The sequence below is a fragment of the Duganella lactea genome (genome assembly GCF_009857505.1).
Taxonomy (GTDB): domain Bacteria; phylum Pseudomonadota; class Gammaproteobacteria; order Burkholderiales; family Burkholderiaceae_D; genus Rugamonas; species Rugamonas lactea.
This window is the reverse complement of record NZ_WWCP01000019.1, coordinates 57,672-98,835: the sequence shown is the minus strand read 5'-3', so window position 1 is coordinate 98,835 and position 41,164 is coordinate 57,672. Positions and strand designations below refer to the sequence as shown.

Sequence of the window (41,164 nt, the reverse complement as noted above, 5' to 3'; positions counted from 1 at the left end):
CCGCCAGCTTCCAAGTCCGCTGCGGCATCTTCCAATCTTTTTCGATATTACGCAAGGCCAGGAACAGCAGCTTGGTCGCCGCCTCATCGCTGGGGAAATGACCACGATTCTTGACGATCTTTCGCAGCCGCGCCACCTCGGCCTCCAACTCGCTGACACTGCGCCCGCCAGGGCGTACAGCCGCATCGCCACCTCGCTTGGCAGCGCTCACCCAGTTCGCCAATGTCCCTTTAGGCAGCGCCAAGCTCGCGCTAGCTTCCTCTAGCGTCATTCCTTGTTCCAGCACCAGCTTGACGGCCTCGGCACGGAACTCCCTTGTCCTTGTGTATTTGCGTTTTTCTGATTTGCTCATTGCAGACTCCTGTTGGTCAAGTTTATCAAACAGGAGTGTCCGAAAATCTCAGGCTACCTCAGTATGTGGACGCACCAGTCAGCAATTTATCCAGCACTTCGATGCGATGCCGCCGTGGTGTTGTGATGGCGTAGAAGCGCTCTTGTAGCGTTGTCGAATGCCCCACAACGACGAGTAATCCGGACCGCAGTTCGTCTTGCACGACGACTTCAGGCAGCACGGTCAGCCAGCCACTGTCGCGGGCGATCAGACGAAGCAGCGCCATGTCGTCCACTTCAGCTCGCAATCTGGGACTCACCCCCGCTGTGGCACAGAGCGCATCGAACTGGGTGCGCAGGGCATGCCGCGGGCCGGGTAGCGCAATGTCCACCCCATCGAGGTCTTCCGGAATGCGCAGCCGCTGCGATGCCCATTTGCTTGCAGGACCGACCAGCGAAATCGGCTGACTACCCAAGAACTGGCAGTGAAAAGGACGATCGGGATCAGCCGGCACCGTCTCATTGGCCAGTACCACGTCCAGCTGATGCTGCGCCAGCCGGACCAGCAGGCCCTCCAACACCCCGGATTCCAGCGTCAGGACCACGGCTGGATCGATGAGGGCAGGGCGAATCCAGTTTTCCTGATAGTTGCGCGACATCGTCGCCACGCTGCCTACCCGCAGGCGGCTAATCCCTGCCGAGCGGCCTTGCAGGCGTCCCAGCATCTCCTGGCCAAGACCGAAAATGTCGTCGGCATAGGCGAGCACCAACTGTCCTGTGTCGCTCAAGACAAGGCGGCGGCCTTCACGGATAAACAAGTCTTCACCGATCCGCTCTTCCAACTGGCGAATCTGCGCTGAAACCGCTGATTGCGACGTGTGTAACTCTGCGGCGGCACGCGTTAAATGCCCGAGTTTAGCCACTTGCCAGAAATAAAAGAGGTGATTGAAATTGAGCTGGTTGAGGTCCATCGTTCTGTTTTAAGTATCGTTTTGTGATTAACAATCTATTTTACAGGACTTTGTTTCCCCGCCATCATGCTCGCGATGCATTCCAATAGGGTCATGTGATGAAGATTTCCCCGCTTTTTTATTTAACTTGTGCCTTGGCGCCGGCCGCTTTGATGGCGGCGCTGGCCGGACTGACGCGACTTAATTGGGGCGCGCCAGCAAAACTATGGAGGCTTTTTCAGAAGGCTTCGTTGGTCGCACTGGCCTTCGCGGTGACGTCGCTTGCGGTGAATGCACATGACGCGTATTGGCCTGGCGCAGTGACGGCAACGTCTTTGAGCCTGGTCCTGGGTTTGCTGGTTCAACTGCTAGGCACCGTCATTGGGACGTTTTCTGCCCGTTATCTGGAGGGGGAGGCCGATCAGCGACGCTACATCGGCGCACTGGCCGCTGTGTTGACCAGCGTCCATCTGCTGTTGTTGGCGGACCATTGGCTGTTGCTGATCGCGGCTTGGGCTGCGGCGGGCATGGCGTTGCAGCGGCTGCTGTGCTTTTATCCGGAGCGCCCGTTTGCCTTGCTGGCCGCGCACAAAAAGCGCATCGCCGATCGACTGGCCGACGTGATGCTGCTGAGCGCGGCTGCGCTGGCATGGCGTGAGATCGGCAGTGGCTCGCTCACAGCGCTGTGGGCGCACATTGCCGTGCAGGGCCTTTCCCAGTCCCTGCAAGCGAGCGCCGTTTTGCTGGTGTTGGCGGTCGCGCTGCGGACGGCGCTGCTGCCGGTCCATGGTTGGCTGATCCAGGTGATGGAGGCGCCGACACCGGTGTCCGCGCTGCTGCATGCTGGCGTCGTCAATCTTGGCGGCTTTGTGCTGATTCGATTCGCACCTCTGCTCGAACAGGCCGGCGCCGCACGTGCCTTGTTGCTGATGCTTGGCCTGGCGACTGCGCTGCTGGCCGGCATGGTCATGCTGACGCGCATCAGTATCAAGGTCCGGCTGGCCTGGTCAACCGTCGCGCAGATGGGCTTCATGCTGCTTGAATGCGCACTTGGTCTGTACACGCTGGCAGCCCTGCATCTGATTGGCCACTCGCTCTACAAGGCGCATGCCTTCCTGTCGGCATCGTCGGTGGTGCGCGAGACGCGTGTGCAAGCCTTGCACGCGGATGCTTCCCCCAGTGGCGCCAGCATGTTGTGTGCCCCGGTGCTGACGACATCGGGCGTGTTTCTGGTGCTCACGCTGGCCGGTCTTCAGGCTTGGCCCTGGTGGTGGAGCGTTGTGCTGGGCCTGGCCTGGGCACCGTTGCTGTGGCTGCTCGCCGCGCAAGCAGACGCGGCTGCACGCACGGCGCAACTGCTTTTCGGAATCTTGACCGCCGTTGGACTGACGCTTGCCGCACTGGCCGCTCACATGCTGCCACTCGGCCTGCATGATGCCCCCGATGACCGGCTGGGTGTGATCGCGCTGATGGGTATGGCAGTTTTGTATCTGTTCCAGGTATTGCTGCAGAAGCAGGCACAACTGCTGTCGCGCTGGCGTCGCTGGAGCTATGCCGGCTTCTATCTGGACGAGGCCTTCACGCGCCTGGCGCTGCGCCTTTGGCCAGCCCAGTGGTCGCCTACGTCTTCATCAGCGGTCGCCGCCCGGCCTGCTGATGCGCCGCGCTAACCTGACAACAAGGACAACAAGGACAACATCATGATCGAGAATCTGACCAAGGAAACGCACCCAGGTGCGGAAAACGTCACCCCGGCTGGCGGCGAACCGGAGGCCAGGCATGCGGAGATCGAGTGCGCCTGCCAACTAGCCTGCCAGGCGATCGCACCGGCGTGGCCGCTGGACCGCGCCATCGCCGTCAATCCCCATTGGTCGCGCATCGGCATGCCGGTGCGCCGGGTGGCGGCCCGGATGGCGGTGCTCGGCGGCATCCAGGTATTCCCACCGCGCGACCGGCAACTGCAGGCCTGGCGCGAGGGCCGCATCGCCGCGGTCGATCTGACTGAGGCGCTGCGACAGTTGCCTGCCGCACAGACGGCGGCACTAACGCCCGAACAGTGTGTCGCTGCACTGCAAGCGGGTGCGTTGCAAGTGCAGTTGCCATTGCTGATCGATGTGCTCGATAACGATCCCCATCGCCATACAAGGCTGCGCTGGCGGGAGGCCATCACACATCAGGTCAGCCAGACCTGCGCCGCTTACTTCGATGAGCATCAGGCCAGTTGGCAGCCTGAGCGCAGTCAGGGCTTGTATGCCTTCTGGCGCGACACCTTGCAGCACGACCACGGCATCGGCTTGCTGATGGGATTGCCGCACATCGGCCGCGCCATCAGCGCCTTGCCCGCCAGTGCGCGGGAGGCCGAGCGTTGGGTCATCGAGCGCCTGGGGCTGCCGCCTGAGGTGTGGGCGGATTATCTGGAATCGGTGCTGCTGACCGTCAATGGCTGGGCCTCATGGTGTGCCTATCTCGGCTGGCAGGCTGATTTGGCCGGGAGCGCGGATACCCACCTGCGCGAGTTGCTGGCAATTCGCTTGGCCTGGGGCGTTTTGCTGCTGGAATGCAAGGATGATGCGGCGACCCGCCAGGCATTTCTCGCGTTGCAGCAGTCCTGGAGTCAGGCCTCGGTCGTGCTGCGGGAAACTGAACAGGCCCTGTTGATCGACGAAGTGTGGCAGTTAGCACTTGAGATCGGCTACCAGCGTAAGCTGGCGCAGCAACTAGCCTCGGTCAACAGCGATGGCGTGGCGGCGGCCGCCATCGAAGTCCAGGCGGCTTTCTGCATCGACGTGCGTAGCGAACCTTTGCGCCGCGCCTTGGAGGCAGCGTGGCCCGGCATTCAGACCCTCGGCTTCGCCGGCTTCTTCGGCTTGCCCGTAGCCTACACTCCATTGGCCACGCAGGCACGGCGTCCTCAGTTGCCTGGGCTGCTCGCGCCTGCCATGGAAGTCGGCGACCGCATCGTCAGCAGTGATGCGGCACAGCGCGGCGGCGATGCGGCGCTTCAAAGCGCAGCCAGCCGCTCGCGTCAGGGCCGATTTGCCAAGGCCGACCAGTGGCACGCGGCCAGCCGTTGGCCAGGCGCGGCTTTCTCCTTTGTGGAAGCGGCTGGGCTGGGTTATCTCGGCAAACTCGGCAATTGGCTGCGGCCGAGCAGGCAAGAGCGCGCCAGAGACGATTTGGCGGGCTTGCCCGCGCGTTACCGCCCGATCTGCAGGCCACAAGTGCTGAGTCTGGACCTGGAGGCCAAGGTCGCGCTGGCGGCGCGGGTGCTGCACGCGATGGGCTTGGAGCACCAGCTGGCGCCGATGGTGCTGCTTGTCGGGCACGGCAGTCAGTCCGCCAACAACGCCCACGCGGCGGCACTGGACTGTGGTGCTTGCTGTGGCCAGACCGGCGAAGTCAACGCGCGCAGCCTGGCGCAATTGCTTAACGATTCGGCGGTTCGATCAGGTCTGCAAGCGAAGGGACTGACCGTCCCGGACACCACCGTGTTCGTGGCCGCGCTGCACAACACCACCACCGATGAAATCGAAGGATTTGATCTGGATCTGTTGCCGCCAGCGGGGCGTGCTCGCTGGGAGCGCTTGCAAGCGGTGTTCTCCCAAGCCTGCGACCAGGTGCGCCGCGAGCGGGCCGTCAGCCTTCGTCTGGACCCGCGCGCATCGGCTGATGCGTTGTTAGCGCAGTTGCGCCGTCGCGCCAATGACGTTGCGCAGACTCGCCCCGAGTGGGGGCTTGCCGGCAACGCGGCCTTTGTGATTGCGCCCCGGCACCGGAGCCGGGGCCTGGCGCTTGGCGGGCGCAGTTTCCTGCACGACTACGACACCAGTCTGGATGCCGACGGCAGTGTCCTGGAGTTGCTGATGACCGCGCCCATGCTGGTGACACACTGGATCAACTGGCAGTACCACGCGTCCACCTGCGATCCGCGGCGGCTGGGCAGCGGCAACAAGCTGTTGCACAACGTGGTGGGCGGCAGCCTTGGCGTCTTCGAGGGCAATGGCGGCGATCTGCGGATCGGGCTGTCGCAGCAGTCGCTCCATGACGGCGAACGCTGGATGCACGAGCCGCTGCGGCTGACGGTGGTCATCGACGCGCCACAAGCGGCCATAGAATCGGTGATCGACAAACATTCCGTGGTCAAGCAGTTGCTGGACAACGGCTGGCTCCACCTGTGGCGCTTCGAGCAGGCAGGCTTGCAGCGTTTTACGCACACCGCCTGGTTGCCGTTGAACCTGGAGATGGGCTGATGGTTGCGCCAGTTTAGCGCCCTGCCGGGTCGAAACGACCCTGGCTGAGGTCAGTGTTGTGCCGCTTTGCCTGGATTCGCGTGAGCCTTGAGGGCGATCAGGCGCTGCTTACGCATGGTGAATCGGCGCGAACGATTCGGCAAATGGATCGGGCTGGTAACCGGCGGCATTGAACAGATGTGTGCAGGACTCATCGATCGCGGCATGCAGTTTGGCCTGATCCACGCCGACCACGACACCATCGCGTTTGCGCAGACGACCGCCAATGATGACGGTATCGATATTGCTACGCTCAGCCGCGTGCACCACAGTGCCGATCGCGTTGTTGACCGGATACAGGTTAAGGTCGCCTGTGCGGATCAGTACCAGATCGGCCTGCTTGCCTGGCGTCAGGCTGCCAATGCGCTGTTCCAGTCCTGCGCAGGCGGCACCATCGATCGTTGCGGCCTCAAGCAACCGGAACGCATTGGTGGACGCCGGAGCATGCGGATGGCCATGAAGGCGCTGGTGATGCCCCATGACGCGTTGCAGGGAGAAAGCAACGCGCATTTCCATAAACATATCGCCGCTATAGGAAGTCTCGTTATCAACACTTAAGCCGGGGCGAATGCCGTGCCGGAGCGCCGCCTGCCACGCAAACAGACCGTCCTCGATGCCGTAGTGGGCATCAGAGCGGGGGCAGACGTTGACGCGCACACCGGCATCGCGCAAGATTTTCCAGCCGGATTCCGGCAGGCAGGTGCAGTGATTGAAGATGTTGTCACGGCCGAGCAACCCCCGCTGATGCAGACCTTCGAGCTCGGCGGCCATGGCGCCGCCAAAGAACTCGGTCACAATAGAAATACCCAGTTCGCGCGCGACCGCCCACTGGTCCGGTTCAAGCTGCGCCATCATGGCCAGTGTCACCAGTCCACCAGGCTGATGGGTGAAATATTTGGCCTTCAGGCGTGCCAGATTGCCTGGCCAATGCGCCTTATCCCACACGCCCGAGACTGGCGCCCCGGCGGCGTGCACGGCGCGGATGCCCGTATCGAGCAGCGCTTCAACCGCGGCGTCGGAGTGCGCCGCCGTTCGGCTGTTGTGGGAGTTGTCAATCACGGTGGTGATTCCCGCATCAATGCAACCGAGTGCCGTCAGCACGTTGCCGATGTAGATGTCGCGTGGTCGGTAGTATTTGGCAAAAGAGAAGTGGGTGGCGTTACAGTAGTCCTCAAGTGTTGCCGCATTCGGGTTGATCCGGCGCAGTTGGCCTTCCCAGGAATGGCGATGCGTATCGACCATCCCGGGAATCGCGATCATGTCAGCGGCGTCGATCACTTCGGCGCCCTCGGCCTCCAGGCGTGCGCCGATGGCCGCAATGACGCCAGCGGCGATCAGGATATCGCCTTTGGGCATATTGCCGACATGGGCATCCATGCTGATGATCGTCGCGCCGCGAATCAGCATCTTGTGAGGGGCGGGTGCCAGTGGCGCCAGCAGTTGATGGTCTTGTACGGACATAGTTGACTCCTGCTCTGGGTATGACAGTCACGCAGTCTAGTGAAGATAAACAGCCAGAAAAAGTGGCGCCGGCGGTTTTCAGCATGCGGAAAATCCGAACAATGTTGGGGTATAGTGCCGTTTTCTTTACTGCTATCAGGACCAGCTATGGATCGCGTTCAAGCAATGCAGGTATTTCTTCGCGTGGTCGAAAGCAGGAGTTTTGTTCGGGCAGCGGAGACCCTTGGTTTGCCGGCATCCTCGGTTACCGGCATCATCAAACGGCTCGAAAAACACTTGCAGACACGCCTGCTCAACCGTTCCACCAGAAACCTCAGCCTGACGCCGGAAGGGGAGCGTTACTTTTCCCGTTGTCGCGAAATACTCGATCTGATCGATGATACGGAATCCAGCCTGCACAGTTCCGCCGAGCGGCCGCAAGGGCGACTGCGCGTCGATATGCCGGGCGGCATTGCCCATGCGGTGATCCTGCCACGTCTGGGAGAATTCCAGGAACGCTACCCGGATATTTATCTGATGATCGGTGTCAATGATCGTCAGGTGGATTTGATCCAGGAGGGCGTCGATTGCGTCATCCGTACTGGCAGCCTGGAGGACTCAACGCTGGTGGCGCGTCGCCTGGGGGGGCTGCGTTGGATCACCTGTGCTGCGCCGTCCTACTTGAACGAAAAGGGCATCCCCAAGGTTCTGGAGGACTTACCGCAACACCGGGCGGTCCATTACTTTTCCAGCACTCCGCGGCGAGGCAGCGCGCTGCATTTTTCCGAGGATGGCGACCGCGTCACGGTGCCGGTTCCCGGTATGGTAGCGGTGAATGAGACTGAGCTGTACATCAAACTGGGACTCGACGGACTCGGCCTGATACAGTTGGCGGAGCTTCTGGTGGCAGACCACTTGCGAACGGGAGCATTAGTTGAGGTGCTGGCCGATAGGCGGCCGACATCTGTGCCGGTATCACTGCTCTACCCCCATCACCGCTTTCTCTCTCCAGCGATGCGGGCTTTCGCCGATTGGACTGCCGAGCTGTTCGGCAATGTCGGTTAAATGCATATTTACAAAAGCACAGAAGCGGCACCGTATGGGTGCCCTCAGCGAATGGTCAATGGGCTTTTTTTGCATAAAAATTCTGCCAGCAGGCAACTACCACCAAGACCAAAAATGTGACTGAAAAACAGGTCACTAATGGCTCGGGAAAAACCTCCGGGAAAACCCGGGAGAAGGTGGTATAGGCCAGTGAAAACAGCCAGGCGAGTGACATCAGCCACTGCCTTCTGAAGGCGAAAAGACCGGCCGCCAGCGCGGCGCCTATCAGACTGAAAATTACGCCAAATTGCATTTCATCCTCCCAACGTTTGTTAAGTCGCACCCCGTCATAGCCGTCGTTCGTGCCGCCTCGGCGCGAACGTATAACTAGTCATTTCCTTGGCAATCTCACCGTGTTCCATCAGGATGATTCTATTAGCCGAGGCGATGGTTTCTGGCCGGTGCGCGACGATGATGCGCGTAATATTCAGTGCGCGTATCGCCGCGTTGACCTCATGCTCGCGGCCCAGGTCAAGGTGACTCGTCGCCTCATCAAGAAAAAGGATACGTGGCCGTTTGTATAAAGCGCGTGCCAAAAGAATGCGTTGTTTTTGTCCGCCGGACAGTACCGTGCCCATGTCGCCGACCAGCGAATTGTATCCCATCGGCATAGCCGCAATTTCGTCGCCGATGGCCGCGATCCGGCTGCATTCTTTGACCCATTCCAGATCCATGTGCGGGTCGAAAAAACTGATATTGTCCGCGATGGAGCCTGCGAAAAGGACATCGTCTTGCAGTACCGTTCCCACCATTTGTCGAACCGCGTCGATACCGATTTGTTTCAAATTCAGACCGGAGATGAGTACTGTGCCGCTGGTCGGCGGCAATATGCCCAACAGGACATTCATGAGCGTGGTCTTGCCACAGCCGGAAGCCCCCACGATGGCAAGCGATTCGCCGGCTTTAATAGAGAGATTGATTTTGTTGAGGATCAAGGGCTCCTGCTCCGCATAGCGGAAGCACAGATCAATGATCTGCAGATCCGGAACCCGCTCGGAATCAACCAGCTCGTCGACGGTGGCATGTTCCGGTGCCGTTTGGACGATGTCGGCCAGCCGTTCGGCCTGCAATTGGAGCATCTTCACTTCAAAGAACTTGTCGATCAGCGAACTGACCCTGCTTTCAAACTGGCCCTTGTACGAGTTAAAGGCCATCAAGACCCCGACGGTGAAAATACCGTCGAGAACTTGCTTGGCGCCTAGCCACACGACGATGATGCCTTCGAGACCGAATAGTACACCGTTCAATAATCGGTATAGCAACTGTAATTTTTGCGAGCGCAAATCGGCGTTCAGTTGGTCGACGACCAGTGAAAGCCAGCTCGTTCTGCGCTCATCCTGGCGCTGAAACAGCTTGATCGTTTTAATGCCGCGCATCGATTCAAGGAAATGGCTCTGCTGTTTGGCGGCATGGATGATTTGCTCTTCCGTTGCAGCACGTAAAGGCCGGTACCAGATCCACCGTCCCAGCGCGTACAGTCCCATCGCGCCGACGGCGATCCAGCCCAGAATGGCGCTGTAGATGAACATCATGACCAGCGTGACCAGCGTCATCAAGCCATCGAGAATCGCTTCCAGAAAAGAGGTGGTCAACGTGCGTTGAATCTGGTCGATGGAACCGAAGCGGGAAACGACATCGCCCAGATGGCGCTTTTCAAAATACTGCACCGGCAGCCGCAGCAGATGGGCGAACAGGTTCGCGCGCCATTGAATGTTTAATGTGGTGCCCATGTACAAGATGACCCAGGCGCGTACCGTGGTAACGGCCTGCTGTATCAGCATCAGCAGGCCAAAACCGACAGCCAATGTGGTGAGCAGATCCCGGTCCCCGGACACCAGTACGTTGTCGACCACCCATTGCAGGAAAAACGGGCTGACCAACGCGAACACTTCGATCACGGCGGCCAAAATGAGGATCTGGGCGAAGGAGGCGCCCACACCATGGATGCGGCCGACGACGCTGCGCAGGGGGACCGCCGGCGATGGCGGTGCGCACTGAAAGTCCGGATTCGGCCAGCATTCCAGTGCGACCCCCGTGAACGATAGCGAAATTTGGCTGTGGGACAACGTGCGCTTGCCATAGGCCGGATCGTAGATCGTGGCCCCATGCTTGCTGACCGCTTTCAGCACCACGAAGTGGTTAAAGTTCCAGTGCAATACACATGGCAGTTTGAGTTGCCTCAGATCCTCCAGCTCCAGCTTCACCGGGCGTGTTCCCATGCCAAGCAGGCTGGATATTTTCACAAGGTGGGCCAGCGTTGCTCCTTTGAGGGAAACGGCGAATCTTCTGCGCAGGTCCGCCATCGAGGTGTGCAGACCGTGATAGGCGGCAATCATCGCCACACACGCCAATCCGCACTCGGTGGCTTCCGTCTGTAGCACCAGCGGCAGGGTGGCGCCAAATCCGAGGGACAGTCGGTCTTTCCAAAACATGGTCTTGGCCTTTAATTTAGAGTTTGCCCGTAATGCTGTACAGTGGCTCCAGCACCCATTCGTACAAGCGTAGGGTTTCCTGCAAAATATCGGCGTCAAGCAGCATTCCCGGCTGCAGCGGCTCGGCCTTGCCGTAGGCAAGCATGTCCTGGCGTGCCAGGCCGACGGTCACGCGGTAGACCGGCTCGCTGGACATGGCGGCGCCCGATTGCAGATTTCCGGTTCCCAACAGCTCGCTGGCAGGCAGCGCAGTGCGTGAAACAGACAGCACGGTACCGTTGGCATGGCCGAATTTCTGATAGGGGTAAGCTTGATAGCGCAGCTGGACCTGGTCGCCCGGCTTGACGAATCCAATGGTCCTGCTCGGGGCGTACAGTTGTGCCTGCAATGTTGCCCCGGTCGGCACGATGCTCACCAGCGGGCGCGTGGTGTCGACCGCCTGTCCTTCTTCGGCAACCACGGCGGTCGCGGTGCCGGACTCCGGCGCCACGACCAGCAGCGTACGCTTGGCTTCGCTTTCCGTGAATTCTTGCCCTGCGCTTTCGATATTGCGCTCGATTTGCGCCAACTGATTGGCTTGGCGGATTGCGAAGGTCGATAAGTCGCTCTGTTGGCTGCCATACTCGCGCAGGACGTTGATCCGGTCGCGTTTGAGACTTTGCAGGCGGTTTTCCTGATCGAGCAGGTCCTCCTGCTTCTGCTGTGCCTGCTCCTTGGAGATATAGTTCTGCGCCAGCAGCCCCTGATAGCGCGCGGCATTTTCCGAGGAAAATGCCGCGCGTCGTTCCTGCACACTGATCTGGCTGTCCAAGGTCGCCAGTTCGTCTTTCAAGGTCGCGATCTTGCTGATCAGCGCGTCCCGTTCGTTATGCTGCAGCAAACGGGTCTTGTCCCGCTCGACTGCGAGTGAGTTGCGGCGCGCCTCGACCTGTTCACTGATGGAGGCCTGAATTGAACTATTCTCGCTACTTTGCCGTTCGCTCGACAGGCGGTACAGCACATCTCCTTTGCGGATGTACTGTCCCTCCGTGACGAATTTTTTTTGAATGATCGCGCTTTGCGTGCTGTAGACCTTTACCAACCCGGTATCAGGGATCAGTTGGCCACTCACCGTGCTGCGTGTCGTGTAGTGGCCCCATGTCAGGAACGCCAGCACGCAGCATGCCAGCACACAGAAGAACAAGGTCAGCATGGTGAAAGAGATCGGTCTGATCAGTACAATGTCACCCAGCCAATGGGTCTGGCGCGCTGCGAGCGCTTCAACCCGGAATATGGTTTTCGAGTTCATCGGCAGGAGGCGAAATTATGTAATGAACCGTCTTAGAGGACAGGTAAGGGCATGCGCGGCGCATCCGTGATCGGCTGCCGAAACCCATCGCGTAGCGGGCCGCCGAGCAAATCCAGATGGTGCCGTGCCAACGTGCGTAATGCATCCGTATCGCCTGCCATCGCATGGTTCAAGGCATCACATAAAGCGGCATAGGCCGCCGGGGCCACACGCTCCATTTGCCGAGCGGCATGACGACGCGTACACAGGCCGACCCCGTGACAAATTAGCGCGATATCGATTACCAATTTAAATAAGTCAACTGCCAGTAAAATCCGCTCCCCATCGCTTAATTGATCCTGCAAATCGTCGAGGATGCTGGTGACATACTGGCGGAAAAAGCTTTTTTGTGTAAAAAGAAATCCGGCACGCTTGACTCGACTCGCCGCTGTCTTCAGCGTGATGGAAGTCGGTGTCTCTGCTGGCAGCGTCATGGCTTCCAGCACCGCATCCACCGTCACAAATTTTCCATGCGTACGTGCGTTATGGATGGCTCCGCTTAGCGACTCCGCGTCATAAACGAACACATCGAACAAGATGCCGTCCTGCACAAATTTTTCCCGGAACGGCTGTATTGCAGTGGTGAATACCACGAGCAGGTCGAGGTCAGAATCGGCGTTGTGACATTGCTTCGAGGCCGAGCCGTAGAAATAAGCGAAGTCACAACCAGGATAGCGCGACTGCAATACGTTTTGGATGAGGCTTGAAAAGTCGCTGCTTTCAAATTTTTCGATAGGCGCATTCACGATCGAGTTCCTCAAAATAATACTTCTGAGATGACAGGTATGGCGTTATTTATTATGTGCAATGCAATGGCGGGATAAATGGATGCGGAGCGTTGACGAACCCATCCTAGCAACAGCGAAAAAACAAACAGGGAACACACCGTGAATAGGGTTGCTCCACCGAGGTGCATCATTGAAAATAACAGTGAAATAAATAAATTGACACGCTGCCATGGTGCTGTGCGGTGATTCCATCTGAAAAACAAAAATCCACGAAATATTAATTCTTCCATAATAGGGGAAATGAACACCACAGGAATGATGATCAAACCGCGCATTGTGGTATCGCCGGCATGTTTTAAAATGGGATTTTCGTTATGAAATAGATTTCCTAAAAACATCTCAACCGATATGTATATCAAAAAAGCAATCATCGCGGGTTTAACGGCATCTCGCCGTACAGGAAGCAATCCCAACACAGTCTTTATCTGCGGGCCGCATGCACGCGCCGCCAAGAGTATGGTCGGTACCTGAATGAGGCACTGACAAAGTGCTATTTCCAGCAAACCAACAGGTGTCGAGAGGCGTGAGGTGAGCTCCGAAAATGGAGGGCGCGCGTTGCCATCCGCGTGATTGGCCACGTAATAAAAAAGCAGAACGAGCAGCGGTGCGACTAAAAACTCGATGAGCAATAGTGCCGTCCATGCCAATGATTTCGCCATCGGAGCATGTTCGTCATGTTGCGCTCCGACAGTGGATAGGATCTGTTTTTGTTGACCTAACATAGCTTTAAACGCCTGCCTTTTGCCTGAATTGGCGTACCTACATGAGGTACGCCAGGATCGTCACTTAGTACACGTCACCCATGGCATTGGAGTTGACGGGATAGGTTGTATCGCCGGACGTGCTGTTGTTATCCAAAGCTATCAGCCCCGCACCCAGCGCGCCTAGCAGCGCAACCGCTGCTCCTGCAGGATCAAAAACCGCCGCGCCGATCGCACCAGCGAGGCCCGCGAGTGCGTTACCGGACTCGCCAGCTCCCGAGCCGCCTGCGATTTGATTCAACTCATCAAAGCTCAACGTAGTGATGCTCATAAAAGCCTTTCAAAAGAACAAGACAGGAGTGTGAACCTCTTCGGCTATCCTGTAATCGCCGAATACTCAAATAACAAAAGAAGCGCTTGGTAGTCCGCTAACTCATATCGCAACATCAGCATAAATAACCGACAACTCCGATTGTTTTGAAATTGAAACGAAACGCTGTTCGTCGATAGTTGATAAATTGAAAGATTCGTTGGCGGTAACTATTGATCACTGGAAAAATATGGAGCATAGCGATCGTCGGATTTTTAATGGCTTTTAATTTTTTGTGCGGGTTTATGAAACTATTTTTACGCCTTTTCTCTGACGGGTCAAAAAAAAAATTTTGTTTTTTATTGTATAAAGTGATTTTTGGTGAGAATTTGTGAATTTTATTATGCTAGGAACGTTCTGATCTAATCGTCGATGTCACCCGGCCCTGCGTGGTGTACGCCAAATACCCACCAGGTATCAAACACATACTCAATCGGTGTTGGACCGACATTCTGAAACTGTCTACTCTCCCCCTTGGCAAGCGCGACGCAACAACGACAATGACAACGGGAGACAGCCATGCCGCCATCCATGCCGGAGCCGCGACGCGTACACGCGCGTGTGGCGGCCGATCCGCGCAAACAATCACACTGGGCAGATAGCTCGATATCGGCGGTCGCGGCGGGCTTTCTCGCGGTGCTGGTTTCGCTTGCCGGGCCGCTGACGATCTTTTACCAAGCGGCGCAGGCTGGGCAGATGTCGAACGACATGTTCGCTTCCTGGGTCTTTGGTATTGCGCTGGGCGCGGCGGTGGCCGGCATCTTCCTCAGCTGGACGCTGAAGGCGCCGGTGATTACCGCCTGGTCGGCGCCGGGCACCGCGCTGCTGATTCCACTGTTTCCGTCCTTGTCGATTCACGAGGCGGTGGGCGCCTATCTGACGGCGGCGTTGCTGCTGCTGGTGATCGGACTGTCTGGCGGCTTTGAGCGTCTGATGGCGTATGTACCGAAGGGTGTCGCCAGCGGCATGATGGCGGGCATCTTGCTGCCGTTCGGCTTGAACGCTTTCAAGGGCATGGGGACGCTGCCGCTGCTGGTGTGCGGCATGCTGCTCGCCTATCTGCTCTTCAAACGACTGCTGCCGCGCTACAGCGTGGTCCTGTTGCTGGTGGCCGGTATCGCCATCGCGGTGCTGATGGGACAGATCCATTTTGCCGATGTGCATCTGCGTCTGGTGACGCCGCAATGCATCACGCCGGCCTGGAGCTGGACCAGCACCTTCAGCCTGGCGTTGCCCTTGGTGCTGACCACGTTGAGCGGCCAGTATCTGCCCGGCATGGCGATCCTGCGCGGCGCCGGCTACGAGGTGCCGGTGCGCAAAGTGGTGGTGGTCAGCAGCCTGGCTTCGGCGGCGACGGCGTTCGTTGGCGGCATCACTATCGCCATCGCCGCGATCACCGCCGCCCTGTGCACCGGCCGCGACGCGCATGAAGATCCACGCCGGCGTTACGTGGCCGGCATCGCCAACGGCGCGTTCTATTTGCTGGCGGGCTTGTGTGGCGGCTCGGTGGTGATGTTGTTCGCCGCGCTGCCGAAAGAGCTGATTGTCACGCTGGCCGGGCTGGCCTTGCTCGGACCGATCGGCGTCAACCTGACGCAGATGGTGAACGCGCCGGACCGTGAAGCGGCGGTCCTGACTTTCCTTGCCACCGCATCGGGTATGACCTTCCTCGGCCTCGGTTCGGCTTTCTGGGGCATTTTGATCGGCATCGTGGCACATCGCGTGCTGCGACCGGTGAGCACCGCATAAATTTCCAACACCACCACTACTAAAAACGGGAGACAAGCATCATGCAGCACATCGATATTCACAAACTGGCGGACAATGCCCGCTTCAATCGCTTCCACGCCACCGTGCTGGCCTGGTGCGCGATCATCATTATCTGCGACGGCTACGATCTGGCCGTAGCTGGCATCGCGCTGCCGTCGATCATGAAGAGCATGGGCGTGACGGCGCAAAACGCCGGCTTCATGGTCAGTTCGGCGCTGTTCGGCATGATGTTCGGCGCGATTTTCCTGGGCACCATCGCCGACCGCATTGGCCGCGCGCGCGCGATCGCGATTTGCCTGGCGCTGTTCAGCGTCTTCACGGCGGCCGCCGGACTCACCACCGATCCCTACGTATTTAGCGCGATGCGTTTTCTCGCTGGCCTGGGCATTGGCGGCGTGATGCCGAACGTGGTCGCTCAGATGACCGAATATTCGCCGCGAAAAATTCGCGCCACGATGGTCACGCTGATGTTCAGCGGCTATGCGGTCGGCGGCATGCTGGCGGCGGTGATGGGCAAGGGGCTGATTGAAAGCTACGGCTGGTCATCGGTGTTCCTGGCCGCCGGCGTGCCGGTGGTGTTGATCCCCTTCATTCTGAAGTCGCTGCCGGAGTCGATGCCGTTCCTGGTGCGGCAGGGGCGCACGGACGAACTCAAGGCGATTCTGGCGCGCATGGAGCCAAGCTATCGGCCGCGCAGCGATGATCACTTCGCGGTCGCCGCGCATGAGCGCGCCGATGGTGCGCCGATCGGCAAACTGTTTCAGGATGGCCGTGGTTTCAGCACGGTGATGTTCTGGATCGCTTTCTTTATGTGTCTGTTCATGGTGTACGCGCTGAGCTCCTGGCTGGCGAAACTGATGGCCGGCGCCGGTTACAGCCTGGGCTCGGCGTTGACCTTTGTGCTGGTGTTGAACTTTGGCGCCGTCATCGGCGCGGTGGGCGGCGGCTGGCTGGCCGACCGCTTCCACATCAAGTACGTGCTGGTGGGGATGTATGCGCTGGCGGCGGTGTCGATCACGCTACTGGGCTATCCGGTGTCGACCCCGATGCTGTTTGTGCTGGTCGGCCTGGCCGGCGCCTCCACCATCGGCACGCAGATCGTCACTTACGCCTATGCCGGCCAGTTCTATCCTACCGCCGTGCGCTCGACCGGCATCGGCTGGGCCTCCGGCGTGGGCCGCAGTGGTGCGATTCTGGCGCCGATCGTCATCGGCACACTGGTCGGCATGGCGTTGCCGCTGCAGCAGAACTTCGTCGCCATCGCCATTCCCGCCGTCATCGCCGCCGTGTCGGTGGCGCTGATCAGTCACCGCAAGTCGGCCACGCCGGCGCGGGGCGCCATCCATGGCGCCGTGCCCGCTTCGTCGGAGGCCTGAGCGAATGACGCCGGCGGCGCCCTTAACCCTGGTCGCCGCCGCCAACCGGCAGCACGGTGCCGGTGATGTACGACGCTGCCGGCGACGCCAGGAACAGGATTGCCGCGACCTGCTCGTCGATCGTGCCATAGCGGTGCAACAGGCTGCTGTCCCTGGTCTGATCAACGATGCCCTGATACCAGCGCTGTTCCTGCTCGCTGAGGGGATGGGGATTGCGCGGCACTTTGCGCGGCGGCGCCTCGGTGCCGCCGGTGGCCACGGCGTTGACCCGGATGCCGTCTTGCGCATGCTCGAACGCCAGGCTGGCGGTGAGGGCGTTGACGGCGCCCTTGGCGGCGGAATAGGGAATGCGATAGATGCCGCGCGTGGCCACCGACGATATGTTGACGATGGCGCCGCCGCCGGCGTCGATCATCGCCGGCAGCACGGCGCGGCAGCACCACAGCGTAGGGAACAGCGAGCGGCGGATTTCCGCCTCGATCTGCTCCGGCGCATATTCCTGGTAAGGCTGCACCCAGATAGTGCCACCGACGTTGTTGACCAAAATGTCGATACGCCCAAGATCGCCGATGGCGCGCGCCATCAGTTCCCGCGCGCCGTCCCAGGTCTCCAGGTCCACTTCGCACACCACCACTTGCGCGCCATGCGCGATCGCCTCCTGCGCCACCTCGCGCACCAGCGGCGAGCGGTCGGCCAGCACCAGCCGCGCGCCTTCCTGCGCCGCCGCCAGCGCCACGCCACGGCCGATACCTTGCGCGGCGCCGGTGACAACCATGACTTTATCCATGAAGCGTTGTGGGTGCATCATGCCGCGCCTCCCGCCGTGCTGGCCGCTGAAAACTTCTCGAAATGGAAGCTGGCCGGCTGGATGCCGGTGCTATCCAGCCAGCCGCGCACGGCTTCCACCATCGGCACCGGGCCGCACAGGTAGATGTCGACATCGCCGCCATGCAACCAGCCCGGCTCGACGTGCGCGGTGGCGTAGCCTTTGCGCGGGTGCTTGCTGGCCTCCGCCGCCACACAGGTCACATACGAGAATTGCGGGTGGGCGGCGGCGATCCGGTCCAGCTGTTCCAGCGCCACCAGGTCATGTTCGTTGGTCACGGCGAACACCAGCCGCACCGGTTGCGTGAAGCCGTTGGCGGCCAGCGTGTCGAGCATCGACAGGAACGGCGCGATACCGGTGCCGCCCGCCAGCATCAGCAGCGGCCGCTGCACCGGCCGCAGATAGAAGCTGCCAAACGGACCGCTGAAGGACAGCGCCTGTCCCGCCCGCGCCTGCGAGGCGAGGTAGGTGCTCATCAAGCCCTGCGGCACATTGCGCACCACGAAGCTGGCCAGCGGCGCGCCAGGCGCGGAACTGAATGAGTAGGAGCGGGTCTGGTCGCTGCCCGGCATCCTGACGTTGACGTACTGGCCGGGCAGAAAGTCCAGCAGTGCCGGCGTGTCCAGCGCCACCGAGAAGCCGATGGTGGAGGGCGACAGCTGCGCCACCGCCGCCAGCTTGCCGGCAAAGTCGCCGACGCCGGTCTTGCAGGCCGCCGACGTGGCCGGGATGCTGACCACGCAATCGGAGGTCGGCTTCATCTGGCAGGCCAGAATCTGCCGCTGCGCCGCTTCCTCGGGCGTCAGCGCATCCTCAATGTAGCTGGACTCGGGCAGATCGTAGCTGCCGGATTCGCACAGGCCGCGGCAGGTGCCGCACGCGCCGTCGCGGCAATCGAGCGGAATGTTGACCTTTTGGCGATAGGCCGCGTCGGCCAGCTTTTCATTCTCATTACACGCGATGAAGCGGGTCACCCCATCTTCAAATCGCAGGGCGATGTTGTAGCTCATCGTCGTCTCCTGAATCTAGATATGGTAGATGTCGATTACCTGATTGATGTAATCGTTTTTCAGCACCACGTATTTATTGTGGATCAGCGGGCGTTCGCCCGAAAAATCAATGACGTAGCGCGCCATGCCGAAGTAGCTGAAATCGCTCTTGTAGCGGTGGCTCAGCGTGTGCCAGTTGAAGCGCACCGTGTAGCGCTGGCCTTCCTGGCTTTCGATCTCCACATTGGCGATGTTATGGCTGGTTCGCGTGTCCGGCATGGTGGCACTGGAGCGCTCGGTCTTGATGCGGAACACGCGGTCTTCCAGGCCCTGGCGGGTCGGGTAGTAGATCAGCGAGATTTCCCGCTGGGGATCGGTGACCAGTTGATCGTCGTCGTCCCACGCCGGCATCCAGAACTGCGCGTCCGGGTGGTAGCATGCGAGCCACTCGTCCCATTGTTCATCGTCCAGCAGACGGCTTTCTCGATACAGAAAAGCGCAGATGTCGTTGATCATGCCGTCGCTCCTTCGGCCTTCAGCGCCTTTTGCATCACGTTCAACCAATACCGATGCTGAATCGTGTAAAGCCCTTCGTCTTCGGTCTTGACGCCACTCATCACCGGATTCAGACCGATTTCGCGCGCCGCCGCGTCCGGCCCCCGCACCCAGTGTTTGGCGCCGCGGCACATATCGTTCCAGGCCAGCGCGCTGCCCTTGTAGCCCTGCTGGCAGGCGCGGAATTCCTCCAGGTCGTCCGGGGTGGCCATGCCGCTGACATTGAAAAAGTCTTCGTACTGGCGGATGCGCCGGGCGCGGGCCTCGTCGGATTCGCCCTTCGGCGCGATGCAATAGATGGTCACCTCGGTCTTGTCGACGGCAAGCGGGCGCAGCAGGCGGATCTGCGAACCGAACTGGTCCATCAGGTAGACGTTGGGATACAGGCACAGATTGCGCGAGCGTCCGATCATCCAGTCCGCCGTCGGGCCGCCAAACTTGTCTGCGTACTCGTCGCGGCGCGGATAGTTGGGGCGGTCCTGCGGATTGGCCCACTGGGTCCACAGCAGCAGGTGGCCGTGCTCGAAGGCGTAGAAGCCACCGCCTTGCTTGCCCCATTTGCCGGCGTCCATCGCCTTGATGTTGTCCGCGCGGGCGGCTTCCTCCTTGCGGCGGTTGGTGGTGGCGGCGTAGTTCCAGTGGACCGCCGAGACGTGGTAGCCGTCGGCGCCGTTTTCCGCCTGCAGCTTCCAGTTGCCTTCAAAGGTGTAGGTGGATGAGCCACGCAGCACCTCCAGGCCATCGGCGGACTGGTTGACGATCATGTCGATGATCTTGCCGGCCTCACCGAGGAATTCGGCGAGTGGCACCACGTCGTCATTCAGGCTGCCGAACAGGAAGCCCTTGTAATTGTCGAAGCGCGCCACCTTTTTCAGGTCATGCGAGCCTTGCTGGTTGAAGCAATCCGGATAACCGGCGTCCTCCGGATCTTTTACTTTCAGCAGCTTGCCGCTGTTGTTGAAGGTCCAGCCGTGGAAGGGGCAGGTGTAGGTGGCCTTGTTGCCGCGCTTGTGGCGGCACAGCTGCGCGCCGCGATGGGTGCAGGCGTTGATGAAGGCGTTCAGTTCCCCCTGGCGATTACGCGCGATGAAAATCGGCTGGCGGCCGATGTGGGTCGTGTAGTAGTCGTTGTTGTTGGGGATCTGGCTTTCGTGGGCCAGGTAAATCCAGTTGCCCTCGAAGATGTGCTTCATTTCCAGTTCGAACAGCGCGGGGTCGGTGAACGCGGCGCGATGCAGGCGGTGATCGCCTGTTGCGTGGTCTTCGACCAGCAAGTTGTCCAGATTGGGCGGCCGGGCGGCGCCGACGGGGATGATCGGGATCATGGTCCTTGGTCTCCTTTTATGTTTTTAGGTTAGCTGTGGTTGTCGCGGATCGAGGAGGGATGACGGCACAGCGGCATCACGTCGATCTGCATATACGGGAACAGCGGCAGGGAAGTCAGCAGCGTGTGCAGTTCATCGACGCTGCCGACGTCGAAGATGCTGATGTTGGCGTACTGCCCGGCGATGCGCCACAGGTGGCGCCATTTGCCCTCCTGTTGCAGGCGCTGCGCCAGTTCCTTTTCGGTCTTCTTCAGTTGCGCTGCCTGATCTGCCGGCATGCCGGCCGGCAGGCTAACGTTCATGCGGACGTGAAATAACATGGGGGTCTCCTGATATAGGTTTTATTTGCGCGCCATCGCGCGCAGCTTGTCGTTGTCGATCTCAACCCCGAGGCCCGGGCCGGTCGGCACTTGCAGCATGAAGTCCTGGTAGACCAACGGCTCGCGCAGCACTTCCTGTGTCAGCAGCAGCGGACCGAACAGTTCGGTATCCCAGGCCAGTTCGGGGAAGGTCGAACACACGTGCGCGGTGGCGGCGGTGCCGATCCCGCCCTCCAGCATGGTGCCGCCGTACAGGCCGACGCCGGCCAGGCGCGCCACGGTCGCCACTTCCAGTGCCGGCAGCAAGCCGCCGGACTGGGTGATCTTGACGGCATACACATCGGCGGCGGCGGCGCGTGCCAGCGCCATGGCGTCATCCGGACCGTGCAGTGCCTCGTCGGCCATGATGGCGACATCGAAGCGTTGTGCCAGCCGGCCCAGCGCGCCGGTGTTGCGGGCCTTGACCGGTTGCTCGATCAGGTCGATGCCGCCGGCTTCCAGCGCCGCGATGCCCCGCACCGCCTGCGCTTCGTTCCAGGCCTGGTTGACGTCGACGCGCACGCTGGCGCGGGCGCCGAGGGCGCGTTTGATGGCCAGCACATGGGCCACATCGTCATCCACGCCGCGCAGACCAATCTTCAGCTTGAAGATCCGGTGGCGGCGCAGTTCCAGCATTTGTTCCGCCTCGGCGATATCCTTGGCGGTGTCGCCGCTGGCCAGCGTCCAGGCCACCGGCAGCGCATCGCGCACGCGCCCGCCCAACAGCTCGGACAGCGGAATATTCAAGCGCCGCGCCTGCGCATCCAGCAACGCGGTTTCAATCGCGCATTTGGCAAAGCGGTTGCCCTGGATGATCTTGCGGATCTTTGCCATGGCTTTGGCCGGCTGGGTGGCGTCCATGCCGATCATCAGCGGCGCGATATGGGTGTCGATATTGACCTTGATGCTCTCCGGGCTTTCGTCGCCATAGTTGAGGCCGCCAATCGTGGTGGCCTCGCCCCAGCCGGTCACGCCATCGGCGCAGCGGACGCGAACCAGTACCAAGGTCTGGGTGTTCATTGTGGCGACGGAGAGCTTGTGAGGGCGTATCGTCGGCACATCAAGCAGGAAGGTTTCGATATATTGAATCATATTCGTGGCGTATAATGCGTTTCGGTATTGACACGATATTCCCCGGTTTGATAGGCGTCCAACACTGATTTGGTATCAAAACCATACTCTAAAGGTATTAAATGGAATTGCGACACTTGCGCTACTTTGTCGCGGTGGCTGAAGAGAAAAACTTCACGCGGGCCGCCGAGCGTTTGCATATCGCCCAGCCGCCGTTAAGCCGGCAAATCCAGCAACTGGAGGAAATGCTGGGTGTGACGCTGATCGAAAAGGGCACGCGTCCCGTGAAATTGACCGAGGCCGGGCATTTCTTCCTGGCGCACGCCAAGCCACTGCTGGACCAGGTGGGCGAGCTGAAATCGATGACGCAGCGCATTGGCAAGCTGGAGCGGACGTTGTCCGTCGGGTTTGTCGCGTCCACCCTGTACGGGCTGCTGCCGGACATTATCCGGCGGTATCGGGACAACAATCCCGAGGTCGAGGTGACGCTGCACGAGATGACCACGGTGGAGCAGATCAAGGCCTTGAAAGAAGGGCGGATCGACGTTGGTTTCGGCCGGCTGAAGAGCGAGGACACCAGCATTCGCCGCATCCTGCTACGGGAAGAACGGATGGTGGTGGCCGCGTTTCCGGGCCACCGTCTGGCCGGCAGCGAGAACGGCGTGCGGCTGGTGGAGTTGATTCACGAGTCGATCCTGGTCTATCCCAAGGCGCCACGCCCCAGCTTTGCCGACCAGGTGCTGGCCGCGTTCAACCACGCCAACCTGACGCCCGAGTCGGTGGTGGAAGTGCGGGAGCTGCAAATTGCCATGGGATTGGTCGCCGCCGGGCAGGGGCTGGCGATCGTGCCGGAGAGCGTGCAGGGGATGCATCACCGGAATGTGGTCTACCGTAAGCTGATCGACAAGCATGCGGTGTCGCCGATCTTTTTCAGCATACGTCATATGGACCGCTCGCCGGAACTGGAAAACATGCTGGCCGCGGTCTATGCCATCTACGACGACCTGGGTATCCCGCACACCAAAGAGACGTTGTAACGCACAAAATACCTTGAGGGTATTGCCGGCATACCAAATAAGTGTTGGACCCTGTGCCATTGCTTTGATTAGACTTGTTTATCCCTCCATTGCCGCACTCGGTCATACCGCATGAGTATGCGGGAGTCGAGGGAGTCAAGCACCACTCCACGTCCAAACAAAACAGGAGACATCAAAGTGAACGTGTTCAACACCAAGGAAGTTCAGGACCTGTTACAGGCCGCTTCCAATCTGGACGGCCAGGTTGGCAACGATCGCACCAAGCAAATCATCCATCGTTTGCTGAGCGACTTGTTCAAAGCCATCGACGAGCTGGATATCACGCCCGAAGAGATCTGGAAGGGCGTCAACTATGTCAACCAGCTCGGCAAGGACGGCGAAGCCGCGTTGCTGGCGGCCGGTCTCGCCCTGGAAAAATATCTGGACATCCGCATGGATGCGGCGGACCGTGAGGCGGATATTCACGGCGGCACGCCGCGCACCATCGAAGGGCCGCTGTACTACGCCGGCGCCCCGGTTCGCGTTGGTGTTTCCCGCATCGATCTGGACCCCGATGATGACGCCGGTCCTCTGGTCATTCGCGGCACGATTCGCGGCCCGGATGGCAAACCGGTCGCTGGCGCCCTTGTCGAATGCTGGCACGCCAACTCCAAGGGCTTCTATTCGCATTTCGATCCGACCGGCGCGCAAAGCGAATTCAACCTGCGCGGCGCGGTACGCACCGGTGCCGACGGTCACTATGAATTCCGCACCCTGATGCCGGTCGGTTATGGATGCCCACCGCATGGCGCCACGCAACAGTTGCTGACGGCGCTGGGTCGTCATGGCAACCGTCCGGCCCACGTCCATTTCTTCGTCACCAGCGACAAGACGCGCAAGCTGACCACGCAGATCAATATCGAGGGCGATCCGCTGATCTGGGACGACTTCGCTTACGCGACCCGCGAGGATCTGGTGCCGCCAGTCGTTGAAAAGCGCGGCGGCACCGCGCTGGGCATGAAAGCTGATGCGTACCAGGAAATCGTCTTCGACATCGCGCTGACGCCACTGGTGGGCGGCAAGGACAACCAACTGGTCAACCGCGCCCGCGCTGCGGCAGCGGCTTAACGCCAGCCGTAGGGAAGGTGACGCCAATCATGGTGCCCACGCCATCCGGCCCGGTCGCGATCGCCAGCCGGGCATCATGGCGGGCGGCGATTTCGCTGGCGATCGGCAGGCCGAGGCCGCACCCTTGCGTGGTGTCGCTGGTGCTGCCCCGGTAGAAGCGTTCCAGCACCAGCTCGCGCTCCTGTTCCGGAATGCCGGGGCCGTCATCGACCACGGTGACGCAGGGCGGGCGAGCGCTCAGGTGCAGCGTCACCATGCCGCCAGGCTGGGTGTAGTTGATGGCGTTGTCGATCAGGTTGCCCATCATCTCTTCCAGCAACTGCGCATCGCCGGTGATCAGCACGCCGTTTTCCGGGCCTTCGTAGCCGAGATCGATCCGCTTGCGCAGCGCGCTGTCGGTCCAGCGTTCGACCGCCTGCCGCGCGATGACGGCCAGATCGGACTGGCCCAGTTGCAGATGGTTGTCCTCCCGCTGTTCCGAGCGCATCAGCGTCAGCAGTTGATGGGTCACATGGCGTTGCCGCGTCACGGCCCGGTGCACATCTTCCAGCGCCCGATCGCGCTCGGCGGCGTCGCGTTCGCGCAACGCGCGTTCGGCTTGCACCTGCAAGCTCGCCAGCGGCGTGCGGAGCTGATGGGCGGCGTTGGAGATAAAGCGCTTCTGCGTGTCGCGCTCTTCGCTGAGCTTGACGATGAGCCGGTTGATGGCGTCGATCAGCGGCGCGATTTCCGTCGGCATGCGCTGCGTGTCGACCACCGGCATATTGCTGGTCTCATAGGTGCCGAGCCGTTCGGCGATGGCGTCGACCTTGCGCAGGTTGCGGGTCACCGCGCGCCAGATGAAAAGGCCGGCCAGTGCGAGCACGGCGATCTGCAACGGCGCCCACTGTCGGAGGATTTTTCCTGCCACGCCTTCGCGCTTGTGCATGGTTTCAGCGACCACGATCCGCACCGTATCACCGACGCCATCCGGGGCGCTGCGCTCGATCGCCACCACGCGCACCGGCTCGCCGGCGACGATGGCATCGTAAAACTTCGGTTTATTCAACGCCAACGGCGCCACCGGTGGCGGGACGGCGGCGTTTTGCAGCAGCAGCCCCTGGCGCCGCGAAGACGCCTGCCAGTAAATGCGGTCGATGCGGTCCCATTCAAACATCTGGATCGCGGTGGGCGGCAGACTGAGCGAGAGTTGGCCATCGCGTGACTTGACTTGCGCGCCCAGGCTCATCGCCGAATCGAGCAGCCATTGATCATGCACCAGGTGGCCGACATGGCGGGCGATGAGCATGCCGCCGGCCCCGCCGAACACCAGCACCAGCAACAGCGGGCCGCTCAGATGGAGCAGCAGCTGATGCCGCAGGCTGGCCGGCTGCGGCTTATGCATGCGATGCGTCTTCCAGCCGGTAGCCGAGGCCGCGCAGGGCGCGGATCAGCGTTTGCGAGCCGGCGTCGGCCAGCTTGCGTCGCAGCCGGCTGACAAACACCTCGATCATGGCCGGGTTCTTGTCGTCGGCGTGATCGTAGATCGCCTCGACGAATTGCGACTTGCTGACCACCCGGCCTGGCCGGCGCAGCAGCAGGTTCAGCACCGATGCTTCGGCCGCGGTCAGCCCCAGGTCCTTGCCGCGCACGCTGGCTTGTCTGGTCACCGGCTCGAACACGATGTCGCTGAACTGCACCCGCGCTTCGATTGGCGCGCCGCGCCGCAGCAGGGCGCGCAGGCGCGCTTCCAGTTCGGGCAGGTCGAATGGCTTGGCCAGGTAGTCGTCGGCGCCAGCGTCGAGACCGGAGACACGGTCGTCCAGGTCCAGGCGCGCCGTCAGGATCAGCACCGGGGCGACCAGGCCGGCCTTGCGCAGATGGCGCAATACTTCCAAGCCATCCATGTCCGGCAGGCCGAGATCCAGTATCACCAGGTCATAGGCCGTATGCTTGCAGGCGTCAATGGCGCCGAGGCCGTCATGAACGACGTCGGTCACATAATCGGACTGCGCCAGCGAGCTGCTCAGGCCATGGGCGAGTTCACGGTCATCCTCAACGAGCAAAAGCGGCATGGCGAAATCTGTCAGGGCAAGGTTCAGGCAAGGTTGCCTCCGTATCATCACGGTCAGCAAGATTGTAACTGACGGCCGGACGCCGCGGAAATCGGAAAGCAGCATGATGATGAAAAGAAGTTGGGGAATACCTTTGCTGTTGTTGCTGGCGTTGCTGGCGGCCGTGGCCGCCGGCGCCTATGTGGCCAGGCCTGGCACGGCGGCCGTGAATGCGCCGGCCAGCGCCGCCAAGGCGGCGCCGCCGCCCGATGAGCTACGCTATCAGCCGGGTGCGCCGCAACTGGGCATGCTGCGCGCGGAGACGCTGCCGCTGGTGGCGTTGCCGGCTGGCGATGCCTTGAACGCGCGGGTCGTCTACGACGAGGACGTCACCGCCCGCTTGAGCGTGAGCGTGACCGGCCGCGTCGTCGCCATCAAGGCGGCGCCCGGCGCCACTGTACGCAAAGGTCAGACGCTGGCGCAGATCGATTCCGCCGATGTCGGCGCCGCGCTGGCCGACCTGCAAAAGGCCCAGGCCGATGAGGAACGCAAGCGCCTGGTGGCCGAGCGCGCCCGCGATCTGGCGCCGGGCGAGGCCATCGCCGCCAAAGATCTGGAGTCGGCGCGTGCCGACTATCAACAAGCGCAGGCGGAAACCGTGCGCGCCGAGCGTCGTCTGCACCAGCTCAATCCGGACCACGCCAGGTTGCAGGACCAACGCCTGAATCTGGTCAGTCCGATCAATGGCGTGGTGGTCGAGCGCAATATCACCCCGGCGCTGGAAGTGGGCGCCGGCACGGCCGCGCCGCTGTTCGTGGTGACCGATCCCAAACGGCTGTGGTTGCAGATCGATGTGCCGGACACCATGCTGGCGGCGGTCGCCGTCGGCGCGCCGGTCGAAGTCGAGAGCGACGCCTTCCCCGGCGAGAAGTTCCACGCGGTCATCAGCCAGTTGGGCCAGAGCGTCGATCCGAACACCCGGCGGGTGACGGTGCGCGCGCAGGTGGACAATCCGGCCGGCAAGCTGCTGCCTGAAATGTATGTGCGTGCAGCGCTGCTGAAGCCGCAGGCGAGGGCGGTCAAGGTGCCGAATAGCGCGCTGGTCAATCGCGGCCTCTACACCTATGTCTTCGTGCAGACCGAGCCTGGGCGTTTCCTGCGCCGCAAGGTGCAGATGCTGACGCATGGCGCCGAAGCCAGCTATCTGGGCACCGGCGTTAGCGGCGGCGACAACATCGTCACCAGCGGCGCGCTGCTGCTCGATGCCGACATGAGCACCCGCGCCGGTGGCGCGCCATGATCGACCGCCTGATCGTTTTCGCGCTGCGCCAGCGCGTGTTCGTCATGGTGCTGGCCTGCGCGCTGATCGGTTACGGCGTGTATGCCTTGTCCAAGCTGCCGATCGAGGCGTTTCCCGATGTGCAGGATGTGCAGGTCCAGGTGATTTCCCAGCTGTCCGGTCAGCCGCCGGAAGACATGGAACGCACCGTCACCATGCCGATCGAGCGCGAGGTGGCCGGCATTCCGCACCTGATCAACGTCCGCTCGGTGACCATGACCGGCCTGTCGATCGTCACGCTGACGTTCGACGAGGATACCGATAATTATTTCGCGCGCCAGCAGGTCAACGAGAAACTGGCCACCGTCAACCTGCCCACCGGCGTACAGCCGCAACTGGCGCCGCTGTCGACCGCCGTCGGCGAGGTGTATCGCTATGCCATCGATGCGCCCGGCATGGCGGAGGCGGACATCCGCACCTTGCAGGACTGGACCATCCGCCCGGCCCTGCGCATGACGCCCGGTGTGGCCGATGTGGTCAGCTTCGGTGGCGCGATCCGCGAATACCAGGTCGAAGCCGATCCTTTCTTGCTGCGTAAATATCAGGTCACGCTGGATCAGCTGAGCCAGGCGATCGGCAACGGCAGCGGCAATGCCGGTGGCGGCCTGGTCAAGCTGGGCGATGCCTCGCTGGTGGTGCGCTCGGCCGGCCTGTATGCCGATCCGCAGCAGATCAGTCAGGTCGTGCTGGCCGCGCGCCAGGGCCGCACCATCACCGTCGGCGACGTCGCCAGCGTGCGCGCCGGCGAGCGACCGCGCTACGGCATCGTCGCCGCCGACCAGCGCGACAGCGTGGTCGAGGGCATTGTGTCGATGGTCAAGGGCGGCAACCCGTCGCAGATCAATGCCGACCTGAAGCAGCGCATCGCCCGCTTGCAGGCGCGTCTGCCGGCCGGCGTCAAGATCATCCCGATCTATGACCGGACCGAGCTGGTCCGTCATACCGTCAGCACCGTGGTGGAAAACCTGGTGACCGGCGCGTTGCTGGTGTGCGTGATCCTGCTGGTGTTCCTGGCCAGCTGGCGCGCGGCGCTGATCGTCGCCACCGTCATCCCGCTAGCCTTGCTGTTCGCGTTTATCCTGATGCACGCCCGTGGCGTGTCGGCCAATCTGATTTCGCTCGGCGCGGTCGACTTCGGCATCATTATCGACAGCGCGGTGGTCATCGTCGAAGCGCTGATGGTGCGCATGGCCGTGCTGTCGGTACAGGACAGCACGATCTCGGCGCGCATGCATGTGCTGCACCGGACCATGAGCGACATGGCCCATCCGGTGCTGTTCTCCAAAGCCATCATTATTCTGGCGTTTGTGCCGATCTTCACGTTCCAGCGGGTCGAGGGCAAGATCTTTACCCCGGTGGCGTTGACGTTGTCCTTCGCGCTGGCGGGGGCGGTGCTGCTGACCTTTACCTTGCTGCCGACTTTGCTGTCATGGACCACGCAGCACCAGCCGCTGCGTGAAAAACATCAGCGCTGGCTGGGCTGGCTGCAGGAGCGCTACGCTGGTCTGCTGGCGCGGACCATGCGCCGCGCGCGGCCGGTGCTGGTGCTGTCCATGTTGCCGGTGCTGCTGGCGTTCGCGCTGGCGCCGCGCCTGGGCAGTGAGTTCATGCCCAAGCTGGACGAAGGCAATATCTGGTTGACCATCACACTGCCAACCTCGGCGGCGCTGGAAACCACCAAGGCGGTCGAGCGGCGCATGCGCGCCAAGTTGCTGACCTATCCCGAAGTGGCCCACATCGTCACTCAGGCCGGCCGCCCGGACGACGGTTCCGACGCCAAAGGCCCGAACAATTTGGAGACGCTGATCGACCTCAAGCCGCGCGCGCAATGGCGCTTCGCCGACAAGGAGGCGCTGGTGGCGAGCATGTCGGCCAGCCTGGCGGCGATTCCCGGCATCAGCGTCAACTTCTCGCAGGTGATCCAGGATAACGTCGAGGAGTCGCTGTCGGGCTTCCGCGGTGAAATCGTCGCCAAAATCAGCGGCAACGACCTCGACATCCTGGAGAACAAGGCGCAGCAACTGATCCACGTGATCCAGACCATACCCGGCGCGATCGATGTCGACGCCACCCATATCGGCGGCCAGAGCGAAATCGTGGTGACGCCGGACCGCGCCCGGCTGGCGCGCTACGGCATCAGCATCGCCGATGTCAATAACCTCATCAACCAGGCGCTGTCGGGCGCCGCCGTCAGCAGCTATTATCAGCAGGACCGGCGCTTCGACGTGGTGCTGCGGATCGACCAACAATCCCGTAGCAGCATGGACGCCATCGGCGCGCTGCAACTGAGCGTGCCCGGCACGCAGGTCGGCAACGGTGTCGGCACGGTGGCGCTGCGCGACGTGGCGCACATCGAGCTGCGCCAGGGCGTGGCGCGGATTCAGCGCGAGGCCGGCGCGCGCAGCGTCATCGTCAAGATGAATCTGGCCGGGCGCGATCAGGGCAGCTTTATCGATGAAGCGCGGCGCGCGGTGCAGGACAAGGTACAACTGCCGCCGGGTTACGAGGTCAGCTGGGGAGGGCAGTTCGAGAATTCCCAGCGCGCCGCCAAGCGGCTGGCGTTCATCATTCCGCTCACGGTGCTGATGATGTTTGCGCTGCTGTTCTGGGCCTTCCGCTCGGTGCGGCTGGCGGCGCTGGTGCTGGGCATGGTGCCGTTCACCATGGTCGGCGGACTTGCCGGGCTGGCACTGGCCGGTCTGCACCTGTCGGTATCGGCGGCGGTCGGCTTTATCGCGGTGGCCGGGATTTCGATCCAGAACGGCGTCATCATGGTGGAGGAAGTCATCCATCGCGTGCGCTCCGGCGCCGCCGTCGCGGAAGCGGTGGCGCAGGGCGCGGTGCTGCGTATGCGGCCGATTCTGATGACGGCCCTGATGGCCGGCATGGGCCTGTTGCCGGCGGCGCTGTCGCATGGCATCGGCAGCGAAACGCAGCGTCCGTTCGCCTGCGTGATTGTGGGCGGCATCGTCAGCGGCACCTTGTTCACCTTGCTGGTGCTGCCGCTGGCGCTGCGCCTGTTGGGTAATTTCTCTGAAGCGGGCGACAGCGCCCCCATCGCATCATGAAGCCACGTCTGTCACTTGCCGTCCTCGCACTGCTGGCCGGTTGCGCCGTCGGGCCCGACTATAGCCGCCCCACGCTCGACCTGCCGACAACCCTGGCCGCCAACGCCGCCGAGCAGCATTATGTGCAACAGGACATCCGGCGCAACTGGTGGGCCTTGTTCGGCTCGATTGAACTCGACGCGCTGATCGAGCATGCGATGCGCGCCAACCACGGCATCGCGTCGGCCGAAGCGGCCTTGCGGGCGGCGCAGGAAAACGTGCTGGCCCAGCAAGGCTATTTCTTCCCCAGCGCGCAACTAGGTTACACGCCGACGCGGACCAAGCTGGCGGGCAACCTGGGCGGCAATTCGCCGGGCGTGCAGGGCAACGGCAGTGTGATTAGCACCACGCAGAACACGCCAGCCAGCCAGGGCGGCACCGCGCCGTTCAACGCGCCGGTGATCTACAACTTCCACACGGCGCAACTGAGCGTCGCTTACACGCCGGACGTGTTCGGCGGCGCGCGGCGCGAGGTCGAGTCGGCCGAGGCACAACAGCAAACGCAGCGCTTTCAGCTGGAAGCGGCCTACATCACGCTGGCGTCGAATATCGTGGCGGCGGCGCTGCAGGACGCGCTGCTGCGGCGCCAGATCGCCATCGTCACCGGCATGATCGACAACAACCAGGCCACGCTGGCGCTGACACAACGCCAGATGAAGGCCGGTTACGCGTCCGCGCTGGAGCTGGCCAATCAGCGCAGCGCGCTGGCGCAATCGCGGCAGTTGCTGCCGCCGCTGCGCAAGCAACTGGAGCAGAACCGTGACCTGCTGCGCGTGCTTGCCGGCATCCCCGCCGATGGTGGCGTGCCGGCCTTTGCGCTGGATGCTTTCAAAACGCCGCAGGACTTGCCGCAAGCGCTGCCGTCGCAACTGGTCGAGCAGCGGCCCGATGTGCGCGCGGCCGAGGCGCAGTTGCAAGCGGCCAGCGCCCAGGTGGGCGTGGCCCGCGCCGCGCGCTTGCCGCAGTTGAGCATCACCGCCAACGCCGGCGGCGCGGCCAGCCAGTTCGGCCAGATGTTCTGGAGCAGCGGCAAGTTCTTCGACCTGACCGCCAGCATGACGCAAACCTTGTTCGATGGCGGCATGCTCAAGCATCGCGAACGCGCCGCCGAGCAGGCGCTGCAAGGCGCCGTCGCCGACTACCGGATGACCGTGGCGACCGCGTTCCAGAATGTGGCCGACGTGCTGTACGCCATCGATAGCGACGCCGCCGCGTTGCAGGCGGCGGCCGACGCCAGCGAAGCGGCCAAGGCCGCGCTGGATCTGAGCCAGCGCCAGCACGCGCGCGGCTATCTGGACCGACTGGCGCTGATCGCCGCCGAGCAGAACGTGCACCAGGCCGGGATCGCGCTGGCGCAGGCACGCGCCAGCCAGTTGGGCGATGCGGCGGCACTGTATCAGGCGCTGGGTGGTGGCTGGTGGAACCGGGAAACAACCGCACAATCGAAGGGAGTTCAACATGACTAGTTTTCAATCCTGGCTGACGCGCTTGACGCCGGCCGTCGCCAGCGTGGCCTTGCTGGCCGCATGCTCCACGATGGAGACCGTGCCGGCCGCCGACTGGCAGCAGGGTGCCCGTCGTGCATGGGTGATGAGCGATTACGCGCCGGACGCGACGACGACGGCATTGCCGCCATGCCTGGCCAGTCTGCCGGCGGCTGACTATGCCCACCGCCATTTCGTGCGCGTGCTCTATCGTCACGCCAAAATCATGCATGAGGAAGTGGCGGAACTGCCGCCCGGCTTGCAGGCGACGAGCGGCGACCGTGTCGAGCTGTGGCCGGCTGATTGCCAGGCCGGCCAGCTGTCACGCATCGCCAAGGTGTTTTAACCCGGTCGAAATATGCGTGGTCAATCCATAGTGGCCGTGTGCGGCCTGTTGCTGGCCCAGGGCCTGCACGCCGAACAGACCGATACCGCGAATTGGCAACTGACGGGCGATGTCGGCCTCGGCGTCAACGCCGCGCCGACGCCGGCGCGCGCGCAGTCGCGGCAAACCACGGCCGTGCCATATCTGAACTTTGACGATGGCCCCGTCTTCGCGCGCATCGATACGTTCGGCGTGAAATTGTTGCCGGTCGCTGCCGGGCATGTCGAACTGCTGACCAGAGTCCTGTCTGACGGTTACACGGCGTCAGGCCTGGATGGCCGACGCCACGATTCATTGCCAATCGGCTTGGGCACGCTGCAGGTGACGTCAGCCGGCGCCTTCATGCTCAATGGCTACCACGACGCGGGCAAATCCGGCGGCAATCTGGCCGACCTGATGTACGCGGCGGAAATCGCTGCGGGACCGCTGGCGCTGTATCCGCAAGCCGGACTGGAATACCGTTCGTCGGCGTATGTGCGTTACTTCGACGGTACGCCATCCTACCGGCCGGGCGCGGCCAGCAGCCCATTCGCTGCGCTGTTTGCCGAAATCCATCTGGGCGGTCATTGCTACCTGAATGGTAATCTGCGGCGCACCTGGCTTGGCGCGTCCATCGCGGCCAGCCCGCTGGTCAGACGTTCGCGGCTGGATACCGGTCTGCTGGCGTTGAGTTATCGGTTTAATTGATCCACGGGTAGGGAAGAGATGAAAACCATTACGCTGCCCGGCGGCGAGCATGCCGTTCTGGCGCTGCACGGATTGCTGGGCAATCCACTGGAGATGCACTACATCGGCAAGCGGCTGCAAAAAGCCGGCTATACGGTGGTGATTCCGCTGATCCCCGGTTATGGCTATGCCACGGGCGCCGGCCAGTCCTATCGCACCACGCATTACCAGGCCTGGTATCAGGACGTGGTGCGGCATTTCGAACAGCTCAAGAGCACGCATAAAACCGTGTCCGTGACGGGGCTGTGCATCGGCGCCGTGCTGGCGTTGCGGCTGGCGATGGAGCGCGGCGAACAGATTGCCGCCTTGTCCCTGCTGTCGACCACGCTGGCTTACGACGGCTGGAGCCTGCCGTGGTATCGCTTCCTGCTGCCGTTGGCGTACTACACGCCGGCGCGCTATCTGTATGCGTATCACGAGCGCCATCCCTACGGCCTGAAAAATGAGAATTTGCAGCGCTGGATCGCGCGCGAAATGCAGGTCACCGGCTCGTCCGCCGCCGGCGCGTCGCGGCTGTCGGCCGAAGGCATTTTCCAGGCGCACCGGCTCATCAAGGAAGTCCGGCGCGGCCTCGGCAAGGTGACGACGCCGGCGCTGGTCATCCACGCCGAGGAGGATGACGTGTCCAGCGTGCATAGCGCCGAGTATGTCGAGCGCCACATTGGATCGGCCATCAAACACAAGCTGATCCTGCACGACAGCTATCACATCATCACGCTCGACAACGAGAAGGAAACGGTCGCCGACGAGTCGATCGCCTTCTTTGATCAACAACTACAGCACAACCATACGATCGCCTTATGACTACTTCGCTCCCTACTGTAATTGAACTCCTGGCAAAAAGTCTGGACGTCCCGGCGGCAACCATCCATGGGCAAACTGAACTTGAAGCCTTGGGCGCCGATTCGCTGACGGTGATTGAACTGATCTTCGACCTGGAGGACGCCTTCAAGATCAAGATCGGCGACGAGCGCCCCGAACTGGTGGTGGTGCAGGATATCGCCAATCATATTGATCGCTATCTGGCTGACCGCCAAGAGGCGCCATGAGTTGCCGGCGCGTTGTCATTACCGGTCTGGGGGCGATATCGGCATTGGGTGTGGGCGCGCAGACGAACTTTCAGCGCGCGCTGGACGGCCACAGCGGCATCGGCATGCTCGCATTGCCCGGCGCATATCAGCGCGCCGGACTGCCGGCGGCCCAGATCCATTATCCGTTGCCGCCAACCATCAAGCCGTCCGAGCAGGCGCTGTTCGACCGTAACGCCCTGTTGGGTTGGATCGCCGCCAGCGAAGCGCTGGCGCAGTCCGGTCTGCAACTGGACGACGCGCGGCAAGCTTATGACAGCGGCGTCTTCTGGGGCACCGGCATGGGCGGCGCCTCGACGGTGGAAGCCGGCTATGTCGACCTGTTTGTCGATGGCAAGAACCGGGTGCGGCCGCTGTCCGTGGTGGCCGCGATGAACAACGCGGCGGCGGCGCAGATTGCGTTGCGCGCCCAGTTCAAGGGCACGGTGAATAATTACAGCAGTGCTTGCGTCTCGTCGGCGCAGGCGATCGGTGAGGCGTTTCGGCACATACAGCACGGTTACGCCGAGCGCGTGCTGGCCGGTGGCGCCGAGGCCTTGCTGACCTACGGCGTGGTCAGCGCGTGGGACGCATTGCGGGTGCTGGCGCCAGCCGATCCGGCGCAGGCCGAGCAGTCTTGCCGGCCGTTCGCCGCCAACCGGTCGGGGCTGGTGTTGGGGGAGGCTGCCGCCGCCGTGATGCTGGAGTCACTGGAATCGGCGCAGCGGCGCGGTGCCGTCATCCTGGCCGAACTGGTGGGCTACGGCGCCAGCAACGACGCCACGCATATCACCAAGCCCGATCCGGACGGCCAGTCCCGCGCCATGGCGATGGCCTTGCGCCAGGCTGGACTGGCCGGCGCCGGGATCGACTACCTCAACGCGCATGGCGCCGGCACGCTGGCCGGCGACCAGGCCGAAACCGACTCCATCCGCCAGACCTTCGGCGCGGCGGCCGAGCGGCTGATGGTGAGCTCGACCAAATCGATGCATGGCCATACCTTGGGCGCCGCCGGCGCGCTGGAGTTGCTCCTGACCACGCAGACCCTGGCGACCGGCTCGGTGCCGCCGACCGCCTTCCTGGTACAGCCAGATCCCGCATGCGACCTGGATTATGTGCCGTTGCATGCACGCCATGGCCAGCGCATTGAAGCAGCGATGTCCAATTCGTTTGCCTTTGGCGGTAGCAACGTTTCCTTGATCGTCAGGCAATTCATCGCGTAGCCGGAGGGTCGGCCGGCAATGCCCGTTCGGGTACGATGTCTCGCCGGCGGTCGCGCTTCGCGTTGTCCGTTCCGACGATGTGGACGAAAAACCACTTATGTAGTTTTACAACTTAATGTGTTGAAATGACTTGGTAGTAAAGCTAGCATGGGTTATCAGAAAACACACTGATCGGCACAAGACGGAGGCCCGACCTCTGCCGCCGCGAGGCGCGCACAGCGCGCCCGACGACAAGACAACGGAGACGACATGGAACACCCAATGCAGCCTGTCCTTGCGACCGGGGCGATGCGAAGTAACGCCGGTCACACCGGACCGCTGGTCATCATCACCATCCTGTTCTTCATGTTGGGCCTGCTGACCTCACTGAATGATGTACTGATTCCACATCTGAAAGCCGTGTATGACCTGAGCTACGTGCAGGCGATGTGCGTGCAGTTCTGCTTCTTCGGCGCGTACTTTATCGTGTCCTTGCCGGCCGGCGCGCTGATCAAGCGCATCGGCTATCAGCGTGGCGCGGTGACCGGGCTGGTGATCGCCGCCGCCGGCTGCGCGCTGTTCTATCCCGCCGCCTCGGGTGGTTACGGCATGTTCCTGCTGGCGTTCTTCATCCTGGCGGTGGGCATCACGATGTTGCAGGTGGCGGCCAATCCCTACGTCACGGCGCTGGGCGATCCGGTCACGGCCTCCAGCCGGCTGACGCTGACGCAAGCCTTCAACGCGCTCGGCACCACCATCGCGCCGGCGCTGGGTGGGGCGCTGATCCTGGCGGCCGGCGTGCGTGGCGCCGCGGAACTGGCCAGCTTGCCGGTGGCCGAGCAACTGGCCTATCGTGCCGAGCAGGCGGCGGCGGTGCAAGGTCCTTATCTGGTGCTGGCGCTGGCCTTGCTGGCGTTGGCGGTGTTGTTCGCGTTCGCCAAACTGCCGGTGATCAGCTACGCTCAGACGTCGGCAGCGGCGGCCCAGGGTTCGCTGCTGCGGCACCGTCATTTGGTGCTGGGCGCGATCGGCATTTTCATGTATGTCGGTGCCGAGGTCAGCATTGGCAGTTTCCTGATCAACTTCCTCGGCGAGCGGCACATCGCCGCGCTGTCGCCGGCCGCCGCCGCGCACTACGTCAGTTACTACTGGGGTGGTGCCATGCTGGGCCGCTTTATCGGCTTCGGCGCGATGCGCGCCGTCAGCCCCGGCAAGGCGCTGGCCTTTACGGCGGCCGGCTCGGTGCTGCTGATCGTCACCGCGGTCACCAGCCAGGGCGCGCTGGCGATGTGGGCCATCATCGCCGTCGGGCTGTGCAACGCCATCATGTTCCCGACCATTTTCAGCATCGCCTTGAATCAACTGGGCCCGCAGACCGGACAGGGCTCCGGCCTGCTGTGCATGGCGATTGTGGGCGGCGCGTTGGTGCCGTTCGCCCAGGGATACCTGGCGGACCGGATCGGCTTGCAGATCTCGTTCCTGGTGCCGGCCCTCTGTTATCTCTACGTGCTGTACTTCGGCCTCAAATACGCCGGCATGTATCAACAGCAGCCACCCGCGTAGCACCTCCATTTTCCTGGGCTTGACTATTCCCGCCGCTGCAGCGGCAGGGACCGGCACGTCACGCCCGTCGTACCCGTTGCACCGCCGGCATACACATAACAAAGATAAATTTTCCGATCGAGGAGCACTAGCATGACCCATCACACTGGATTCAAACCTACCGCCACCGCCGCCGCTGTCGCCGCGTTGCTGGCTTCCATCTCCGGCGCGGCGCTGGCGCAAACCACGCCGCCGGAGGACAACCGGCTGCAGGAGGTCATCGTCACCGCCCAGCGGATCGCGCAACCGGCGTCGAAGACACCGTTGTCATTGAGCGTTGTCTCGGGCGACGACCTGAAACAGGCGGGCGCCGTCAACGCCTCCAGCCTGACCGAACTGGTGCCGAATGTGCAGGTATCGAACAACGGCGGCGCCACCACTATCTCGATTCGCGGCGTCAGCAGCGCCGACAACACCGAGAAGGGCGACCCGTCGGCGTCGTTCAACGTCGATGGCGTCAACCTGGCGCGTCCGCAGTCGGCCGGCCTGGCGTTCTACGACCTGGAGCGGGTGGAGGTGTTGCGCGGGCCGCAAGGCACGCTGTATGGCCGCAACGCTACCGCCGGCGCGATCAACCTGATCACCAACAAGCCATCGAACAGGTTCGAGAGCAGCGCCGCGGTGGAGGTGGGCAACTACCACGGCGTCAAGTTCGACGGCATGCTCAACGTCAAGGTCAGCGACATGCTGTCCTTACGCACCGCCGTCTCGACCAGCAAGCACGACGGCTACCTGCGTTCGACCCAGGGCTTCTCCCACAACTACGACGACGACGATTCGCAATCGGCGCGCGTGCATGCGCTGTTCAAGTTCAATCCCGACGTCAGCCTGCTGCTGAGCGGGGACACCAGCCGCCTCAAGGGGGCCGGCGCCGGCTCCGTGCCGTATGCCACCTTCGTCAACCAGTCGGGCGATGCGCAGCGCACCGCGACCCCGAGCATCCAGGGCAAGTTGGACGACAGCGCTCACGGCACCAGCGGCGAACTGAAGGTCAACACCCGCGCCGGCGAAATCACGTATCAGCTGGCGCGCCGCACGCTGAACCGCGACGAGTACACGCCGTTCGGCCAGTCAACCCCGGGCGTGGTCGATCCTTACACCCGCGTGTTGGCGGACTACAGCCAGCTGTCGCACGAACTGAGGCTGGCGTCGATGTTCGGCAAATGGAAAACCATCGGCGGCCTGTACTGGTTCAAGGAGCAGTCGGCGTTGGACGTGCGCATCCGTAACTTCCCGGCCTTGGGCGTGCTGGCCTTTATCCAGAACCCGACCATCTCTGCCTCCAAGGCCGCGTTCGGCGAGGCCACTTACAGCCTGACGCCCGAGCTGCACCTGATCGCCGGCGTGCGCCGCACCAAGGACGACAAGTCGCGCCAGGGCTTTTCGCAATACGGCGATCCGGTGTTCTTCAGCAGCGTGAACGACGCCGACGTGCATTACGTTCAGACCACCGGCCGCCTCGGCGCCGACTATGCGCTGTCGAAGGCGGTCATGGTGTACGGCACCTTCGCCACCGGCTACAAGGCGGGCGGCTTCAATGACGGCACGGCGGCCACCAACCGCTTCCTGCGCTACGACCCGGAGCACCTGAAATCGCTGGAGGTCGGTCTCAAGGGCCGCTTCCTGGACAATCGCCTGCAGGTCAGCACCGCCGCGTTCACCTACGACTATAAAGACCTGCAACTGACCGGTGTGGCGGTTGATCCGGCCACCGGCGCGCTGCAAACGCAAACGCTGAACGCCGGCCAGGCCAGCGTGCGCGGTCTCGAAGTCGAGGGCAAGTACGCGGTCGGCAGCGCCGGCAAGATCAATTTCTCGCTGACCACGCTGGACGCGCACTTCAAAACTTACTCGCCGTTGCAAGGCGTCAACTGGGCCGGCAAGCGGCTGGAGAAATCGCCGCGCGCCACCTTCGGCCTGGGCTATAGCCATACGTGGAACTTCGAGGAGGGCGCCTCGCTGACCGCCTACCTGGGCACGCGCTTCAGCTCGTCCTACGTGCTGAACGACTATGGCAACGCCAAGCAATTCACGCAGGGCAGCTTCCACAAGAGCGATTTCAACCTGAACTACGCGCCGAGCGATTTCCGCTGGAGCCTGCAAGCCTATGTCCGCAACATCGAAGACAAGACCGTGATGACGGGCTATGGCGCGCCGTCCGGCAACCGTCCCGACACCGCCAACCTGGCGCCGCCGCGCACCATGGGCGTGCGGGTCGGCGTCAATTTCTAAATCCCACCACCAGCCGAGAGGAATTTTATGAAACAGCCATACCCCGTAACGCCTAAACCCCGCCAGACCTGGTGCGCCCTGGCGGCGCTGACCTGCTGCCTGCTGAGCGGGGCCGCCGTGGCCGTCGACAGCGCGCGTCCGTGGATGAATACCGCCTTGTCGCCGGACGCCCGCGCACGCCTGCTGGAACAGGCGCTGACGCTCGACGAGCGCATCGCCCTGGTGCACAGCCCGATGGCGCTGGACCTGGGCGAGATGGCGAAAAAGCAGGCCGGCGCGCTCGGCTCGGCCGGTTATGTCGCGCCGATCGAGCGGGTCGGCATCCCGGCGCTGAACCAGACCGACGCCAGTCTGGGCGTCACCAATCCGGCCGGCACCCGTCCGGGCGACAGCGCCACCGCGCTGGCGTCCGGCCTGTCGCTGGCGGCGACCTGGAATCCGCGACTGGCGCGCGCCAGCGGCGCCGCCATCGGCCAGGAATCGCATGCCAAGGGCTTCAACGTGCTGCTCGCCGGCGGCGCCAACCTGACGCGCGATCCGCGCGGCGGCCGCAACTTCGAGTACCTGGGCGAAGATCCGTGGCTGGCCGGCGTGATGGCCGGCGCCTCGATCGCCGGCATCCAGAGCGCCAACGTGGTGTCGACCACCAAGCACTTCGCGCTCAATCCCTACGAGACCGGGCGCGACTACCACAACGCGCAGATCGACCCGGCCGCGCTGCGCGAAAGCGATCTGCTGGCGTTCCAGCTGGCGATCGAGCGCGGCCAGCCCGGCTCGATCATGTGCGCCTACAACAAGATCAACACCGTGTACGCCTGCGAAAACGGCCCGCTGCTGGGCGACGCCCTGAAGCGCGACTGGGGCTACAAGGGCTGGGTCATGTCGGACTGGGGCGCGGTGCACTCGACCGTGGCGGCGGCCCAGGTGCTGGACCACGAATCCGGCGAGCAGCTCGACAAGCAGGTGTTCTTCGGCGAGCCGCTGAAGCAGGCCGTGGCCGCCGGCAAGGTGGCGCCGGGCCGCCTGTCGGACATGGTGCAGCGCATCCTGCGCTCGATGTTCGCGGTGGGCCTGTTTGACCGTCCGCCGGTCGCCGCCAAGATCGACTACGAGGCGCACGCCAAGCTGGCGCAGGATGCCGCCGCCGAGGGCATCGTGCTGCTGCGCAATGAGCGCAACACCCTGCCGTTGTCGCGTGAGGTCAAGCGCATCGCCGTGATCGGCGGCAACGCCGCGCTGGGCGTGCTGTCTGGCGGTGGTTCGTCGCAGGTAACGCCGACCGGTCAGCCGCCGGTCATCGTGCCGATGGGCGGCAACGCGCCGTTCGACGCCTTCTTCCGCCGCGCCGTCTGGTTCCCGTCGGCGCCGCTGGCGGCGATCCGCGCGCGCGCGCCGAAGGCCGAGGTGATCTTCGACGATGGCCGTTATCCGGCGGCGGCGGCCGAGCTGGCGCGCAGCGCCGACGTGGCCATCGTGTTCGGCACGCAGTGGAACGGCGAGGCCGAGGACTTGCCGGACCTGAGCCTGCCGCAAGGTCAGGACGCGCTGGTGGCCGCCGTGGCCGCCGCCAATCCGCGCACCGTGGTGGTGCTGGAAACCGGCAACCCGGTCGACATGCCGTGGCTGGACGCCAGCGCCGCCGTGCTGGAGGCGTGGTATCCGGGCCAGCGCGGCGGTGACGCCATCGCCGATGTGCTGTTCGGCGACGTCAATCCGTCCGGCCGCCTGCCGATGACGTTCCCGAAATCGTTGACGCAACTGCCGCGCCCGGTGCTGCCGGGCCGTGGGCTGGCCAAGGGCGTCGGCTTCGACATCGATTTCAACGAAGGCGCCGACGTTGG

General features: G+C 62.6%; 34 protein-coding genes and 2 pseudogenes (1 of these 36 running past the window's edge). 18 read left to right on the top strand and 18 right to left on the bottom strand.

The features are described 5' to 3' along the window. The 3 genes and pseudogenes from GTP44_RS28405 to GTP44_RS16190 all read right to left on the bottom strand — a co-directional run. Nucleotides 1-130: pseudogene (locus GTP44_RS28405) on the bottom strand (IS256 family transposase); the annotation flags it as partial. Beyond that, nucleotides 119-352 (bottom strand): annotated as a pseudogene (locus tag GTP44_RS28250) (transposase); the annotation flags it as partial. The pseudogenes GTP44_RS28405 and GTP44_RS28250, both read right to left, overlap by 12 nt. A 58-nt stretch (nt 353-410) precedes the next feature. Further along, a complete protein-coding gene (locus GTP44_RS16190) occupies nt 411-1,301 on the bottom strand; it encodes a LysR family transcriptional regulator (RefSeq protein WP_161020255.1) in 891 nt (296 codons plus the stop codon). 98 nt (nt 1,302-1,399) lie between these two features. On the opposite strand from GTP44_RS16190, the gene GTP44_RS16185 reads away from it, so the two are divergent. Together GTP44_RS16185 and GTP44_RS16180 are read left to right on the top strand one after the other, a co-directional pair. Next, nucleotides 1,400-2,950: an NADH-quinone oxidoreductase subunit L gene (locus GTP44_RS16185; RefSeq protein WP_161020254.1), complete on the top strand. Its 1,551-nt coding sequence runs from the start codon at nt 1,400-1,402 to the stop codon at nt 2,948-2,950. A gap of 30 nt (nt 2,951-2,980) precedes the next feature. Beyond that, nucleotides 2,981-5,530 carry a YbcC family protein gene (locus GTP44_RS16180; RefSeq protein WP_161020253.1) on the top strand — a complete coding sequence of 850 codons (2,550 nt, stop codon included), beginning with the start codon at nt 2,981-2,983 and terminating at the stop codon, nt 5,528-5,530. A gap of 108 nt (nt 5,531-5,638) precedes the next feature. Here GTP44_RS16180 and GTP44_RS16175 read toward each other — a convergent pair whose 3' ends face one another. Continuing rightward, a complete protein-coding gene (locus tag GTP44_RS16175) occupies nt 5,639-7,030 on the bottom strand; it encodes an amidohydrolase family protein (RefSeq protein ID WP_161020252.1) in 1,392 nt (463 codons plus the stop codon). Nucleotides 7,031-7,177: 147 nt separating this feature from the next. Here GTP44_RS16175 and GTP44_RS16170 point away from each other — a divergent pair, with 147 nt between their 5' ends. Next, nucleotides 7,178-8,074: a LysR family transcriptional regulator gene (locus GTP44_RS16170; protein ID WP_161020251.1), complete on the top strand. Its 897-nt coding sequence runs from the start codon at nt 7,178-7,180 to the stop codon at nt 8,072-8,074. Between the two features lie 55 nt (nt 8,075-8,129). Here the strand turns inward: GTP44_RS16170 and GTP44_RS16165 are convergent, their stop codons facing one another. The 6 genes from GTP44_RS16165 to GTP44_RS16140 form a co-directional block, all read right to left on the bottom strand. Next, nucleotides 8,130-8,366, bottom strand: a complete 237-nt coding sequence (locus GTP44_RS16165; protein WP_161020250.1) for a hypothetical protein — start codon at nt 8,364-8,366, stop codon at nt 8,130-8,132. 34 nt (nt 8,367-8,400) lie between these two features. After that, entirely contained in the window at nt 8,401-10,545 is a 2,145-nt protein-coding gene (locus tag GTP44_RS16160) for a peptidase domain-containing ABC transporter (RefSeq protein ID WP_161020249.1), read from the bottom strand. Nucleotides 10,546-10,561: 16 nt separating this feature from the next. Next, nucleotides 10,562-11,833, bottom strand: coding sequence for an HlyD family secretion protein (locus tag GTP44_RS16155; protein ID WP_161020248.1), 1,272 nt, complete (start codon nt 11,831-11,833; stop codon nt 10,562-10,564). A gap of 32 nt (nt 11,834-11,865) precedes the next feature. Next, on the bottom strand, nt 11,866-12,618 hold the full coding sequence (locus GTP44_RS16150) for a nucleotidyltransferase domain-containing protein (RefSeq protein ID WP_161020247.1): 753 nt from the start codon (nt 12,616-12,618) through the stop codon (nt 11,866-11,868). Nucleotides 12,619-12,629: 11 nt separating this feature from the next. Then, entirely contained in the window at nt 12,630-13,382 is a 753-nt protein-coding gene (locus GTP44_RS16145; RefSeq protein ID WP_161020246.1) for a CPBP family intramembrane glutamic endopeptidase, read from the bottom strand. Between the two features lie 64 nt (nt 13,383-13,446). Then, entirely contained in the window at nt 13,447-13,692 is a 246-nt protein-coding gene (locus tag GTP44_RS16140; RefSeq protein ID WP_161020245.1) for a hypothetical protein, read from the bottom strand. 558 nt (nt 13,693-14,250) lie between these two features. Here GTP44_RS16140 and GTP44_RS16135 point away from each other — a divergent pair. Beyond that, complete coding sequence (locus tag GTP44_RS16135; protein ID WP_229256942.1) at nt 14,251-15,480, top strand: benzoate/H(+) symporter BenE family transporter; 1,230 nt, start codon at nt 14,251-14,253, stop codon at nt 15,478-15,480. Nucleotides 15,481-15,521: 41 nt separating this feature from the next. Next, entirely contained in the window at nt 15,522-16,877 is a 1,356-nt protein-coding gene (locus tag GTP44_RS16130) for an MFS transporter (RefSeq protein WP_161020244.1), read from the top strand. 22 nt (nt 16,878-16,899) lie between these two features. Here GTP44_RS16130 and GTP44_RS16125 read toward each other — a convergent pair whose 3' ends face one another. Genes GTP44_RS16125 through GTP44_RS16100 form a run of 6 tightly spaced genes read right to left on the bottom strand, consistent with a single transcriptional unit; the run spans nt 16,900 to nt 22,023 of the window. Then, the gene (locus GTP44_RS16125) at nt 16,900-17,685 is read right to left on the bottom strand and encodes a 1,6-dihydroxycyclohexa-2,4-diene-1-carboxylate dehydrogenase (protein WP_229256941.1); all 786 of its coding nucleotides are present in this window, start codon (nt 17,683-17,685) and stop codon (nt 16,900-16,902) included. Further along, nucleotides 17,682-18,713: a benzoate 1,2-dioxygenase electron transfer component BenC gene (gene benC / locus GTP44_RS16120; protein ID WP_161020243.1), complete on the bottom strand. Its 1,032-nt coding sequence runs from the start codon at nt 18,711-18,713 to the stop codon at nt 17,682-17,684. The genes GTP44_RS16125 and benC overlap by 4 nt, the downstream gene beginning before the upstream one ends. Before the next feature lie 15 nt (nt 18,714-18,728). Further along, nucleotides 18,729-19,208 (bottom strand): benzoate 1,2-dioxygenase small subunit, encoded by a 480-nt coding sequence (benB, locus tag GTP44_RS16115; protein ID WP_161020242.1) that lies wholly within the window; start codon nt 19,206-19,208, stop codon nt 18,729-18,731. Further along, on the bottom strand, nt 19,205-20,572 hold the full coding sequence (gene benA, locus GTP44_RS16110) for a benzoate 1,2-dioxygenase large subunit (RefSeq protein ID WP_161020241.1): 1,368 nt from the start codon (nt 20,570-20,572) through the stop codon (nt 19,205-19,207). The genes benB and benA overlap by 4 nt, the downstream gene beginning before the upstream one ends. A 29-nt stretch (nt 20,573-20,601) precedes the next feature. Beyond that, entirely contained in the window at nt 20,602-20,892 is a 291-nt protein-coding gene (gene catC / locus GTP44_RS16105; RefSeq protein WP_161020240.1) for a muconolactone Delta-isomerase, read from the bottom strand. A 21-nt stretch (nt 20,893-20,913) separates the two neighbouring features. Further along, nucleotides 20,914-22,023 carry a muconate/chloromuconate family cycloisomerase gene (locus GTP44_RS16100; RefSeq protein WP_161020239.1) on the bottom strand — a complete coding sequence of 370 codons (1,110 nt, stop codon included), beginning with the start codon at nt 22,021-22,023 and terminating at the stop codon, nt 20,914-20,916. 101 nt (nt 22,024-22,124) lie between these two features. Here GTP44_RS16100 and GTP44_RS16095 point away from each other — a divergent pair, with 101 nt between their 5' ends. Both GTP44_RS16095 and catA read left to right on the top strand, forming a co-directional pair. Further along, entirely contained in the window at nt 22,125-23,039 is a 915-nt protein-coding gene (locus GTP44_RS16095; protein ID WP_161020238.1) for a LysR family transcriptional regulator, read from the top strand. A gap of 171 nt (nt 23,040-23,210) precedes the next feature. Next, nucleotides 23,211-24,146, top strand: coding sequence for a catechol 1,2-dioxygenase (gene catA / locus GTP44_RS16090; protein ID WP_161020261.1), 936 nt, complete (start codon nt 23,211-23,213; stop codon nt 24,144-24,146). On the opposite strand, the gene GTP44_RS16085 is transcribed toward catA, so the two are convergent. Beyond that, nucleotides 24,115-25,530: a sensor histidine kinase gene (locus GTP44_RS16085; protein ID WP_161020237.1), complete on the bottom strand. Its 1,416-nt coding sequence runs from the start codon at nt 25,528-25,530 to the stop codon at nt 24,115-24,117. The two genes, catA and GTP44_RS16085, sit on opposite strands and share 32 nt — an antisense overlap. Further along, nucleotides 25,523-26,200, bottom strand: a complete 678-nt coding sequence (locus tag GTP44_RS16080) for a response regulator transcription factor (RefSeq protein WP_161020236.1) — start codon at nt 26,198-26,200, stop codon at nt 25,523-25,525. The genes GTP44_RS16085 and GTP44_RS16080 overlap by 8 nt, the downstream gene beginning before the upstream one ends. 103 nt (nt 26,201-26,303) lie before the next feature. Here GTP44_RS16080 and GTP44_RS16075 point away from each other — a divergent pair, with 103 nt between their 5' ends. The 11 genes from GTP44_RS16075 to GTP44_RS16025 form a co-directional block, all read left to right on the top strand. Beyond that, a complete protein-coding gene (locus GTP44_RS16075; RefSeq protein ID WP_161020235.1) occupies nt 26,304-27,479 on the top strand; it encodes an efflux RND transporter periplasmic adaptor subunit in 1,176 nt (391 codons plus the stop codon). Further along, entirely contained in the window at nt 27,476-30,586 is a 3,111-nt protein-coding gene (locus tag GTP44_RS16070) for an efflux RND transporter permease subunit (protein ID WP_161020234.1), read from the top strand. Before GTP44_RS16075 ends, GTP44_RS16070 begins: the two co-directional genes overlap by 4 nt. Further along, nucleotides 30,583-32,091 carry an efflux transporter outer membrane subunit gene (locus GTP44_RS16065; RefSeq protein ID WP_161020233.1) on the top strand — a complete coding sequence of 503 codons (1,509 nt, stop codon included), beginning with the start codon at nt 30,583-30,585 and terminating at the stop codon, nt 32,089-32,091. Before GTP44_RS16070 ends, GTP44_RS16065 begins: the two co-directional genes overlap by 4 nt. After that, nucleotides 32,084-32,455 (top strand): hypothetical protein, encoded by a 372-nt coding sequence (locus GTP44_RS16060; RefSeq protein ID WP_161020232.1) that lies wholly within the window; start codon nt 32,084-32,086, stop codon nt 32,453-32,455. The genes GTP44_RS16065 and GTP44_RS16060 overlap by 8 nt, the downstream gene beginning before the upstream one ends. Nucleotides 32,456-32,467: 12 nt before the next feature. Further along, nucleotides 32,468-33,181 carry a MipA/OmpV family protein gene (locus GTP44_RS16055; RefSeq protein WP_161020231.1) on the top strand — a complete coding sequence of 238 codons (714 nt, stop codon included), beginning with the start codon at nt 32,468-32,470 and terminating at the stop codon, nt 33,179-33,181. An 18-nt stretch (nt 33,182-33,199) separates the two neighbouring features. Next, the gene (locus GTP44_RS16050; RefSeq protein WP_161020230.1) at nt 33,200-34,024 is read left to right on the top strand and encodes an alpha/beta hydrolase; all 825 of its coding nucleotides are present in this window, start codon (nt 33,200-33,202) and stop codon (nt 34,022-34,024) included. Further along, entirely contained in the window at nt 34,021-34,269 is a 249-nt protein-coding gene (locus GTP44_RS16045) for an acyl carrier protein (protein WP_161020229.1), read from the top strand. Before GTP44_RS16050 ends, GTP44_RS16045 begins: the two co-directional genes overlap by 4 nt. After that, entirely contained in the window at nt 34,266-35,510 is a 1,245-nt protein-coding gene (locus tag GTP44_RS16040) for a beta-ketoacyl-[acyl-carrier-protein] synthase family protein (RefSeq protein ID WP_161020228.1), read from the top strand. The genes GTP44_RS16045 and GTP44_RS16040 overlap by 4 nt, the downstream gene beginning before the upstream one ends. Nucleotides 35,511-35,771: 261 nt before the next feature. Next, nucleotides 35,772-37,052, top strand: coding sequence for a sugar MFS transporter (locus GTP44_RS16035; protein WP_229256940.1), 1,281 nt, complete (start codon nt 35,772-35,774; stop codon nt 37,050-37,052). Nucleotides 37,053-37,184: 132 nt separating this feature from the next. Further along, entirely contained in the window at nt 37,185-39,323 is a 2,139-nt protein-coding gene (locus GTP44_RS16030) for a TonB-dependent receptor (protein ID WP_161020226.1), read from the top strand. A gap of 27 nt (nt 39,324-39,350) precedes the next feature. Continuing rightward, a protein-coding gene (locus tag GTP44_RS16025; protein WP_161020225.1) for a beta-glucosidase crosses the window boundary here: on the top strand, nt 39,351-41,164 show its 5' portion. 418 nt of this gene lie beyond the right edge of the window; the window shows 1,814 of its 2,232 coding nt (coding positions 1-1,814); it begins with the start codon at nt 39,351-39,353; the stop codon falls past the right edge of the window.

Coding starts and splice junctions, on each gene's coding strand:
- GTP44_RS16160 (WP_161020249.1), bottom strand. CDS start 10,545: ATGTTTTGGAAAGACCGACTGTCCCTCGGATTTGGCGCCACCCTGCCG.
- GTP44_RS16060 (WP_161020232.1), top strand. CDS start 32,084: ATGACTAGTTTTCAATCCTGGCTGACGCGCTTGACGCCGGCCGTCGCC.
- GTP44_RS16075 (WP_161020235.1), top strand. CDS start 26,304: ATGATGATGAAAAGAAGTTGGGGAATACCTTTGCTGTTGTTGCTGGCG.
- GTP44_RS16175 (WP_161020252.1), bottom strand. CDS start 7,030: ATGTCCGTACAAGACCATCAACTGCTGGCGCCACTGGCACCCGCCCCT.
- catC (WP_161020240.1), bottom strand. CDS start 20,892: ATGTTATTTCACGTCCGCATGAACGTTAGCCTGCCGGCCGGCATGCCG.
- GTP44_RS16055 (WP_161020231.1), top strand. CDS start 32,468: ATGCGTGGTCAATCCATAGTGGCCGTGTGCGGCCTGTTGCTGGCCCAG.
- GTP44_RS16050 (WP_161020230.1), top strand. CDS start 33,200: ATGAAAACCATTACGCTGCCCGGCGGCGAGCATGCCGTTCTGGCGCTG.
- GTP44_RS16040 (WP_161020228.1), top strand. CDS start 34,266: ATGAGTTGCCGGCGCGTTGTCATTACCGGTCTGGGGGCGATATCGGCA.
- GTP44_RS16045 (WP_161020229.1), top strand. CDS start 34,021: ATGACTACTTCGCTCCCTACTGTAATTGAACTCCTGGCAAAAAGTCTG.
- GTP44_RS16080 (WP_161020236.1), bottom strand. CDS start 26,200: ATGCCGCTTTTGCTCGTTGAGGATGACCGTGAACTCGCCCATGGCCTG.
- GTP44_RS16180 (WP_161020253.1), top strand. CDS start 2,981: ATGATCGAGAATCTGACCAAGGAAACGCACCCAGGTGCGGAAAACGTC.
- GTP44_RS16035 (WP_229256940.1), top strand. CDS start 35,772: ATGCAGCCTGTCCTTGCGACCGGGGCGATGCGAAGTAACGCCGGTCAC.
- GTP44_RS16070 (WP_161020234.1), top strand. CDS start 27,476: ATGATCGACCGCCTGATCGTTTTCGCGCTGCGCCAGCGCGTGTTCGTC.
- benA (WP_161020241.1), bottom strand. CDS start 20,572: ATGATCCCGATCATCCCCGTCGGCGCCGCCCGGCCGCCCAATCTGGAC.
- benC (WP_161020243.1), bottom strand. CDS start 18,713: ATGAGCTACAACATCGCCCTGCGATTTGAAGATGGGGTGACCCGCTTC.
- GTP44_RS16125 (WP_229256941.1), bottom strand. CDS start 17,685: ATGATGCACCCACAACGCTTCATGGATAAAGTCATGGTTGTCACCGGC.
- GTP44_RS16065 (WP_161020233.1), top strand. CDS start 30,583: ATGAAGCCACGTCTGTCACTTGCCGTCCTCGCACTGCTGGCCGGTTGC.
- GTP44_RS16190 (WP_161020255.1), bottom strand. CDS start 1,301: ATGGACCTCAACCAGCTCAATTTCAATCACCTCTTTTATTTCTGGCAA.
- GTP44_RS16130 (WP_161020244.1), top strand. CDS start 15,522: ATGCAGCACATCGATATTCACAAACTGGCGGACAATGCCCGCTTCAAT.
- GTP44_RS16145 (WP_161020246.1), bottom strand. CDS start 13,382: ATGTTAGGTCAACAAAAACAGATCCTATCCACTGTCGGAGCGCAACAT.
- GTP44_RS16140 (WP_161020245.1), bottom strand. CDS start 13,692: ATGAGCATCACTACGTTGAGCTTTGATGAGTTGAATCAAATCGCAGGC.
- GTP44_RS16095 (WP_161020238.1), top strand. CDS start 22,125: ATGGAATTGCGACACTTGCGCTACTTTGTCGCGGTGGCTGAAGAGAAA.
- GTP44_RS16135 (WP_229256942.1), top strand. CDS start 14,251: ATGCCGCCATCCATGCCGGAGCCGCGACGCGTACACGCGCGTGTGGCG.
- GTP44_RS16170 (WP_161020251.1), top strand. CDS start 7,178: ATGGATCGCGTTCAAGCAATGCAGGTATTTCTTCGCGTGGTCGAAAGC.
- GTP44_RS16030 (WP_161020226.1), top strand. CDS start 37,185: ATGACCCATCACACTGGATTCAAACCTACCGCCACCGCCGCCGCTGTC.
- GTP44_RS16155 (WP_161020248.1), bottom strand. CDS start 11,833: ATGAACTCGAAAACCATATTCCGGGTTGAAGCGCTCGCAGCGCGCCAG.
- GTP44_RS16165 (WP_161020250.1), bottom strand. CDS start 8,366: ATGCAATTTGGCGTAATTTTCAGTCTGATAGGCGCCGCGCTGGCGGCC.
- GTP44_RS16185 (WP_161020254.1), top strand. CDS start 1,400: ATGAAGATTTCCCCGCTTTTTTATTTAACTTGTGCCTTGGCGCCGGCC.
- GTP44_RS16085 (WP_161020237.1), bottom strand. CDS start 25,530: ATGCATAAGCCGCAGCCGGCCAGCCTGCGGCATCAGCTGCTGCTCCAT.
- benB (WP_161020242.1), bottom strand. CDS start 19,208: ATGATCAACGACATCTGCGCTTTTCTGTATCGAGAAAGCCGTCTGCTG.
- GTP44_RS16100 (WP_161020239.1), bottom strand. CDS start 22,023: ATGATTCAATATATCGAAACCTTCCTGCTTGATGTGCCGACGATACGC.